The organism is Nocardia sp. JCM 38205 (assembly GCF_058222935.1).
Window position 1 is genome coordinate 1 of sequence record NZ_JBYHFL010000011.1, and the last position, 54,909, is coordinate 54,909.

58 protein-coding genes and 1 riboswitch (1 of these 59 only partly in view) are annotated in these 54,909 nt (G+C 68.2%); of the genes, 35 read left to right on the forward strand and 23 right to left on the reverse strand.

Translation table 11 applies throughout. From position 1 onward, the window contains the following. On the reverse strand, positions 1-169 hold a 169-nt coding region (locus tag AC4HOU_RS27080; protein WP_195007402.1), incomplete at its 3' end, for a PLP-dependent transferase. 87 nt (positions 170-256) lie between these two features. Beyond that, positions 257-367, reverse strand: a riboswitch (SAM riboswitch). 291 nt (positions 368-658) lie between these two features. Here AC4HOU_RS27080 and AC4HOU_RS27085 point away from each other — a divergent pair. Further along, positions 659-1,876: an NADP-dependent isocitrate dehydrogenase gene (locus AC4HOU_RS27085; RefSeq protein WP_014349259.1), complete on the forward strand. Its 1,218-nt coding sequence runs from the start codon at positions 659-661 to the stop codon at positions 1,874-1,876. A 143-nt stretch (positions 1,877-2,019) separates the two neighbouring features. Here AC4HOU_RS27085 and AC4HOU_RS27090 read toward each other — a convergent pair whose 3' ends face one another. After that, on the reverse strand, positions 2,020-2,913 hold the full coding sequence (locus AC4HOU_RS27090; protein ID WP_490725535.1) for an NAD(P)-dependent oxidoreductase: 894 nt from the start codon (positions 2,911-2,913) through the stop codon (positions 2,020-2,022). 127 nt (positions 2,914-3,040) lie between these two features. On the opposite strand from AC4HOU_RS27090, the gene AC4HOU_RS27095 reads away from it, so the two are divergent. From AC4HOU_RS27095 to AC4HOU_RS27125, 7 genes are all read left to right on the forward strand, one after another. Next, positions 3,041-4,048, forward strand: a complete 1,008-nt coding sequence (locus AC4HOU_RS27095; RefSeq protein WP_163817068.1) for a helix-turn-helix domain-containing protein — start codon at positions 3,041-3,043, stop codon at positions 4,046-4,048. Between the two features lie 36 nt (positions 4,049-4,084). Continuing rightward, positions 4,085-4,732 carry a TetR/AcrR family transcriptional regulator gene (locus AC4HOU_RS27100; protein WP_163817070.1) on the forward strand — a complete coding sequence of 216 codons (648 nt, stop codon included), beginning with the start codon at positions 4,085-4,087 and terminating at the stop codon, positions 4,730-4,732. 345 nt (positions 4,733-5,077) lie between these two features. Then, a complete protein-coding gene (locus tag AC4HOU_RS27105) occupies positions 5,078-6,283 on the forward strand; it encodes a lipid-transfer protein (protein ID WP_163817072.1) in 1,206 nt (401 codons plus the stop codon). A 61-nt stretch (positions 6,284-6,344) separates the two neighbouring features. Further along, entirely contained in the window at positions 6,345-6,779 is a 435-nt protein-coding gene (locus AC4HOU_RS27110) for a type II toxin-antitoxin system Rv0910 family toxin (protein WP_036533519.1), read from the forward strand. 14 nt (positions 6,780-6,793) lie between these two features. Next, a complete protein-coding gene (locus tag AC4HOU_RS27115) occupies positions 6,794-7,669 on the forward strand; it encodes a MaoC/PaaZ C-terminal domain-containing protein (protein ID WP_163817074.1) in 876 nt (291 codons plus the stop codon). A gap of 73 nt (positions 7,670-7,742) precedes the next feature. Continuing rightward, positions 7,743-8,612, forward strand: coding sequence for an SDR family oxidoreductase (locus tag AC4HOU_RS27120; RefSeq protein WP_490725536.1), 870 nt, complete (start codon positions 7,743-7,745; stop codon positions 8,610-8,612). 26 nt (positions 8,613-8,638) lie between these two features. Continuing rightward, on the forward strand, positions 8,639-9,901 hold the full coding sequence (locus AC4HOU_RS27125; RefSeq protein ID WP_163817078.1) for an acyl-CoA dehydrogenase family protein: 1,263 nt from the start codon (positions 8,639-8,641) through the stop codon (positions 9,899-9,901). 222 nt (positions 9,902-10,123) lie between these two features. Here the strand turns inward: AC4HOU_RS27125 and AC4HOU_RS27130 are convergent, their stop codons facing one another. Further along, the gene (locus tag AC4HOU_RS27130; protein WP_490725537.1) at positions 10,124-10,588 is read right to left on the reverse strand and encodes an HAD family acid phosphatase; all 465 of its coding nucleotides are present in this window, start codon (positions 10,586-10,588) and stop codon (positions 10,124-10,126) included. A gap of 163 nt (positions 10,589-10,751) precedes the next feature. On the opposite strand from AC4HOU_RS27130, the gene AC4HOU_RS27135 reads away from it, so the two are divergent. From AC4HOU_RS27135 to AC4HOU_RS27145, 3 genes are all read left to right on the forward strand, one after another. After that, positions 10,752-11,084: a hypothetical protein gene (locus AC4HOU_RS27135; protein ID WP_194991462.1), complete on the forward strand. Its 333-nt coding sequence runs from the start codon at positions 10,752-10,754 to the stop codon at positions 11,082-11,084. 160 nt (positions 11,085-11,244) lie between these two features. Next, positions 11,245-11,805 carry a hypothetical protein gene (locus AC4HOU_RS27140; RefSeq protein ID WP_490725538.1) on the forward strand — a complete coding sequence of 187 codons (561 nt, stop codon included), beginning with the start codon at positions 11,245-11,247 and terminating at the stop codon, positions 11,803-11,805. A gap of 74 nt (positions 11,806-11,879) precedes the next feature. After that, the gene (locus tag AC4HOU_RS27145) at positions 11,880-13,103 is read left to right on the forward strand and encodes a serine hydrolase (protein WP_194991464.1); all 1,224 of its coding nucleotides are present in this window, start codon (positions 11,880-11,882) and stop codon (positions 13,101-13,103) included. A gap of 63 nt (positions 13,104-13,166) precedes the next feature. Here the strand turns inward: AC4HOU_RS27145 and AC4HOU_RS27150 are convergent, their stop codons facing one another. Then, positions 13,167-14,027: an alpha/beta fold hydrolase gene (locus AC4HOU_RS27150; RefSeq protein WP_256673538.1), complete on the reverse strand. Its 861-nt coding sequence runs from the start codon at positions 14,025-14,027 to the stop codon at positions 13,167-13,169. Between the two features lie 62 nt (positions 14,028-14,089). Between AC4HOU_RS27150 and AC4HOU_RS27155 the strand changes: the two genes are divergently transcribed. The 3 genes from AC4HOU_RS27155 to AC4HOU_RS27165 are packed head-to-tail and all read left to right on the forward strand — an operon-like array spanning position 14,090 to position 15,896. Then, positions 14,090-14,872, forward strand: coding sequence for an exodeoxyribonuclease III (locus AC4HOU_RS27155; protein WP_194992977.1), 783 nt, complete (start codon positions 14,090-14,092; stop codon positions 14,870-14,872). Between the two features lie 59 nt (positions 14,873-14,931). After that, positions 14,932-15,420, forward strand: coding sequence for a guanyl-specific ribonuclease (locus tag AC4HOU_RS27160; RefSeq protein WP_490725539.1), 489 nt, complete (start codon positions 14,932-14,934; stop codon positions 15,418-15,420). Continuing rightward, on the forward strand, positions 15,420-15,896 hold the full coding sequence (locus AC4HOU_RS27165) for a barstar family protein (RefSeq protein WP_490725540.1): 477 nt from the start codon (positions 15,420-15,422) through the stop codon (positions 15,894-15,896). Before AC4HOU_RS27160 ends, AC4HOU_RS27165 begins: the two co-directional genes overlap by 1 nt. Before the next feature lie 12 nt (positions 15,897-15,908). On the opposite strand, the gene AC4HOU_RS27170 is transcribed toward AC4HOU_RS27165, so the two are convergent. Beyond that, on the reverse strand, positions 15,909-16,544 hold the full coding sequence (locus tag AC4HOU_RS27170) for a TetR/AcrR family transcriptional regulator (protein WP_280210967.1): 636 nt from the start codon (positions 16,542-16,544) through the stop codon (positions 15,909-15,911). 106 nt (positions 16,545-16,650) lie between these two features. Here AC4HOU_RS27170 and trpS point away from each other — a divergent pair, with 106 nt between their 5' ends. Together trpS and yhjD are read left to right on the forward strand one after the other, a co-directional pair. After that, positions 16,651-17,679, forward strand: a complete 1,029-nt coding sequence (trpS, locus tag AC4HOU_RS27175) for a tryptophan--tRNA ligase (protein WP_163817091.1) — start codon at positions 16,651-16,653, stop codon at positions 17,677-17,679. Between the two features lie 51 nt (positions 17,680-17,730). Next, positions 17,731-18,753: an inner membrane protein YhjD gene (gene yhjD / locus AC4HOU_RS27180; protein WP_194991334.1), complete on the forward strand. Its 1,023-nt coding sequence runs from the start codon at positions 17,731-17,733 to the stop codon at positions 18,751-18,753. A 64-nt stretch (positions 18,754-18,817) separates the two neighbouring features. Here yhjD and AC4HOU_RS27185 read toward each other — a convergent pair whose 3' ends face one another. After that, positions 18,818-20,110, reverse strand: coding sequence for a D-alanyl-D-alanine carboxypeptidase family protein (locus tag AC4HOU_RS27185; RefSeq protein ID WP_490725541.1), 1,293 nt, complete (start codon positions 20,108-20,110; stop codon positions 18,818-18,820). Positions 20,111-20,296: 186 nt separating this feature from the next. Here AC4HOU_RS27185 and AC4HOU_RS27190 point away from each other — a divergent pair, with 186 nt between their 5' ends. Genes AC4HOU_RS27190 through AC4HOU_RS27200 form a run of 3 tightly spaced genes read left to right on the forward strand, consistent with a single transcriptional unit; the run spans position 20,297 to position 22,784 of the window. Beyond that, positions 20,297-21,166 carry a metal ABC transporter solute-binding protein, Zn/Mn family gene (locus AC4HOU_RS27190; RefSeq protein ID WP_280210980.1) on the forward strand — a complete coding sequence of 290 codons (870 nt, stop codon included), beginning with the start codon at positions 20,297-20,299 and terminating at the stop codon, positions 21,164-21,166. Then, positions 21,163-21,900: a metal ABC transporter ATP-binding protein gene (locus tag AC4HOU_RS27195; RefSeq protein ID WP_490725542.1), complete on the forward strand. Its 738-nt coding sequence runs from the start codon at positions 21,163-21,165 to the stop codon at positions 21,898-21,900. Before AC4HOU_RS27190 ends, AC4HOU_RS27195 begins: the two co-directional genes overlap by 4 nt. 5 nt (positions 21,901-21,905) lie before the next feature. Next, on the forward strand, positions 21,906-22,784 hold the full coding sequence (locus AC4HOU_RS27200) for a metal ABC transporter permease (protein ID WP_490725582.1): 879 nt from the start codon (positions 21,906-21,908) through the stop codon (positions 22,782-22,784). A gap of 21 nt (positions 22,785-22,805) precedes the next feature. Here the strand turns inward: AC4HOU_RS27200 and AC4HOU_RS27205 are convergent, their stop codons facing one another. Both AC4HOU_RS27205 and AC4HOU_RS27210 read right to left on the reverse strand, forming a co-directional pair. Continuing rightward, complete coding sequence (locus AC4HOU_RS27205; protein ID WP_490725543.1) at positions 22,806-23,483, reverse strand: JAB domain-containing protein; 678 nt, start codon at positions 23,481-23,483, stop codon at positions 22,806-22,808. An 86-nt stretch (positions 23,484-23,569) separates the two neighbouring features. Further along, a complete protein-coding gene (locus AC4HOU_RS27210) occupies positions 23,570-23,767 on the reverse strand; it encodes a type II toxin-antitoxin system VapB family antitoxin (protein ID WP_194991336.1) in 198 nt (65 codons plus the stop codon). Between the two features lie 191 nt (positions 23,768-23,958). Here AC4HOU_RS27210 and AC4HOU_RS27215 point away from each other — a divergent pair, with 191 nt between their 5' ends. Together AC4HOU_RS27215 and AC4HOU_RS27220 are read left to right on the forward strand one after the other, a co-directional pair. Next, entirely contained in the window at positions 23,959-24,843 is an 885-nt protein-coding gene (locus AC4HOU_RS27215; protein WP_490725544.1) for a phenylalanine 4-monooxygenase, read from the forward strand. 159 nt (positions 24,844-25,002) lie between these two features. Beyond that, a complete protein-coding gene (locus tag AC4HOU_RS27220) occupies positions 25,003-25,929 on the forward strand; it encodes a hypothetical protein (protein ID WP_195020677.1) in 927 nt (308 codons plus the stop codon). Between the two features lie 96 nt (positions 25,930-26,025). On the opposite strand, the gene AC4HOU_RS27225 is transcribed toward AC4HOU_RS27220, so the two are convergent. From AC4HOU_RS27225 to sdhC, 4 genes are all read right to left on the reverse strand, one after another. Continuing rightward, complete coding sequence (locus AC4HOU_RS27225) at positions 26,026-26,799, reverse strand: succinate dehydrogenase iron-sulfur subunit (RefSeq protein ID WP_163817104.1); 774 nt, start codon at positions 26,797-26,799, stop codon at positions 26,026-26,028. Further along, positions 26,799-28,565, reverse strand: a complete 1,767-nt coding sequence (sdhA, locus tag AC4HOU_RS27230; protein ID WP_085996156.1) for a succinate dehydrogenase flavoprotein subunit — start codon at positions 28,563-28,565, stop codon at positions 26,799-26,801. The genes AC4HOU_RS27225 and sdhA overlap by 1 nt, the downstream gene beginning before the upstream one ends. Positions 28,566-28,581: 16 nt before the next feature. After that, positions 28,582-29,013: a succinate dehydrogenase hydrophobic membrane anchor subunit gene (locus AC4HOU_RS27235; RefSeq protein ID WP_163817106.1), complete on the reverse strand. Its 432-nt coding sequence runs from the start codon at positions 29,011-29,013 to the stop codon at positions 28,582-28,584. 86 nt (positions 29,014-29,099) lie between these two features. Further along, complete coding sequence (sdhC, locus tag AC4HOU_RS27240; protein WP_195020678.1) at positions 29,100-29,498, reverse strand: succinate dehydrogenase, cytochrome b556 subunit; 399 nt, start codon at positions 29,496-29,498, stop codon at positions 29,100-29,102. 311 nt (positions 29,499-29,809) lie between these two features. On the opposite strand from sdhC, the gene AC4HOU_RS27245 reads away from it, so the two are divergent. The 4 genes from AC4HOU_RS27245 to AC4HOU_RS27260 all read left to right on the forward strand — a co-directional run bounded on the left by AC4HOU_RS27245 (position 29,810) and on the right by AC4HOU_RS27260 (position 33,822). Further along, the gene (locus tag AC4HOU_RS27245) at positions 29,810-30,211 is read left to right on the forward strand and encodes a cytidine deaminase (RefSeq protein WP_194991698.1); all 402 of its coding nucleotides are present in this window, start codon (positions 29,810-29,812) and stop codon (positions 30,209-30,211) included. 233 nt (positions 30,212-30,444) lie between these two features. Further along, positions 30,445-31,734 carry a thymidine phosphorylase gene (locus AC4HOU_RS27250; protein ID WP_195020679.1) on the forward strand — a complete coding sequence of 430 codons (1,290 nt, stop codon included), beginning with the start codon at positions 30,445-30,447 and terminating at the stop codon, positions 31,732-31,734. 111 nt (positions 31,735-31,845) lie between these two features. Continuing rightward, positions 31,846-32,943, forward strand: a complete 1,098-nt coding sequence (locus AC4HOU_RS27255; RefSeq protein ID WP_490725545.1) for an adenosine deaminase — start codon at positions 31,846-31,848, stop codon at positions 32,941-32,943. A 159-nt stretch (positions 32,944-33,102) separates the two neighbouring features. After that, on the forward strand, positions 33,103-33,822 hold the full coding sequence (locus AC4HOU_RS27260) for a hypothetical protein (RefSeq protein ID WP_490725546.1): 720 nt from the start codon (positions 33,103-33,105) through the stop codon (positions 33,820-33,822). 28 nt (positions 33,823-33,850) lie between these two features. On the opposite strand, the gene AC4HOU_RS27265 is transcribed toward AC4HOU_RS27260, so the two are convergent. From AC4HOU_RS27265 to AC4HOU_RS27285, 5 genes are all read right to left on the reverse strand, one after another. Beyond that, complete coding sequence (locus tag AC4HOU_RS27265) at positions 33,851-35,104, reverse strand: SatS C-terminal domain-containing protein (protein ID WP_163813837.1); 1,254 nt, start codon at positions 35,102-35,104, stop codon at positions 33,851-33,853. A 26-nt stretch (positions 35,105-35,130) separates the two neighbouring features. After that, positions 35,131-35,478 (reverse strand): YbaB/EbfC family nucleoid-associated protein, encoded by a 348-nt coding sequence (locus AC4HOU_RS27270; RefSeq protein WP_194991701.1) that lies wholly within the window; start codon positions 35,476-35,478, stop codon positions 35,131-35,133. Positions 35,479-35,554: 76 nt separating this feature from the next. Continuing rightward, a complete protein-coding gene (locus AC4HOU_RS27275) occupies positions 35,555-35,905 on the reverse strand; it encodes a hypothetical protein (RefSeq protein ID WP_036533558.1) in 351 nt (116 codons plus the stop codon). Further along, the gene (locus AC4HOU_RS27280) at positions 35,902-37,026 is read right to left on the reverse strand and encodes an NlpC/P60 family protein (protein WP_163813839.1); all 1,125 of its coding nucleotides are present in this window, start codon (positions 37,024-37,026) and stop codon (positions 35,902-35,904) included. The genes AC4HOU_RS27275 and AC4HOU_RS27280 overlap by 4 nt, the downstream gene beginning before the upstream one ends. 4 nt (positions 37,027-37,030) lie before the next feature. Then, the gene (locus AC4HOU_RS27285) at positions 37,031-37,348 is read right to left on the reverse strand and encodes a type VII secretion target (protein WP_014349299.1); all 318 of its coding nucleotides are present in this window, start codon (positions 37,346-37,348) and stop codon (positions 37,031-37,033) included. Positions 37,349-37,494: 146 nt separating this feature from the next. On the opposite strand from AC4HOU_RS27285, the gene upp reads away from it, so the two are divergent. After that, positions 37,495-38,118 (forward strand): uracil phosphoribosyltransferase, encoded by a 624-nt coding sequence (upp, locus tag AC4HOU_RS27290; RefSeq protein WP_194991084.1) that lies wholly within the window; start codon positions 37,495-37,497, stop codon positions 38,116-38,118. A gap of 216 nt (positions 38,119-38,334) precedes the next feature. On the opposite strand, the gene AC4HOU_RS27295 is transcribed toward upp, so the two are convergent. Next, positions 38,335-39,843, reverse strand: coding sequence for a phospho-sugar mutase (locus tag AC4HOU_RS27295; RefSeq protein ID WP_490725547.1), 1,509 nt, complete (start codon positions 39,841-39,843; stop codon positions 38,335-38,337). Then, positions 39,844-40,623 (reverse strand): purine-nucleoside phosphorylase, encoded by a 780-nt coding sequence (locus AC4HOU_RS27300; RefSeq protein ID WP_163813843.1) that lies wholly within the window; start codon positions 40,621-40,623, stop codon positions 39,844-39,846. It lies immediately after the preceding gene. A 117-nt stretch (positions 40,624-40,740) separates the two neighbouring features. Here AC4HOU_RS27300 and AC4HOU_RS27305 point away from each other — a divergent pair, with 117 nt between their 5' ends. The 3 genes from AC4HOU_RS27305 (at position 40,741) to AC4HOU_RS27315 (ending at position 44,073) form a co-directional block, all read left to right on the forward strand. Continuing rightward, positions 40,741-41,445 carry an enoyl-CoA hydratase-related protein gene (locus AC4HOU_RS27305; protein WP_195020684.1) on the forward strand — a complete coding sequence of 235 codons (705 nt, stop codon included), beginning with the start codon at positions 40,741-40,743 and terminating at the stop codon, positions 41,443-41,445. Between the two features lie 79 nt (positions 41,446-41,524). Beyond that, positions 41,525-42,808, forward strand: coding sequence for a M20 family metallopeptidase (locus AC4HOU_RS27310; protein WP_228806590.1), 1,284 nt, complete (start codon positions 41,525-41,527; stop codon positions 42,806-42,808). A gap of 122 nt (positions 42,809-42,930) precedes the next feature. Then, positions 42,931-44,073, forward strand: a complete 1,143-nt coding sequence (locus AC4HOU_RS27315; protein ID WP_194991086.1) for a M20 family metallopeptidase — start codon at positions 42,931-42,933, stop codon at positions 44,071-44,073. Position 44,074: 1 nt separating this feature from the next. On the opposite strand, the gene AC4HOU_RS27320 is transcribed toward AC4HOU_RS27315, so the two are convergent. Next, entirely contained in the window at positions 44,075-44,554 is a 480-nt protein-coding gene (locus AC4HOU_RS27320; protein ID WP_014349306.1) for a gamma-glutamylcyclotransferase family protein, read from the reverse strand. Between the two features lie 133 nt (positions 44,555-44,687). Between AC4HOU_RS27320 and AC4HOU_RS27325 the strand changes: the two genes are divergently transcribed. The 3 genes from AC4HOU_RS27325 (at position 44,688) to AC4HOU_RS27335 (ending at position 48,497) form a co-directional block, all read left to right on the forward strand. Next, entirely contained in the window at positions 44,688-46,088 is a 1,401-nt protein-coding gene (locus AC4HOU_RS27325; RefSeq protein WP_163813845.1) for an NAD(P)H-quinone dehydrogenase, read from the forward strand. Between the two features lie 288 nt (positions 46,089-46,376). Beyond that, positions 46,377-47,408 carry a hypothetical protein gene (locus AC4HOU_RS27330; protein WP_228806589.1) on the forward strand — a complete coding sequence of 344 codons (1,032 nt, stop codon included), beginning with the start codon at positions 46,377-46,379 and terminating at the stop codon, positions 47,406-47,408. A gap of 72 nt (positions 47,409-47,480) precedes the next feature. Next, on the forward strand, positions 47,481-48,497 hold the full coding sequence (locus AC4HOU_RS27335) for a DUF8176 domain-containing protein (protein WP_490725548.1): 1,017 nt from the start codon (positions 47,481-47,483) through the stop codon (positions 48,495-48,497). A 76-nt stretch (positions 48,498-48,573) separates the two neighbouring features. On the opposite strand, the gene AC4HOU_RS27340 is transcribed toward AC4HOU_RS27335, so the two are convergent. After that, the gene (locus AC4HOU_RS27340; RefSeq protein ID WP_490725549.1) at positions 48,574-48,834 is read right to left on the reverse strand and encodes a hypothetical protein; all 261 of its coding nucleotides are present in this window, start codon (positions 48,832-48,834) and stop codon (positions 48,574-48,576) included. Between the two features lie 286 nt (positions 48,835-49,120). Here AC4HOU_RS27340 and AC4HOU_RS27345 point away from each other — a divergent pair, with 286 nt between their 5' ends. Together AC4HOU_RS27345 and AC4HOU_RS27350 are read left to right on the forward strand one after the other, a co-directional pair. Then, positions 49,121-49,309, forward strand: a complete 189-nt coding sequence (locus AC4HOU_RS27345; RefSeq protein ID WP_163813847.1) for a hypothetical protein — start codon at positions 49,121-49,123, stop codon at positions 49,307-49,309. A gap of 161 nt (positions 49,310-49,470) precedes the next feature. Then, on the forward strand, positions 49,471-50,670 hold the full coding sequence (locus AC4HOU_RS27350; RefSeq protein ID WP_490725550.1) for an aminotransferase-like domain-containing protein: 1,200 nt from the start codon (positions 49,471-49,473) through the stop codon (positions 50,668-50,670). 165 nt (positions 50,671-50,835) lie between these two features. Here AC4HOU_RS27350 and glpK read toward each other — a convergent pair whose 3' ends face one another. Then, the gene (glpK, locus tag AC4HOU_RS27355; RefSeq protein ID WP_490725551.1) at positions 50,836-52,335 is read right to left on the reverse strand and encodes a glycerol kinase GlpK; all 1,500 of its coding nucleotides are present in this window, start codon (positions 52,333-52,335) and stop codon (positions 50,836-50,838) included. Between the two features lie 216 nt (positions 52,336-52,551). On the opposite strand from glpK, the gene glpD reads away from it, so the two are divergent. Continuing rightward, the gene (gene glpD, locus AC4HOU_RS27360; RefSeq protein ID WP_490725552.1) at positions 52,552-54,285 is read left to right on the forward strand and encodes a glycerol-3-phosphate dehydrogenase; all 1,734 of its coding nucleotides are present in this window, start codon (positions 52,552-52,554) and stop codon (positions 54,283-54,285) included. A 49-nt stretch (positions 54,286-54,334) separates the two neighbouring features. Here glpD and AC4HOU_RS27365 read toward each other — a convergent pair whose 3' ends face one another. Continuing rightward, on the reverse strand, positions 54,335-54,909 hold the 3' portion of the coding sequence (locus AC4HOU_RS27365; RefSeq protein WP_490725553.1) for an MBL fold metallo-hydrolase. Its footprint extends 256 nt past the window's final position; the window shows 575 of its 831 coding nt (coding positions 257-831); its start codon lies off the right edge, out of view; its stop codon occupies positions 54,335-54,337.

The window sequence follows — 54,909 nt, forward strand, 5'->3', positions numbered from 1 at the left end:
ACCCGAACAACGCCGCCGCATGATCGGTATCACGAAAGGCATACGACGTCGTCTGATAAATCGGCAACGCGCGGGCGCCGGTGCTGTCGTCGGGCGCTTGTCCGGCGTGGATCTGCTTGGTCTCGAAAGACCAGGTCGCGGTCGGATCGGGCGCTGTGGCGTCGGTCAAGGAAGGCTCCAAAGGTTGTTCGCCGGGATTACGGGGTTATCTGTGCGCGAGCGACAAACAACAACAACACATCTCGGTGACCTCCTACGCGCGCGCTTGCTTCCGACTCTCGGAAGCCCGGTCCTCACCCGGAGCACCCCACCGCTGCAGGAGGGTTGCCGTCCAGCTAGCCGGGGCTTTGCACTGGCTCTCATGACCTGACCGACATCGTAACCGGCGCCATGTCGCGGACCGAACCCCGGCTTCCCATGTCCGGGATCGGAGGCGAGTGACCTGCGGCGGAATCGACGGCGGAGCGTAATCCGCCTCACACCCTGCCCTACCCGCGCGGTGAGATAGCCACCAGCAGTACGCTTGTCTTGTTTGCACCAGACGTCTCGCGGACAACACGAGGCGTATACGTTGTCTGTTGAACAGCTGGGGTCCGCTCACAAGCGTGTTCGCCTGGCCGTGCAATGAGGGCACCATCCTAGGAGGACACGAAGATCCATGTCCAAGATCAAGGTTGAAGGCACCGTCGTAGAACTCGACGGCGACGAGATGACCCGGATCATCTGGCAGTTCATCAAGGACAAGCTGATCCACCCCTATCTCGATGTGAACCTCGAGTACTACGACCTCGGCATCGAGTACCGCGACAAGACCGACGACCAGGTCACGGTCGACGCGGCGAACGCCATCAAGAAGCACGGCGTCGGCGTGAAGTGTGCCACCATCACCCCCGACGAGGCCCGGGTCGAAGAGTTCGGTCTCAAGAAGATGTGGCGCTCGCCCAACGGCACCATCCGCAACATTCTCGGCGGCACGATCTTCCGCGCGCCGATCATCATCTCCAACGTTCCGCGCCTGGTGCCCGGTTGGACCAAGCCGATCATCATCGGCCGTCACGCCTTCGGCGACCAGTACCGCGCCACCGACTTCAAGGTCTTCCAGGGCGGCACCGTCACCCTGACCTTCACCCCCGACGACGGCAGTGAGCCGATCGTGCACGAGGTCGTGAAGATGCCCGAGGACGGCGGCGTCGTCATGGGTATGTACAACTTCAAGAAGTCGATCGAGGACTTCGCGCGGGCGTCGTTCAACTACGGCCTGCAGCAGAACTACCCGGTCTACATGTCGACGAAGAACACCATCCTGAAGGCCTACGACGGCATGTTCAAGGACACCTTCCAGGAGATCTTCGACGCCGAGTTCAAGAGCCAGTTCGACGCCGCGGGCCTGACCTACGAGCACCGCCTGATCGACGACATGGTCGCCTCCTCCATGAAGTGGGAGGGCGGCTACGTCTGGGCCTGCAAGAACTACGACGGCGACGTGCAGTCCGACACGGTGGCGCAGGGCTTCGGCTCACTGGGCCTGATGACCTCGGTGCTGCTGACCCCGGACGGCCAGACCTGCGAGGCCGAGGCCGCGCACGGCACCGTCACCCGGCACTACCGCCAGCACCAGCAGGGCAAGCCGACCTCGACCAACCCGATCGCGTCGATCTTCGCCTGGACTCGTGGTCTCGAGCACCGCGGCAAGCTGGACAATACCCCCGAGGTGATCGGCTTCGCGCAGACCCTCGAGGACGTCGTCATCAAGACCGTCGAGGGTGGTCAGATGACCAAGGACCTCGCGCTGCTCGTCGGCGGTGACCAGGGCTACCTGACCACCGAGGAGTTCTTGGCCGCGCTGGACGCCAACCTGGCGCGCGCCCTCCGCTGAGCCGGTTTCGGCAGACCGAACCGCTCGACAGGACCGCTGCCGGCCGTGCGGCGCCCCTACCGAGGCGCTGCGGCCGGCGACATGGTCCGGCTGAAAACGGGCACCCCGCACATCATGCGGGGTGCCCGAAGTGTTTTCCGGGGTCAGTGCACGGCGGCCGGACGCCCGGCGAGCAACCCGGTGACGGCGGCGGTGAAGCTGTCCGCGCCGCGACCCGCCTCGGTCTGGGTGTCGAACAGCCGTTGCAGCGGGTCGAGCAGTTCGGTCGACACACCCTGGTTGCGCGCGGCCGCCCGAATGTTGTCCAGCCCGATCCGATTGGCGGTGAGGTCGGAGAAGTTCACCGGGAACTCCCGCGAATCGATCTCGGCGGCCAGCGTCGGCAGCAGCTCGAGCAGTGACCGCAGCCACGGGATGAGGTAGCCGTCGGTGAATGCCGTCGCGCCGACGCCCTCGCTGCCCACCATGGCCACCGCTTGGAAGAAACCGCCGAAGAGGCCGTACATGCCGGCCAGCACCGCCATATCGTGCAGTCCGGCCAGTCCGGCGTCGGCGCCCAGGTAGTTCACCGTGCCGAGTTCGCCGAGGGTGCCCGCGTGCCGCCGCTGTGCCTCGGGCGAGCCGCTGTAGAGGAACAGCGTGTCCGGCGTGCCGAGGGTTTGCGGGACGCCGAGGATCGCGCCGTCCAAGAACCGTCCACCGAGCTCGCCGACCCGGACGCCCAGTTCGCGGGCCTGGTCGGGACGGCCGGTGGCGACGTTGAGGATGTCGCGGCCGGCCACCAGGTCGCGCCCCTGCTCGACCAGTTCGGCGGCGGTGCCGGTGTCGACTCCGGCGATCACGATCAGTTCACCGGCCGCGATGGCGGCCTCGGCCGAATCGGCTCGGTGGACCCCGAGCGCGTCGAGCTGTTCGGCTTTGCCCGGCGTCCGGTTCCACACCGTCGTCGGGTGGCCGTTGCGCAGGAACACCTCGGCCAGGGCGGCGCCGATACGGCCGAGCCCGAGCACGGTCACCGCGGTGCGATTGTCGGTCATGATGTGACTCCTGTTGCTGGTGATGTCGGTGGTGTGGACCCGAGAAGAAGCTTGCGTCATGCCGGTGCCGGGGTGTGAGTGGCAGGACTGACAGCAGGCGAACGATTACTGCCATAGGCTGGATGTCATGTCCGGACATGTCGTGGCGCTGGCCGTCTCACCCGGCGAACTGCACCCGTGGGATCTGTACGAACTCGGCGTGGTGGCGTCGATCTTCGGCACGCCCCAGCCGGACCTCGCGGACCCCTGGTACGAGCTGCGCGTGTGCACGGTGGAAACGCGGACACGGACCCAGCCGCTCGGTTTCGGTACCTTTCTGCGCGCCGAACACGGGCGGGCGGACCTGCTCGCCGCCGACACCGTCATCGTGCCGTCCGTCGCGCACGACTACCTGCGCGACGGCGGCGCGGTTCCGGCCGAGCTGGTCGAGGTGATCGCCGCCGCCCATGCCGGGGGAGCGCGCATCGTCGCCCTCTGCGACGGGATCTTCGCGCTGGCCGAGGCGGGCATCCTCACCGGCCGCCGAGTGACCGCGCACTGGGAGCACGCGGCGGCGCTGGCCGCGCGGTATCCGCGGATCGCGGTCGACGATTCGGTGCTCTATGTCGACGACGGCGACGTGCTCACCAGCGCGGGCATGACGGCGGCCCTCGACCTGTGCCTGCATCTGGTGCGCCGCGATTTCGGCGCCCTGGTGGCCAACCGGCTGGCCCGGCGCATGGTGATCCCGCCGCATCGATCCGGCGGGCAGGCGCAGTTCGTCGAACTGTCGGTGCCGACGTCGGAGTCCGACGATCTCGGCCCCGTACTGCAATGGGCGGCGGCGAATCTGGATCGGCCACTGACCGTCGACACGCTGGCCGCCCGCGCGAATATGAGCCCGCGGACCTTTCACCGGCGGGTGCACCGGTCCACCGGCGTGACCCCGATGCGCTGGCTGCTCAACCAGCGGCTCGGTCACGCGCAATCATTGCTGGAATCAACCGATTTCGGGATGGCACGGATCGCGCGGATGACCGGGCTCGGCACCGCGACGAATCTGCGCCGCCATTTCGGCGCCGTGGTCGGGGTGACCCCGGCCGAGTACCGCAGGACCTTCCGGCGCCGCGAACCGCATATCGTCGCCGCCTCGTGAACATACCGACCTGCATGTAAAGGTAGAATCCTCCGAATGGCCAGAACCGCACTCACCAAGCCCGCGCGCCGTACCCAGGAGCAGCGCAGTAGCGAGATGCGGGTGCGACTGCTCGACGCCACCATCGACTGCCTGGTCGAATACGGCTACGCGGGCACCACGACGCCCCGGGTCGCCGAACGAGCCGGGGTCACCCGCGGCGCCCAGGTGCACCACTTCGGCTCCAAGAACGACCTGGTGGTCGCGGCCATCAGTCACCTGGCGCAACGCCGGGCCGAAACCGCGATGCGCGATATGGGCCGGGTGGAGAGCGTCGACGATCCGGTCGACGCGGCGCTGGATTTCCTCTGGGAGCTACACCAGGGGCCGCTGTTCATCGCCACCGTCGAACTCTGGGTGGCCGGGCGCACCGATCCGGTGCTCGCCGCGGCCATGGAGAAAGTCGAGCCGTTCGTCAACAACGCGGTATTGCTGGCCGTGGCCCGTTTCGTGCCGGATGAGGTGCGCCGCAAGGATGCCCGCGATTTCGTCTACACCGCCATGGATGCCCTGCGCGGCATCCTGATCTCGAACTTCATCGATCCTGATCCCGAGCGTGCGCGCCGGCGCTGGGGGCGCGCGTGCGCGCACCTGCGCACCATCGCGGCGGCCGCGCTCACATCGAACGGTCCTCGGCCGGTGTGACGGCCGAACGCATGTGCGGTTGGCTTCGGTCTGTGCAAGCGCTCGGCCGATGATCCGGCGCCTGCCCTGAGCCGGTGCGGCGTCCGGCCTGACCCTCGTACCTTGCCGCCGCACGCGCATGTTGCCGGCCCGGTGAGCTCCAGACGTTGTCGCGTACCAATTCGACGGGAATGTCGGCGCCCTGCGCTCTACCGGCCCTGACCGACGTTCTCCGGCCGATAGAGGCCCGCACTCTTGCGGCCTTACATACACACTTGTATGTTTGTTTGTGGTCGAACCGCGCGACTGGCGCGGTTACCTGCGAGCGGCTCCGAAGTCTTCGGGCGGCACAAGGTGAGGAGTTCGATGGCGAACAAGGTCTATGTCGTCGGTGTCGGGATGACGAAGTTCGAAAAGCCCGGCCGGCGCAAGAACGAAGACGGCAGCGACTGGGATTACCCGGACATGGCACGCGAATCGGGGACCAAGGCCCTCGCCGACGCCGGAATCGATTACCGCGAAGTAGAGCAGGCCTACGTCGGCTACGTCTACGGCGAGTCGACTTCGGGTCAGCGCGCGGTCTACGAACTGGGCATGACCGGTATCCCGGTGGTCAATGTCAACAACAACTGCTCCACCGGCTCCACCGCGCTCTACCTTGCGGCACAGGCGATTCGGGGCGGTCTGGCCGACTGCACGCTGGCGCTCGGATTCGAGCGGATGAAGCCCGGTTCACTGGAATCCACCTGGGACGACCGTGAACAACCCATGGGCAAACATATTTTGGCGCTCGCCGAGATCTCCGAGGTGCTGTTCCCGGTGGCTCCGTGGATGTTCGGCGCGGCCGGCCGCGAGCACATGCAGCAGTACGGCACCACGCCGGAGCATTTCGCGAAGATCGGCTACAAGAACCACAAGCACTCGGTGAACAACCCGTACTCGCAGTTCCAGGACGAGTACACGATGGACGACATCCTGGGTGCGCGGATGATCTACGACCCGCTCACCAAGCTCCAGTGCTCGCCCACCTCCGACGGCTCCGGTGCGGTGATCCTGGCCAGCGAGGCCTTCGTGGACTCGCACGATCTGGCCGGGCAGGCGGTGGAGATCGTCGGGCAGGCGATGACCACCGACTACGCCTCCACCTTCGACGGCACCGCGAAGAACATCATCGGCTACGACATGAATGTGCAGGCCGCGCGCAAGGTCTACGACCAGGCCGGCCTCGGCCCGGACGACTTCCAGGTGATCGAGCTGCACGACTGCTTCTCCGCCAATGAGCTGCTGCTCTACGAGGCGCTCGGCCTGTGCGGTGAGGGTGAGGCGGCCAAGCTGCTCGACGCCGATCAGACCACCTACGGCGGCAAGTGGGTCGTCAATCCCTCCGGCGGCCTGATCTCCAAGGGGCATCCGCTGGGTGCGACCGGTCTGGCGCAGTGCTCCGAGCTCACCTGGCAGCTGCGTGGCACCGCGGACAAGCGTCAGGTCGAGGGCGTCACCGCCGCCCTGCAGCACAACATCGGTCTCGGCGGCGCCGCCGTCGTCACCGCCTACCAGCGCGCCGTGCGCTGACCTCCATCATCCGAATTTCGCCGCGACACTGCGAAACCCGTACTCGACGAGGAGCACGACCATGGGTCATATCGACGCAACCAAGAACCTGAACGCCGCCCCGGACGCCGTCTGGGCCGTCGTCTCCGATACCTCCACCTGGGACAAGTGGTTCACCATCCACGAGCGCTGGATGGAGGAGCCGCCCGCCACCCTCACCGCCGGATCGAAGCTGGTCGCCAAGATCTTCATGCTCGGCATGGCGAACAAGATCGAATGGGTTGTCGAGAGCGTCGACGCTCCCAACAAGCTGGTGCTCAGCGGCACCGGCATGGCCGGGGTCAAGGTGAAGTTCTCCTTCGAGATCCAGCCCGAGGGTGCGGGCAGCAAGTTCTCCGTCGACGGTGACTTCGAGGGCGCCCTGATCAAGGGTGCGCTGGGCAAGGCCGTGGAGAAGGACGGCGCCAAGCAGCTGGACAAGACCCTCGAGCAGCTCGACGCGCTGGCGTCGGCCTGAGTGCGGGCGCGCACATGACGACCGAAACAGCGGGCACGAGCGTCGAGTTCGACGATTCGGGGCTGAACGTCTGGTCCGATGAGGAGCGTTTCGAGGTCACCGCGGAGCGGATCGCCGAGTACGCGGCCGCCACCAACGATCCGATTCCCGCACATCTGTCAGGTGAGGTCGCCGCACCGGTCTTCGGCATCGTCCCGGTGTTCGAGGCCATGATGATGCCGGTGATCGACGTGGTGCCGATGGACATCTTCGGCCGGGTGGTGCACGGGGAGCAGGACTTCCACTTCCATCGCCCCATCCGCCCCGGCGACACGCTGGTCTCGCGGGCCAAGGCTATCGGCTACGAGGGCCGCGAGAACGGCACGACGATCACCATCCTGATCGAATGCCGCACCGAGGACGGGGAATTGGTCAACGAGCAGTACCTGACCGCGTTCTTCCGCAATATCGATGTGGGTACCAAGGTCGGCGAGTCGGCTCCGGCGCACAAGTTCGATCCGGCGTTGGCCGAGCAGCCGCCGCTGGCGACGGTCGCCCACCACGTGGACGACGATCAGACCTACCGGTACGCGCCTGCGTCCGGCGATCCGGTTCCGCTGCACCTCGACGAGCAGGTCGCCAAGGATGCCGGTCTGCCGGGCATCATCGCGCACGGGCTGTGCACCATGGCGATGTCGTCGTGGGGTGTGCTCACCGCCGTCGCCGGCTCCGACGTGCATCGGCTGAAGCGGTTCGCGGTGCGGTTTTCCAAGATGGTGTTCCCCGGCGACGATCTGGAGACCCAGATCTGGCGGGTCGGTGCCGAAGACGGCGCCACCACCTACGCGTTCCGGACCGCGCGCGGCGCGGATCTGGTGCTCACCGACGGGCTCGCCGTCGTCACCGACTGATCTCACGCTGTGGCGGCTGCCCGGTTCGGCTGCCGCCACAGCGTTTCCCTGAGCTGTGAAGGAGTTTCGACACATGGGTGCACTCGAAGGACGGGTCGCCGTCATCACCGGCGCGGGCCGGGGGATCGGGCGGGAACACGCGCTGCTGTTCGCCGCCGAAGGCGCGGCGGTGGTCGTCAACGATCTCGGCGGCAGTAATGCCGGTGAGGGTTCCGACGCCGGCCCCGCCCAGCAGGTGGTCGACGAGATCGTCGCCGCCGGCGGGCGCGCGGTGGCCAACACCGAGAACATCGCCACCTGGGACGGCGCGAAGAAGCTGGTCGAGCAGGCCATCGACGAGTTCGGCAAGCTCGACATCGTCGTCAACAATGCGGGCATCCTGCGTGACGGCTTCATCGCAGCCCTCGAGGAGTCCCAGTGGGATGCGGTGATCGCGGTCCACCTGAAGGGACATGCGGCCGTTCTGCATCATGCGGCGGCGTACTGGAAGGAGCAGAGCAAAGCGGGCAATCAGCCCAACGCCGCGGTGATCAATACCGCCTCGGCATCCGGCGTCACCATTCCGAATCCCGGCCAGGCCAACTACGGCGCGGCCAAGGCCGGCATCGCCGCGCTCACCCTGGTCGCCGCCGACGAACTCGAGCGCTACGGCGTACGCGTCAACGCCATCGCGCCCATGGCCCGTACCCGGCTCACTCTCGCCACCCCTGGCATGGGCGCGATCTTCGCCGCCGAGGTCGAAGAAGGCGAGTTCGACGCGTTCAGCCCCGCCAACATCTCCCCGCTGGTGGCCTACCTGGCGTCGGAGAAGTGCCCGCTCACCGGCAAGGTTTTCGCGGTCCAGGGCGGCGCCATCTCCGAGCTGGCAGGCTGGCATGACGTGAAGACCATCGAGGCCGACGGGCCCTGGCTGATCGACGATATCGCCGCCCGCCTGCCCTGAGCAGCACCGAGCACAGGAGAACAACGATGTTCGAATGGTCCGAGACCGACGAGATGATCCGCGAGGCGGTGCGGACCTTCATCGATAAAGAGGTCCGCCCGAACCTCGACGCCCTCGACAGCGGTGAGATGCCGCCGTACCCGATCCTGCGGAAGTTGTTCGCCGACTTCGGGATCGAGGCGATGGGCGCCGAGGCGGTGGCCAAGATGCTGGCCGCCCAGCGCAAACGTGAGGAAGCGCTCGCGGCGGGGGAGCCGCTGCCGGAGAAGAAGAAATCCGCGGCCGGGTCGAGCCCGTTCGCCGGCCAGGAATCGCTGATGGCGGTGCTGATCGGGGAGCTGTCCGGGGTGTGCATGGGCTTGGTGACGGCGCTGGGTGTCAGCATCGGGCTCGGCGCCACCACGATCATGTCGCGCGGCACGCTGGCGCAGAAGGAGCGCTGGCTGGCCGACATCGTCACCTTGAAGAAGGTGGCGTCTTGGGCGATCACCGAGCCGGATTCCGGTTCCGACGCCTTCGGCGGCATGAAGACCTACGTCAAGCGCGACGGCGAGGACTACATCCTCAACGGCCAGAAGACCTTCATCACCAACGGCCCCTTCGCCGACGTGATGATCGTCTACGCCAAGCTCGACGAGGGGGACGCCGGCGTCGACAAGCGCGACCGCAAGGTGCTCACCTTCGTGCTCGACAAGGGCATGGAGGGCCTCACCCAGGGCAAACCCTTCAAGAAGATGGGCCTGCACTCTTCGCCCACCGGTGAACTGTTCTTCGACAACGTGCGGGTGGGCCGGGACCGGCTGCTCGGCGAGACCGAGGAGCACAAGGGCGGCGACGGCCGGGACAGCGCGCGGTCGAGCTTCACCGCCGAACGCGTCGGCGTGGCGTTCATGGCGCTCGGCATCATCAACGAATGCCATCGGCTCTGTATCGACTACGCCAAGAACCGCAAGCTGTGGGGTCAGGAGATCGGCCGGTTCCAGCTGGTGCAGCTCAAGCTGGCCAAGATGGAAGTCGCGCGGATCAACGTGCAGAACATGGTGTTCAACGTCCTCGAGCGGGGTCGGGCGGGCAAGCCGCCGACGCTGGCCGAGGCGTCGGCGATGAAGCTCTACGCCTCCGAGGCCGCCACCGAGGTGGCGATGGAGGCGGTGCAGCTGTTCGGCGGGAACGGGTACATGACCGAGTACCGGGTCGAGCAGTTGGCGCGCGATGCGAAGTCGCTGATGATCTATGCGGGCAGCAATGAGATCCAGGTGACGCATGTGGCGAAGGGGCTGCTGGCGTAGCGTCGCCGTTCGCGTGAATGCCGCCCACCGCAACCGGTGGGCGGCATTCTGCTGTCGCAGACCTACCTGGTCCTGAGGCGCTCGTTGCGCGGCGGCGAGGGTGCGGACGGTCGACGGGCCGAGCGCGATCGCCGGCTACAGCTCGACCGCCGGCGCCAACCGCAGCACCCCACCGTGGGAGAGCACTTGCCGCCGCGGCCGCCGCGCTCCGGGAACCGGGGATCAGCTCAGGGCGCCGTCGTAGTCGGGGAGTTTGAACGTCAGCTCCGCATGCCCGCCCGCGAGATCGGACGGGCTGTTGCCGATATTGGCGATGATCGTGTAGCCCGCCGATTCGATATCGATCCGCGCGCCGCTCTTGTACTGCTCGAGCCCGGCCGAACCGGCCGACAGCGTGGTGAGCGGGCTGCCGTAGAGACCGTCGACCGGGTAGCCGACGCTGCTGAGATTGTGCTGGGTATAGCCGTTCACCAACTCCGGGCGGCCGGTCACGAAGATGATCGCCGCACCCTGCCCCTTCGCCCAGCTCGCCAGCCGCAGCACCGGGTCGATGGCCGGGATGATGATGCCCGGGTGGTACTGCGTCTCCAGCGAGGTGTTGTCGATATCGAGCACGATGGCGGGACGGGTGGTGCCGGGCAGGCGCTGCGCGAGCGCGTCGCGGGCCTGATCGACCACGGTCTGCACTTCGCCGATCCATTGCTCATACGACGGGAGCGCGCCGCCGGAGCCGGAGGGTGCGCCGGAATCCGCGGAGTCCGTGGGGGTTTCGCTACCGCCGGAACGTGAGCGGGGGTTGGGCGTGCGCGCGGGCGATTCACGGTCGTCATCCGAACGGGATGACGAGCCGGTGTCGTTGTCGGAGCGTGAAGACGAGCCCGTGTCGTCATCGGACGCCGAACCGGAATCGCTCGATCCCGACGCCGAACCGGATTTCCCCGAGCCCGAGGACGACCCGGATTTTCCTGAGCCCGAGGATGATCCGGACTTCGCTGACCCGGAAGCCGAACCCGACTTCGCCGACCCGGACGCGGAACCGGATTTCGCGGACCCCGACGACGAACCGGTACCACCGGGCAGAATGGACGAACCGGTATCGGCCAGTGCAGGCAGCGGAACGATGAGGGTGACGGCGACGCCGAGAGCAACGCCTGCGATGGAGCGCTTCATGATCGGACGGTAACGCCGGACAACTATGAATCGCTGGCGTTTCACAATCCCGAGACGAGCCCGTGATCTGCCGACGCACTCCCGAATCGTCCCCGCCACGGGACCTGGCTACGCTGATACACCGAGTTCGAGTTCGAGGGGGCGCTGTGCGGGTGCGATCACCGCGTAAGTTCATGTCCGCTGCCGTTATCGGGGCAGCGACACTTGTCATCGCGGCATGTGAAGGCGACGAGGGCATTCCGCCGACACCACCGGTGAGCTCGACGACGACGGCCACCACCACGGCCATCGAACCCGCACGCCCCGATCTCGCCGGGCTGCCCACATGCGACGCCATCGCCGATCGGCTCGGACGTCCGGAGCTGACCGGCGGCACCCAGACCGACCACGACCCGGGTGGTTACAACAACCGTGGCGTCTACCGGGTCTGCGCCTGGAAGTCGGGGACCGTGGACGTGGAGGCCGGTGTCCTGCGCTATCCGACGGAGCCGCTGGTCGACGCGGGCTTCACCAACATGATGATGCTGTGCCCGGGCGAACCCGCACCGGCGATCGGGAACGCCCAGCGTGCGGCCTTCTGCCAATCCACCCGCAAGCCGGAATGTGGTGTCTTCCTGGACCAGGGCACGGCGTACATCGACCTGTCCTGGGGCCGCGATCCCGCCGCCGATCCAGCCATCTGCCAGGCCGATGTGATCGCGCTGGCCACCGCTGCCTCCGAGCTCGTCGGCTGAGCCCGGCGCCCATTCTTCGCTCGCTCTCAGCGCAGCTCAGCCGCCTATCAGGGTGGGTGGTTAGGCTCGGGCGAATGACGGCACTACCTGGCGCTCTGATCACCGTCGGCGACGATCTGGAGGCCGTGACCACGCGCGGTTACGAAGACGATCCGGCGGCCGCGAAGCTCGCGCGCGCGGACGTCGAGGCGATATGGGCCTCGGTGCAGGACTGGTACCGGATGGGCACCACCCCGGCGATTCAGGTGTGTGTGCGGCACAACGGCGCGATCGTGCTGAACCGGACCATCGGGCACGGCTGGGGCAACGCGCCGGACGACGGACCGGACGCCGAGAAGATTCTCGCCACCCCGGACACCCCGTTCTGCGGATTCTCCACCGCCAAGGGCGTATCCGCGACGCTGATGTTCATGCTCATCGAGCAGGGCGCGTTCGGCGTGAACGACCGGGTGTGCGAATACATTCCGGAATTCGCGGCCAACGGCAAGGAATCCATCACCATCGGCGACGTGCTCTCCCATTCGGCGGGCGTGCCGTTCATGACACCGCCCTACCGTGCCCTCGACGTGGTGATCGACGAGGACCTGGCCGTGCGGGCGCTCGCCGATCTGGTGCCGAGCTGGCGTCCCGGCCGCTTCCGCGTCTACCACGCGCTGACCAGTGGATTGATCCAGCGCCTGCTGGTGCGCCGGGCCACCGGACAATCGATGCGCGAACATCTCGCCGAGCAGGTCTTGGACCCACTGGGTTTCCGGTGGAACAACTTCGGCGTACGCCCCGAGGATGTCGGCAAGGTCGTGCCCAGTGTGAAGACCGGGCCGGGGCCGTCGCGGATCTCGAAGTTTCTGGCGCGCAAGGCGCTCGGCGGCGGCATGGGCAGCGCATCGAGGTCCGAGGAGGCCAATGCGGCCTTCCTCACCGCCGAACTGCCCTCCGGCAACCTGGTCACCACGGCCTACGAGCTTTCCCGCTTCTACGAAATCCTCGCCCGCGGCGGCGAACTCGACGGCGTCCGCATCATCGAACCCACCACACTGCGCGATGCCGTACAGCCCGCGCACCGCATGCCGGGAGCGGCAGGGCGGGTCTCACGGGCCGGATTCGAGCTCGGCGCCCGGCGCTCGAAATTCGGCCGCGACACGCAATCCCATTTCGGCCGCAGCGGTCTGACCACCCAATACGGCTGGGCCGACTCCGCCCGCGCCCTCTCCGGCGCCATCCTCACCAGCGGCAAGGCCACCACCGACACCACCCGCCCCTGGCACCTGGTCGCCCAGATCTCCGACCTCACCAGATAGCCGGTTACCGGGGTGCTACCGGCCTACTCGCGAAACGCCTCGCTGAGGTGACGCTCGCCGGCTTCACACCGCCCGCAGGTGGCTGCGGCTGGCGTAGATGTGCTCGGCGATGAGGGTGGCGATGCGGTCGGGGGCTTCGAGCATGGGTACGTGGCCGACACCGTTGACGATGATGCGGTCGGCGGAGGCGGGGAGCTGGCGGAGGTAGCGGCGGGCGTAGACGCGGTTGGGGATAATGCGGTCGGTTTCGGCCAGCAGCAGCCGCACCGGGGTCGTCATCGTCGAGACGTCGTCCATCGCCGAGGCGCGCAGACTGCCGAGGATCATCGGCACCATCGCCGGACAGTGCAGGGCGGCGGTGATCATGGCGGCGAGATCGGTGCGCGGCACAGCGGTGACGTTCTTGCTCAGCAGCAGGGCCACGGCCAGCTGGATGAGCCGATTGTGTGCCGGGAAATCGCCCAGCCGCTTACCGAGCTGCACCAGCGGAATCAGCGAGGCGAACTTCAACCCGACCCGAATCTGGGTGAACGAGGGGGAATCCCAGCCACCGGCAGGCGCGATCGCGGTGAGCGTACGGGCCCGGCCGCGGCGCGCCAGCTCGAAACCCACCCAGGCTCCCAGTGAGTTTCCGGCGATATGGCAGGTGCGCCAACCGAGTTCGTCCAGCTGGGCCTCGATCTGATCGGCGAAATCGCGAAATCCCAGCCTGCCGCCGGGGTATTCGGGCCCGCCCCAGTGTCCGAGGAACGCGGGCGCGAATACCTCGCAGTTCGAGGACAATCGGGCCGCGACCTGCTCCCAGCAATGCGGGGAGAGCATGAATCCGTGCAGCAGCAGCACCGGGTCGCCGGACCCGACATGCAGCGCCTTGACGGGCACGAGTGCGGAAGTGGACGTGGAGGTGCCTGACGTCATCGTCATCACCCCTTCCTGGCGCAATGGGCCTTGGGCAGGGTCGATGATGTGCATTGTACGGTCGTCGGGTGCCCCACATCATCTCGACAGTGAACGTCAACGGCGTGCGCGCCGCCGCGGGCAAAGGTCTGCTCGCCTGGCTCGCGGTCACCGAGGCCGACATCGTCTGTTTGCAGGAGACCCGCGCCACCGATGAGCAGGTCGCGGCCGCGCTGGCACCGGCCATCGAGCAGGGCTGGCAGCTCTCGCACGCCGAACCCGGAGCCAAGGGCAGGGCCGGGGTGGGCGTGCTGTCGCGGCGGGCGCCGATCGCGGTGCGCACCGCGATTACGCCGGCGAGCGAGTTCGCGGCGACCGGACGATTCATCGAGGTCGACTTCGACGAGGTCACCGTGGCCAGCGTGTATGTCCACACCGGTGAGGCGGGCACCGAGCGACAGGACGAGAAGTACCGGTTCCTGGCCGAGATCGCGGCCCATCTGCGCACCAAGACCGGCAACTACGTGATCGCGGGGGACTGGAATATCGCGCACACCGAACGCGACATCAAGAACTGGAAGGGCAACCTGAAGAACGCCGGCTTCCTGCCCGAGGAACGCGCGTGGCTCGACGCGCAATTGGCGGCGGGCTACGTCGACGTGGTGCGCGCCCTGCATCCGGAAGGCGACGGCCCCTACAGCTGGTGGTCCTACCGCGGTCGCGCCTTCGACAACGACGCAGGCTGGCGCATCGATTATCAGCTCGCCACCGCGGATCTGGCCGAACGCGCCAAACAGGCGATCGTCGAACGCGCCGACGCCTACGACCAGCGCTGGTCCGATCACGCACCGGTCACCGTCCAGTACCGCTGACGACATCACCACCTGGTATCACCGCGCACACACGATCGGTACCGACGAAAGCAGGAGTTGTGAAAGCGAAGGTCCTCCGGATCCTGTCCGTGCTGGGAACGGTGGTGGTCGCTGTCGTCGTCGCACTGCTGGCCACCCAGGCCGGCGACGACAAGAGCGCGGGCAGCTCGGTCACCTCGACCAAGGCCGCCACCACCAGCGCGCCGACCACCGACGGCATGCCGCGCGGCACCGGATCCACCGCACCGGTCGTCTCCAAGGCGCCCGGGGTCCCCGACCGCGCCTACGCCACGTTGCGGGAGATCGACGCGGGACGCTGGCCCGGCTCGGCCAACTCGCCGGGCACCAAAGGTGGGGACAGGTTCTACAACCGTGGCGGCGACCTGCCCGCGAAGGACGCCGACGGTAAGGCGATCACCTATCAGGAATGGGACGTCAACCCCAAGCAACCCGGCCGCTCCCGCGACGCCGAACGCATCGTCACCGGAAGTGACGGCTCGGCCTGGTATACCGGTGACCACTACGAGACGTTCACGAGGATGCGCTGATGACCATCGCGTTATCGCAGTTCCTGACTCCGCAGCTGTCGCCCGCGCCGGCAATGCGTGAGCCCGCGCCGGTGTTCGGCGCCCTCGATGTGGGGGCGCCGGAGTTCAGCGGGGTCCGTCATCAGGCGCCGTCCGGGTACCGGGTACGGGAGCTGCGCGGCAAGAAGATGCGGACGGTGGCCGGGGTGCTCGACGAGTTCGCGGCGGCGCTGCAATTCCCGTACTACTTCGGCGGCAACAAGGACGCCTTCGATGACTGCCTGCGCGATCTCGACGACTGTCTCGGCTCGGCCGAAGGCTACGTGGTGGTGATCCGCGACGCCGATCAGCTGCTCGCCGATACTCCGCAGGAGCGGGCGTGGCTCGCCGAGGCGCTGAGCGAGACGGCCGATTACTGGTGGCGGCGCGAGATCGTTTTCCGGGTGGTCCTCCAGGGTGAATCGGAGGGTGTGCCGACGATCGGGCTGCACCTGTGACGAGCTCGCCGGTCAGCCCAGCCGGTGCGCCAGATCCTCGCCCAGCAGCACGAACACGTCGGTGGTGTGCTCGATCAGCTCGTCGCGGCTGATCGGCAGATCGCCGCGCAGCCAGCCGGTGAGGGTTTGGACCAGGCCGCCGACCAGGTAGGTGGCGCGGAAATCGATCACCGGATCCGGCTCCGGATCGGTGATGCCGTAGAACTCGACGCCCTCGGTGGCGACCAGCCGTGCGAACACCCGCACCGTCTCGGTGGTGCGGGCCCGCAGCTCCGGGGTCGCCATACCCGCCACCAGCGCCACCTCCGCCTTGCGCGGGTCGTCGGTGAGTAGATGGATCCCGGCGGTGATCGCCGCATGCGCCTTGGACCGGGTGTCGGCGGGCGCGGCGTGCAGAGCCGCGACGATCACCGTCGCCAGTTCCTCGGCGATGCCATCGATCAGCGCGGTCAGCACCGCGTCGCGGCTGTCGAAGCTCTCGTAGTAGTAGCGCTCGTTGAGGCCGGCGCGGTTGCACAGACCGGAGACGGTGAGCTTGCCGAGGCCCTGGGTGCCGATGATCTCCAGCGCGGCCTCCAGCAGCGCCGCACGTCGCTGCGCGCGGCGCTCGTCCGCGGAGATCCCGCCGTAGGTCCGCTGCGCAGTCACGAATTCGATCATAGGGTGAGGCGGCCACGGCGGGGTCGGGGCCGCGGTCCCCGGCCGCCGGGAAACGGGTTCGATCCGGCGGAGGGCGGCATGCGAAGATCGGGGCATGTCCAGTCCTGCTTCCAGCCCCGTCGCCGCCGGTGAACGCAAACAGCGGGTCCTGTCCGGGATCCAGCCCACCAGCTCCTCGTTCCATCTCGGGAACTACCTCGGTGCGCTGCAGTACTGGGTGACGATGCAGGACGAGTACGACGCGCTGTACTTCATCCCGAACATGCACGCCATCACGGTCCCGCAGGATCCGAAGGAGCTGCGCTCGCGTACCCGCCGGGCCGTCGCCCAGCTGCTGGCCATCGGCATCGACCCGGCCCGCTCGACGCTGTTCGTGCAGAGCCAGGTGCCCGAGCACGCGGAGCTGACCTGGGTGCTGAGCTGCCTCACCGGTTTCGGTGAGGCGAGCCGGATGACCCAGTTCAAGGACAAGTCGGTCAAACAGGGCGCGGAGAACGCGACCGTCGGGCTGTTCACCTACCCGGTGTTGATGGCCGCCGACATCCTGCTCTACCGCCCGCACCAGGTGCCGGTGGGGGAGGATCAGCGCCAGCATCTGGAGCTGACCCGGAACCTGGCCCAGCGGTTCAACACTCGGTTCAAGAAGACCTTCGTGGTCCCCGAGGCGCATATCGTCAAGGGCACGGCCAAGATCTACGACCTGCAGGATCCGACCGCGAAGATGAGCAAGTCCGCCGCCTCCGACGCCGGCCTGATCAACCTGCTCGACGATCCGAAGGTGACGGCCAAGAAGATCCGCTCCGCGGTCACCGACACCGAACGCGAGATCCGCTACGACCCCGAAGCCAAGCCCGGTGTCAGCAACCTGTTGGTGATCCTGAGCTCGCTCACCGAGACCCCGATCGTCACCTTGGAAAAGGATTACGCGGGCAAGGGCTACGGCGATCTGAAGTCCGACGTCGCCGACGCGCTGGTCGAATTTGTCACGCCGTTGCAGGCGAAGGTGGAAGAGTATCTCGCGGATCAGGGCGAACTCGACCGCATCCTCGCCAAGGGTGCCGAACGGGCGCGGGAGATCGCCGGCAACACCCTCGCACAGGTTTACGAGCGAGTGGGTTTCTGACCCGCTCGACTCGTGCTCGCCGACTGCGGGGTCCGTCTGAGGGGCTGACAGGTGCAGTTGATCGACAACGTGAAAGCGGCGGTTTCCCAGCAGGTCGCGGCGCGGCCATGGCTGGACCATCTGGTTCGCGCCGGTGGGCGGTATCAGAGTCAGCGCGGTGACTACTTCGCCGCCGGCATCACCTATTTCACGGTGCTGTCGCTGTTTCCGCTGCTCATGGTGGCTTTCGCCGCGGCCGGTTTCGTGCTGGCGGGCAACCCGGAACTGCTCGACGAGATCGAGCAGCGGGTGGTCGAGAACATTCCCGGTGAGCTGGGCACACAGCTCAACGACCTGATCGACCAGGCCATCAGGTCGCGTACCGCGGTCGGCGTCCTCGGCCTGCTGACCGGTCTGTACACCGGTCTGGGCTGGATGGCGAACCTGCGCGCCGCGTTGACCGAGCAGTGGGAGCAGAAGACCGAGGACGGCAACTGGATCGTCACCAAGATCAACGACCTCGGTGCGCTGATCGGTCTGGCGCTGGCGTTCGTGGTGTCGCTCGGTCTGTCGGGCCTGGCCTCCAGTGGGCTGGGTGCGCAACTGCTCGAGCTGGTCGGGCTCCGGGACGTGCCCGGTGCGCGGTTCGTGCTGTGGCTGTTGTCGACGCTGCTCGCGCTGCTGGCGTCCTGGGCGGTGTTCGCGTGGATGATCGCGCGATTGCCGAGGGAGAAGGTCACGCTGGCCAGCGCGGCCAAGGCGGCGGCGCTGGCCGCGGTGGCGTTCGAGGTGTTCAAGATGATCGCCTCGATCTATCTGCAATCGGTGATGAGCAGCCCGGCCGGCGCGGCGTTCGGTTCGGTGATCGGTCTGATGGTGTTCAGCTACATCACCTATCGGATCGTGCTGTTCGCGACCGCGTGGGCCGCCACCGCCGCGGAGAACGAACCCGAAGCCGAGGTGCCGGTGCCGGGGCCGGCGGTGATCCGGCCGCGGATGCAGGATGCCGGGCGGTTCGGTAGCGGGGCGACGTATTTCGGGGCCGGTGCGGTTGCCGCGCTGGGGCTTTCGCTGTTGCGGCGGCGCCGGCGGTAGGGTCCGGCGTCGGCGGTCGGCGGAGGCCGCGGCGGAACGCAGTGGGGCGGGGTGGGCGAAAGGTTCAGCGCCGCCGGGTGATTCGTCGGGCGCCGACGAGCAGCACCAGCACCATGATCGAGCCGCCGACAACCAGCACCCACCGTAGATCGTCGCGGTCCGGGCCGCCCGGTGGTTGCGCCAGGTGCCCGACCTCCGAACCCTGCGGCGGCGCGGCGAGCGCGACACCCGTCGGGGCGCTTTCGGTGTCCGCACCGGGCAGGCTGCCCACCGACTCGCCGGATTCGAGCGCGAACCCGTAATCCAGCAGCCGCGCGGCCTGCTCCCACGGCCGGATCGGCAGCACGTCGGCCTTGAGCAAGGTGACGATCAGCCTGCGGCCGTCGCGCTCGGCCGCCGCGACGAAGGTCTGCCTGGCGTCATCGGTGAAGCCGGTCTTACCGCCGAGCGCGCCCTCGTAGTTGTAGAGCAGATGGTTGTCATTGCCGACCGGGAATCCGGGATGGTCCTTGTCGCCGGGGATGCGCGGGTCGGCCGGGTAACCGGGGAAATCGATCTGCTCGGTGTGGATCAGCTCGGCGAACAGCGGAATCGTCATCGCTTCGCGGAACAGCAGCGACAGATCGTAGGCCGAGGTGCTCATGCCGGGGCCGTCGAGCCCCGACGGCGTCGCGGCGCGGGTGTCGAGGGCGCGCAGTGATTTCGCCAGCTCGTTCATCTTCGCCACAGCGGCGTCGTCACCGCCGAGCTGGGCGGCGATCGCGTGCGCGGCGTCATTGCCGGAAGCCATGATCAGCGCCTGCATCAGCTGCCGGTTGGTGTAGCGGCCGCCGGGACCGATGCCGACCCGGGTGCCGTCGACGTCGGCATCGGCCTGTGTGCCGGTGACGACGGCATCCAGATCCAGTGTGCGCAACGCGACCGTCGCCAGCAGCACCTTGATCGTGCTGGCCGGGCGGTATCGTCCGTGCGGATCCTTGGCGGCCAGCACCTCGCCGGTGTCCATATCCGACACCATCCACGCCGTCGCCGAGATCTCGGCGGGCACGGGCGGTGCACCATCGGGCACCACCACTCCGCACTCGCCCATCCGCTTCCCGCCGATCGGCGGATCCGGCACCGGCAGCGGCTTCGGCGTCGGCTGCCCGGGCTCCGGTACCTCCGACAGATCGATCGGCGGCGGCGGCAGGGTGCGCTGGGCGCAATTGTCGGTGTTCGGCGTGGTGAACGGCGTCGTCGTCGGGCCCGTCGTCCCGGCGGGCTCCGCCGCCGCAGGGCCGCCCGCCGCCACCGCACCGACCGTCAGCATTGCCGCTACCGCCACCGCGGACCGGCGGCGAAGTTCCCGCATGTTCATCGCGGGTGAGCCTAGCGGGCGCGAGGGCATTCACCGTGCCTGGCGGGTGGGCCATCGGGCAGCTACCTTTTCCCGAACTTGAAGTTTCGGGTACCCGAACATTACTATTTGGTAGTGGAGAGAGTTCGTTCCTTGTGTGGTGTTCGTGGTCTGGCGGGGATCGGTGCGTTGGTCACCGCATGTGCCGTGGCGATCGGGTCCGCCGGCTGCGGTGCGATCGAGGCCGACGACGGGAAGCCGACGGTGCTGACCACCTTCACCGTGCTCGCCGACATCGCGGCGAATGTGGCGGGCGAACATCTGACGGTCGCATCGATCACCAAGCCGGGCGCCGAGATCCACGGCTACGAACCGACGCCGGGTGACATCAAGAAGGCGGCGAAGGCCGACCTGATCCTGGACAACGGGATGAACCTGGAAGCGTGGTTCGGCCAGTTCGTCGAGGATTCCGAGGCGGCGCATGTGACCGTCAGCGAGGGTGTCGCGCCGATGAGCATCACCGAGGACGCCTACCAGGGCAAACCCAATCCACACGCCTGGATGTCGCCGCTGAACGTGCGCACCTACGTCGACAACATGGTCACCGCCTTCAGCGAACTCGATCCGGACCACGCCGCCGATTTCCGAGCCAACGGCGATACGTACAAGGCCGAGTTGCAGCGGGTCAACGATGAGCTCGTCGCCGAGCTGAGTGTGCTGCCGCAGCATCAGCGGGCGCTGGTCACCTGCGAGGGCGCGTTCTCCTACCTCGCCCGCGACGCGGGCCTGACCGAGAAATACATCTGGCCGGTCAACGCCGAACAGCAGGCCACCCCGCAGCAGATCACCTCGGCGATCGAGTTCGTCCGCGCCAATCAGGTGCCCGCCGTGTTCTGCGAATCCACCGTCTCCGACGCGCCGATGCGCCGCGTCGTCGAGGCCACCGGCGCCACCTTCGGCGGGGTGCTGTACGTGGATTCGCTGTCCGCACCCGACGGCCCGGTACCGACCTACCTCGAACTCATCCGCCACGACGCCGACCTGATCGGCGCGGCACTCACCGGGAGCAAGCCATGAGCGACCGACCCGCCATCGACGTCCGGGACGTCACGGTCCATTACGGCTCGGTGCTCGCGCTCGACGCCGTCGACCTGACCGTCGAACCCGGGCGGGTGTGCGGGCTCATCGGCATGAACGGCTCCGGCAAATCGACGCTGTTCAAGACGATCATGGGCCTGATCGCCCCCGATCGCGGTACCGTCCGGATCGACGGCGGCACACCCGCGGCGGCCCGCAAAGCCGGCGTGGTGGGCTATGTCCCGCAGAGTGAGGACGTCGACTGGTCGTTCCCGCTGTCGGTGCGTGATGTGGTGGCCACCGGACGCTACGGGCGAATGGGATTCACCCGGCGGGCTCGTCGCAGTGATCGCGAGGCCGTCGACCACGCGCTCGAAAGGGTCGAACTCACCGAACTCGCCGACCGGCAGATCGGCCAGCTCTCCGGCGGCCAGCGCAAACGCGCGTTCGTCGCCCGTGGCATCGCCCAGGGCGCCACCGTGCTGCTGCTGGACGAACCGTTCGCCGGCGTCGACAAGCGCTCGGAGGCCACCATCACCGGACTGCTGCGGGAACTGGCAGCCGACGGTGCGACCGTTCTGGTGTCGACCCATGACCTGCACGCGCTGCCCGGGCTCGCCGACGAAGCGGTGCTGCTCATGCGGAAGGTGCTGATGCACGGCGATCCGGATGAGGCGCTGCGCCCGGAAAGCCTCGCTCTCGCTTTCGGTCTCGACGTCATGGGACAGCGGTGAGCACCATGGAACTGGTCGATTTCTTCGTGGACCCGCTGCGCTACGAATTCATGGTGCGCGCGCTGGCCACCAGCGTGATCGCGGCGGTGGTCTGTGCGGTGCTGTCGTGCTGGCTGGTGCTGATCGGCTGGTCGCTGATGGGCGACGCGGTCTCGCACGCGGTGCTGCCGGGCGTGGTGCTCGCCTACATCGTCGGCGCGCCGTTCGCCCTGGGCGCGGTGATCTTCGGTTTCCTCGCGGTGGCGTTGATCGGCGTGGTGCGCGATACCAGCCGGGTGAAGGAAGACGCCGCCATCGGCATCGTGTTCACCACGCTCTTCGCCTTCGGTCTGGTGCTGGTATCGGTGACGCCGAGCCAAACCGACCTCAATCACATCATTTTCGGCAACCTGCTCGGCGTGAGCCGTTCGGATCTGCTGCAGATCGCGATCCTGGCCGCGATCGTTTTCGCCGCGCTGGTGCTCAAACGACGCGACTTCACGCTCTACGCCTTCGATCCCACCCACGCCCACGCCATCGGCATGAGTCCACGACTGCTCGGTGCCGGGTTGCTCGGGCTGCTGGCGTTGACGTCGGTGGTGGCGTTGCAGGCGGTCGGCGTGATCCTGGTGGTGGCGATGTTGATCATTCCCGGGGCCACCGCGTACCTGCTGACCGACCGGTTCGGGCGCATGCTCGTCATCGCTCCGACCGTCTCGGCGGTGTGCGCGGTGATCGGGCTGTATCTGAGCTACCACCTCGATACCGCCTCGGGCGGGATGATCGTGGTCACCCAGGGCGTCGCGTTCGCGGCGGTGTACCTGTTCGCGCCGCGCCACGGGGTGATCGGTGCACGGATCGCCGCGGCACGACGGAAAGCGGCAGGGGTCGCCGTCGCTCCGTGACGGGGGCGTCTCCGATGCATGTCAGGGCTCCGGAAGCGCTGGGGCACTGCGCCATTGCTCGCCCGCGACGACCACGTGGTCGAGAAAGCGCAGGCCGACCGTGCGCGCCGCCTCGATCAGCAGGGTGCTCGCGCGCCGATCATCGATGCTCGGCGACGGATCGCCGGAAGGATGGTTGTGCGCGAGAGCGAATGCGCGGCCGTCGTGACGCAACACGGTATTCAGGATTTCCCGCACCGGGACCGCCACCTGGTCGATCGCGCCTTCGGCCACGAAGACCGGCTGGCGCAAGCGGTTACGCGCATCGCACACCAGCACCAGTAGCCGCTCCACCCTCGCGCCGACGAACATCGGCTGCGCGATCCGAGCGACATCGGCAGCGCCACGCAGGCAGGATGCGGTAGTGGTGCCGTGCCTGGCCCGGTTGGCCAGATGGAAGGCGGCGATGATCGAGGCGGCCTTCGCCGCACCGACCCCGCAGCGCATGGCGAGCTCCTCGGGGCGCGCCACGGCCAGCCCGGCGATCCCGCCGTGTTCGGCGAGCAGCTCGGCCGCCATCTCCAGCGCACTTTCGCCGTGCCTGCCGTTGCGCAGTAGCAGGGCGAGTAGTTCGCAGTCGGAGAGTGCGGCCGGGCCGAGCGCGGCCAGCCGCTCACGCGGACGCTGACCTGTGGGCAGGTGGGCGATCGGGACCGGCATCTTTCCCCCTCGGTGCGGCACCGGATGTTCGACGTCCCCGGATGATGCCAGCACCCACCGACAGATTTCGGCCCTGCGCCGCGGGTCTATCTGTCGACGACGACCAGATCCACGCTGGACCTCCCGGCACCGGAGGCGAGCTTCTCCAGGTGCCGCAGCTGCCGCTCGTGCACCACTATGCGGCGCAGCGCTTCGTTGATGGTCGCCGCACTGGTCGAGGTGCCCATGATGGCACCCGCCGCGGCGAGCAGTTTCTGGTCGAGATCGATCCGCACGGTCGGCATGCGTCCTCCTTCGTACATTCGCCATCTTGCGCCATGAACCGAGCGAATGTGCGGTGAATGGCGCCGCCGAGACGGCTCGCACGCGGTCCCCGGTGTCTGCATCTGCTGTCCGAGGACGGTAAATGTAGACAGTTTGCGCAGTTGAGCGTGTGTTCGTTGTCAGTGTGCCCTGGTGGTGCTTGCATCGAAGTATGTTCACCGAAGCACAGCTCTATTCGCCGGTCACTCGCACCGGTGACGGTGACGTGACGGTGCACCTGAGCGATGAGCACCCTGGCGTCCACGACCCCGAGTACCGGGCCCGGCGCAACGCGATCGCCGCGCTCGCGCTCGACTACCGGCCGGGCGGCGCCGTGCCGCGGGTCGAATACACCGACGACGAGCAGCAGGTCTGGCGGATCGTGTCCGCCGAACTCGCCCGCAAGCACCGCGAATACGCCTGCGCCGAGGTCCTCGAGGCGGCGTCGCGGCTGGCCCTGCCCACCGACCGTATCCCGCAGCTGGACGAAGTTTCGGCCGCACTGCGACCTTTGACCGGTTTCCGCTACGTCCCCGCGGCCGGCCTGGTGCCGCTGCGTGAGTTCTTCGGCTCCTTCGCCGACCGGATCTTCCATGCCACCCAATACATCCGCCATCATTCGGCGCCGCTCTACACCCCCGAACCCGACGCCATCCACGAGGTGATCGGCCACGCCAACCAGATCGCGAGCCCCCGCTTCGCCGCCATCTACGAAACCGTCGGCACCGCGGCCGCCCGCCTGGAAACCCAGCAGGCCCTGAAGTTCCTCGCCGACGTCTTCTGGTTCTCCATGGAGTTCGGCGTAGTGCGCGAACACGGCGAAATCCGTTGCTACGGCGCGGGCCTGCTCTCCTCCTACGGCGAGATCGAAGAGTTCCGCCACGCCGACCTCCGCCCCCTCGACATAGCCGCCATGGGCACCGCCACCTACGACATCACCCGCTACCAACCCACCCTCTACTGCGCCGAGTCGATCAGCGAGATCGAAGACGTCATCGGCGGTTTCTTCGCCGACATGGACGACGAGACCCCGCCGCGCCTGGCCACCGCCCGCTAGCCGCGATCGGGCTCCAGCGGTTCCAGAGCCTCCGGCCCGGACTGGTGGATGCGAGGGTTCGCCGCAGGGTGTATCCGAGCCGAAACCGCTGTGCCCGTGCGTGATCGACTTCCGGACGATCGGCCGGAACGTGGCGACGCGATCAGTACGATTCGCTGTATGGGCGAGGTCATGAATCACCTCAGACGCCTGCTGGGGGTTGTTGCCAACTTTTTCGACAAGGTCAGTCCGTGGGGCATGCCGTGGCCGCTGGCCTTTGCTCTGGTGTTCCCATTCGTGATGGGGGTGCTGGCGGTCGTCGTGTGGTGGTCACGTGGCACGGCCAAGCCGGTGCGCTGCGATTATCCGCTCACGACGACTGGGCATCCGTGCCGGAATCGAGTACTCGGGGAGTGGAAGCGATGCCATCACCACAGGCCCGGCCGTGAGCGCAGCAGGGGACGTGTGGTGCAGAAATTGCATCGGTGGCAGACCATGCGTCGTGGTCAGCGCATCGAGCGGGACGACATCCGTGGTCGTGGATTTCTCCGGGACCGTTCACAGGTGCGGGGGCTGCTCTACTACCGCGGTTTCGCCCGCCCACCGAGGAATGCGATCGGATCCGCGCGGACATGGTGGAACGAGCGCCGCGACGATCTCCGCAAGCTGCGTGATCAACTACGCGACACCGGATCGGTCGATATCCGTACGGTCTTCGCCGGTGCCGCCGGCCGGTCGGCCCGAATCGGTGTGTCGGACCAGGTATTGCAGGTCATCTGGGCTACCCGAACGGTCGCGGTGCTCGTGGCGACGGGGCTCACGTTGGTCGGTATTTCGGTGTGGCGCAACCATGATCCCGCGTCATGGCACAGCTACGCAGCGACTTTCACATTCGTGCTCGCTTGGTCGGTGGTGCGCTGGGGGATCTGGGGAACGGCAACCGGACAGGCGCCGGTGCACCGGACATGGGACTGGGTGTATACCTCGATCCGGCAGGCCGCCAAATTGTTCTTCTGGTTCATCGTGCTTTCGGTGGCGGCAGCCGAGCAGATCGGGAAGTTGGAGAAGGTGATGCAGGGTCCGGGCGCGATCCAGCTGGGCTTCTGATCATCGCCGGGTGGGCAAGCGAACGACGAAGGCCGCCTTCCCGTTTGGGGAAGGCGGCCTTCGATCAGCCGGTGGATCCGGTGGGATCCGGGGAGCTCAGCGGGCGAACAGCAGGGCCCGCTTGACTTCTTGGATGGCCTTGGTGACCTCGATGCCGCGGGGGCAGGCGTCGGTGCAGTTGAAGGTGGTGCGGCAGCGCCAGACGCCTTCGACGTCGTTGAGGATGTCGAGGCGTTCGCGGGCGCCTTCGTCGCGGCTGTCGAAGATGAAGCGGTGGGCGTTCACGATCGCGGCCGGGCCGAAGTAGCTGCCGTCATGCCAGTACACCGGGCAGGACGTGGTGCAGCAGGCGCACAGGATGCACTTGGTGGTGTCGTCGAACCGGGCGCGGTCGGCCTGGCTCTGGATGCGCTCGTGGGTGGGCTCGTTACCTGTGGTGATCAGGTACGGCTTCACCGCGCGGAACGCGTCGAAGAACGGCTCCATGTCGACGATGAGGTCCTTCTCCACGGGCAGGCCGCGGATCGGCTCGACGGAGACGGTGATGGACTTGCCGTTCTTGGGCAGCATGTCCTTCATCAGCACCTTGCAGGCCAGTCGGTTCACACCGTTGATCCGCATGGCGTCGGAACCGCACACACCGTGGGCGCAGGAACGCCGGAAGGTGAGGGTGCCGTCCAGGTAGGACTTGATGTAGATGAGCACGTTCAGGAAGCGGTCGGTCGGCAGGACCGGCACCTGGAACGACTCCCAGTGCGCGCCCTTGTCGTCCTCCGGGTTGAACCTGGCCACCTTCACGGTGATCATGGTCGAACCCTCGGGCACCGGAGCCGGCTTCTGCGAAGAGGGTGCTTCGGCAACAGCAGTCATCAGTACTTACGCTCCATCGGCTCGTAGCGGGTCTGCACCACCGGCTTGAAATCGAGGCGGATGTCGGACAGCAGGTCCGTGCCCTCCTTGTAGGCCATGGTGTGGCGCATGAAGTTCACGTCGTCGCGATCCGGGTAGTCCTCGCGGGCGTGGCCGCCGCGCGATTCCTTGCGGTTGAGCGCGCCGACGACGGTGACCTCTGCCAGCTCCAGCAGGAAGCCGAGTTCGACGGCCTCGAGCAGATCGCTGTTGTAGCGCTTGCCCTTGTCCTGCACCGTGATCCGCGAGTACCGCTCCTTGAGCGCGTGGATATCGGTGAGGGCCTGCTTGAGCGTGTCCTCGGTGCGGAACACCGACGCGTTGTTGTCCATCGACCGCTGCAGTTCGGTGCGGATGTCGGCCACCCGCTCGTTGCCGTGGTCGGACAGGATCAGCGCGAGCCAGTCCTGCACCATCTTGGCCGGGTTCTCCGGCATGTCGACGAACTCGGTGCGCTCGGCGTATTCGGCGGCGGCGATGCCCGCGCGACGGCCGAAGACGTTGATGTCGAGCAGCGAGTTGGTGCCGAGGCGGTTGGCGCCGTGCACCGAGACGCAGGCGCATTCGCCGGCGGCGTACAGGCCGGGCACGATGTCGGTGTTGTTGCGCAGCACCTCGCCGCGGATCCGGGTCGGGATGCCGCCCATCACGTAGTGGCAGGTCGGGAACACCGGCACCAGTTCCTTCACCGGGTCAACACCGAGGTAGGTGCGGGAGAACTCGGTGATGTCGGGCAGCTTCTCCTCGAGCACGTCCTCGCCGAGGTGGGTCACGTCGATGTAGACGTAATCCTTGTTCGGCCCGGCGCCGCGGCCTTCGAGCACCTCGAGCACCATCGAGCGGGCGACGATGTCGCGCGGCGCGAGGTCCTTGATGGTGGGGGCATAGCGTTCCATGAAGCGCTCGCCGTCGGCGTTGCGCAGGATGCCACCTTCGCCGCGGACCGCCTCGGAGATGAGGATGCCGAGGCCGGCCAGGCCTGTCGGGTGGAACTGGTGGAACTCCATGTCCTCGAGCGGCAGGCCCTTGCGGAAGACGATGGCCATGCCGTCGCCGGTCAGGGTGTGCGCGTTCGAGGTGGTCTTGTACATCCGGCCGGAGCCGCCGGTGGCGAACACGATCGACTTGGCGTGGAAGACGTGCAGGTCACCGGTGGCGAGTTCGTAGGCGACGATGCCGGTGGCCACCGGACCGCGCTCGGTCTCGGTGAGCACCAGGTCGAGGGCGTAGAACTCGTTGAAGAACTCGACGTCGTGCTTGACGCAGTTCTGGTACAGCGTCTGCAGGATCATGTGGCCGGTGCGGTCGGCGGCGTAGCAGGCCCGGCGGACCGGGGCCTTACCGTGATCGCGGGTGTGGCCACCGAAACGGCGCTGGTCGATCTTGCCCTCGGGGGTGCGGTTGAACGGCAGACCCATCTTCTCCAGGTCGAGCACCGCGTCGATGGCCTCCTTGGCCATGATCTCGGCGGCGTCCTGGTCGACGATGTAGTCGCCGCCCTTGACCGTGTCGAAGGTGTGCCACTCCCAGTTGTCCTCTTCGACGTTGGCCAGCGCCGCGCACATGCCGCCCTGCGCCGCGCCGGTGTGGCTGCGGGTGGGGTACAGCTTGGTCAGCACCGCGGTGCGCGCCCGGGGCCCGGCCTCGATCGCCGCACGCATACCCGCGCCACCGGCGCCGACGATGACGACGTCGTAGCGGTGCTCCTGAATCCGGGATTCACTCATCGGAGGTGGCCTGTTCCTAACTGATGTTGGGGTCGAAGGTGAAGATGACGTAGGTGCCGACGCCCATGACCAGGATCATCGACAGCACCAGCAGCGTGTTCAGCCAGAAGCGGGTCGAGTCCTTGCGGGAGTAGTCCGCGATCACGGTGCGCAGCCCGTTGCCGCCGTGCAGCTGAGCCAGCCACAGCATGGCCAGGTCCCAGATCTGCCAGAACGGGCTGGACCAGCGGCCGGCCACGAACGCGAAGTTCAGCCGCTTCACGCCGCCGTCGAGCAGCAGCATGATCGACATGTGGCCGAGGACGAGCACGATCAGTGCCAGGCCGGAGAAGCGCATGAACAGCCACGCGTACTTCTCGAAGTTGCTGTTGGCGCGTGCGCGCGGGGAGCGGGGCAGATCCAGGCTCGCCGGACGGTCGTACGACTTGCCGAGTACAGGTGCGCTCATGCCAGTACCTCGCTGGCGCTCGGCACCGACATGACCGCAATGGCGGCTGTGTTCATGATTCGCTCGCTTCGCTCACTCATGGGTTATCAGTGCTCCGTGAACAGTAGGTAGAACATCCGACCGATAGCGGGCACGAGTAGCACGACCAGCAGGCCGAGGATGCCCCAGAGCATCTGGCGCTGGTAGCGCGGGCCCTTGGACCAGAAGTCCACCAGGATCACTCGCACACCGTTGAGCGCGTGGAACAGCACGCAGAAGACCAGGCCCATCTCCATGAACGCGACGATCGGGTTCTTGTAGGTCTCGATCGCGTCGTCGTAGACGGCGGGGCTGACGCGCACCAGCGCGGTGTCCAGGACGTGGACGAAGAGGAAGAAAAAGACGGTGACGCCGGTGATCCGGTGCAGCGCCCAGGACCACATTCCGGGGTCGCCTCGGTACAGCGTCTTCCGCTTCGGCTGAGCCGGAGCTTCTATCGTGGTCATAGAGTGCGGTGCCTCCAACGTCGTTGATGGACCCGGTCGCAGATCCGACGCCGGCGCTTCGAGCCGGAAATCCGGTGCAAACCAGCTCGCGGCCACCAGGAGTTTTTCGCTTGTGGCTGCGCTCCGGCCCGCCGCCGGGAACCTGAACCGATCTGTTGTTGGACTCTAATCCTCTCCGAATCGCGGAACTAATTCGGAGTGCCGCGCGTTGCGTGCATTTCCGGTAGGTTAGGGTTACCTTTCCCGGTGGGTGAGGGGTTGTGCGGTGGTTCGTCCATGCCCTGGTGCGGCCCGTTCGAGGGGAGTTCGGGATGACCGAAATCGACTGGAAACTCCTGCGTGACAATGCAATTGGAGTAATGCGCAAAGCGTATGCGCCGTACTCGCGGTTTCCGGTCGGTGCGGCGGCTCTCTGTGCCGACGGCCGAATTGTGAGCGGTTGCAATGTGGAAAATGTCTCATACGGCCTGGGCCTCTGTGCCGAATGTGTACTCGTCGGTAACTTTCAAAGCACCGGTGGGGGCCGCTTACTGGCGGTATCGGTGACCGATTCCCGGGGCGAAATCCTGATGCCGTGCGGACGCTGCCGTCAGGTGCTCTACGAGTTCGGCGGTGCGGAGTTGCTGGTGGATCATCGGCGGGGCCCGGTCCGGCTCGGCGCGCTGCTTCCGGACGCCTTCGGCCCGGACGATCTGGACGCCGGGCAGCGCTGATTCGGTTCGGCGGCCGAATGGGCCCTGGCCGATCAGGTGCGCTTCGCCTCGCGGCTGCCGTGCCTGCCGGAGGCCGTCGAGCGGGCCGTCCCGCGTGGTGGTAGTGGGCCTCCGGCGGCCGGTGCCGGATGGCAGCGGGTGCCCGGCGGACCGATGTGCGCGGATGGCGGCCCGCGGTCGGGCAGACGCGAGTCGGGCTGTGGTCCGGCGCTGTGGCTGCGAGACTGACGAGCATGACGGCACTGGACGCGGTTTCGATCATCACCACCAAACGCGACGGAGGGCAGCTGTCGGATGAGCAGATCGACTGGGTGATCGATGCCTTCACCCGGGGCGAGGTGGCCGATGAGCAGATGTCGGCGCTGGCGATGGCGGTGCTGTTGCGCGGGATGACGCGGCGGGAGACGGCGCGCTGGACCGCGGCGATGATCGCCTCCGGCCGGCGTATGGACTTCACCGATCTGCCCCGGCCCACCGTGGACAAGCATTCCACCGGAGGCATCGGCGACAAGATCACCTTGCCGCTGGCACCGCTGGTCGCGGCCTGTGGTGCCGCGGTGCCGCAGCTGTCCGGGCGCGGCCTCGGCCATACCGGAGGCACGCTGGACAAACTCGAATCCATCCCCGGCTGGCGGGCCGATCTCAGCGTGCCCCGGATGCACGAGATCCTCGCCGACCCGGCCGCGGGCGCGGTGGTGTGTGCGGCCGGCGCGGATCTGGCGCCCGCCGACAAGCGGCTCTACGCGCTGCGCGACGTCACCGGAACCGTCGAGTCCATTCCGCTGATCGCCAGCTCGATCATGAGCAAGAAGATCGCCGAGGGCACCGGTGGGCTGGTGCTGGATGTGAAGGTCGGTTCGGGCGCGTTCATGAAGAACGTCGAGCAGGCGCGTGAGCTGGCGACGACGATGGTGGAGCTGGGCGAGGACGCGGGTGTGCGCACCGTCGCGCTGCTGACCGGGATGGACACCCCGCTCGGCCGCACCGCGGGCAATGCGCTCGAGGTGGCCGAAGCTGTCGAAGTGCTGGCCGGCGGTGGGCCCGCCGATGTGATCGAGCTGACCCTGGCGCTGGCGCGGGAGATGCTGGCCCTTGCCGGTCTCGATGCCGACCCGGCGGACGCACTCGCCGACGGCCGGGCCATGGATCACTGGAAGGCGATGATCCGGGCCCAGGGCGGTGACCCGGACGCGCCGCTGCCGCGGGCCGGGCACACCGAGACCGTGCGGGCCGGCCGGGATGGCGTGCTCACCCGGCTCGATGCCATGGGTGTGGGTATCGCGGCCTGGCGGCTGGGTGCGGGGCGGGCCCGGCAGGGCGATCCCGTGCAGGCCGGCGCCGGGGTCGAACTGCATGTGCGCGTGGGCGAGCGGGTGCGTGCGGACAGTCCGCTGTGCACGCTGCACACCGATACGCCGGAGGCACTGCCCGGTGCAGTGTCGGCGGTGACCGGTGCCGTCACGATCGAGAAGGATGGCGAGGCCGTGGCACCGACGTTGTTCCTCGACCGGATCGGGGCATGATCGGCGACGGGATAGGCGACCGGCCGGATGGCCTGCCGCCCGCACGCAACGAGATAGTCGCCACGTGCCGACTCCGCTGCCGATTCGATCCGGTCCGGCTACCGTCAGGACATGACTGGACCGATGCCGTTGACCCTTGCCTCGATCCGCCAAGCGCCCAAGGCGTTGCTGCACGATCACCTAGACGGTGGTCTGCGCCCCGCCACGGTGCTCGAACTCGCCGCCGACTGCGGCTACGACCAGCTACCCGCCACCGACGCCGACGCCTTGGCCGCCTGGTTCCGGGAAGCCGCCGACAGCGGGTCGCTGGAACGCTATCTGGAAACCTTCAGCCACACCGTGGCCGTGATGCAGACCCCGGAGGGGTTGCGCCGAGTGGCTCGTGAATGCGTCGAGGATCTGGCGGCCGACGGCGTCGTCTATGCCGAGGTGCGTTTCGCGCCCGAACAGCATCTGGAAGCCGGCCTGACTCTCGACGAGGTGGTCGAGCACACGCTGGCCGGTTTGCGTGAGGGGATGGCGGCGGCGGAAGCGGCGGGCACGCCCATCGTGGCGATCTGCCTGCTGACGGCCATGCGGCACGCGGCCCGCTCGCGGGAGATCGCCGAACTGGCGGTGCGGTTCCGCGACCAGGGCGTCGGCGGATTCGACATCGCGGGCGCCGAGGCCGGTTACCCTCCGACCCGCCACCTCGATGCCTTCGAATACCTGCGCGCCAATCACGCCCACTTCACCATCCACGCGGGCGAAGCGTTCGGGCTGCCATCCATTCACGAGGCCCTCGCGTTCTGTGGTTGCGATCGACTCGGCCACGGCGTGCGCATCACCGACGATATCCACGTCCCCGGCGCGGTCGAGGAAGCCAGGCTGGGTGTGGTCGCGAACTATGTGCGCGATATGCGCATCCCGTTGGAGCTGTGTCCGTCGTCGAATGTGCAGACCGGGGCGGTGCCCTCACTGGACAAGCATCCCTTCGATCTGCTGGCCCGGCTGCGCTTGCGTGTCACCGTCAATACCGACAACCGGCTGATGAGCGACACCACCATGAGCGAGGAGATGCTGAAACTGGTCGATACCTTCGGCTACGGCTGGAGCGACCTGGAGCGCTTCACCATCAACGCGATGAAGTCGGCGTTCATCCCGTTCCCGGATCGGCTGCGCATCATCGACGACATCATCAAGCCGGGATACGCGGTCCTGCTGGGGTGAGCCCGGGAGGCGTGGTGCGCACGGCACCACGATGCTGATCGGCCGGGGCGACCGGATCCGCTGCTTCTGAGCGGCTGGTCGATTTCTCGAGCGGCTGTTCCATGGCCGGCCGCCGGGAGCGTCCCGGTAGCCGTGGCGGGCAGGGGTTAGTTTGAGATCGTGACGGAATTGCGGATCCCTGCCCGATTCAATGGTCCTTCCGGCTCCGGCAATGGTGGTTATGTGGCCGGCCTGGTCGCATACCACTGTGGTGCCGCTGCGCGGTCCCACGCCTCGAGCGGGCCGGACGCGACCGCCTCGGCCGCGGCAGCGCCCGTTCGGGTGACGTTGCGGGCGCCCGCGCCACTGGACGTGCCGCTGGTGCTGCGTACCGGCGGGCTGTACGACGGCGACACCGTCATCGCCGAAGCGGCGCCCGGGGGATTCGAGCGCGCGGTTCCGGACGCGGTGTCCTTCGACGACGCCGACGCGGCCTCGGCGGCCTACCGGAACGACAGCGAGATGTTCCGGTACTGCTTCGTCTGCGGGACCGCCCGCCAGGACGGGCTCGGCTTGGCGCCCGGCGCGGTACGGGCGGGGATGGTCGCCGCGCCCTGGGTGCCCGGCGATTCGCTGCCGATCGACGCGACGCTGCTGTGGGCCGCGATGGATTGTCCGGGCGGCTGGGCGTTGCCGGAGATGCTGCAGCGCCCGGCGCTGCTCGGCTCGATGACGGCGAACGTCTTCGCGCTGCCCGAGGTGGGGGAGAAGTGCGTCGTGGTCGGCGCCGACCAGGGCGAACAGGGCCGCAAATCGTTCGCCTCCACCGCCGTCTACGGCACCGGCGGACGCCTGCTCGGGCGGGCCGAGCAGATCTGGATCCGGCTGAACCGGGCGTGATACCCACGCCCGGCCCGGCCGGGGCGGATCACTGCGGGTCGAGCCGCGACTCGAAGTTGCGTTCCAACTCCCGCCAGGCCTTCGCCTCGGCGGTGAACGGCGGGTTGGGCGCCATCCGGGACGGGTCGGGGTTCAGCAGGTAGGAGACGTACCAGCCGAGCGGTGTGGACTGGGCGAGGCCCTGCTCCACCGTGTCGTCGTCGGCGTAGTCGGCGGCATCGGTGAACAGCTCGACGGCCAGGTCGAGCTGTTCGATATCGACCGATTCGGGGCCGTCGCCGAGATCCTCGGCCAGCCCCGGCAGCACGTAGACGTTCTCATCGGTGACCTCGACCTCGAGCGAACCGTCCACGGCCGCGGTCTGCACGTCACCGAAGGTGCTGACCCGGGCGAGATCGTGTTCGTGATCGTCGGCGAGGTAGCGGGCCAGCGCGCGCTCGGAGTTGAACACCGTGATGGAGCCCTTGCCACCGAGGAAGATCGGCTCGTCGTCGAGGTAGCAGCGCAGCGTGAAGTAGGTGCCCTCGCCGGTGACGATCTTGATCGGGTCGATGCCGACCTCGGTCCAGAACGATTCGTCCTCTTCGTCGTCTTCGGTTTCGTCGTCGTCCTTGGTGAGGTCGACCGGCTCGTAATCGGTGTCGGCGTCGGCCGCGTCGTCGGCTTCGACGACGTTCTCCTCGGCGGCCAGCAGCTCGGCCTCGGCCACCGCGACCGCGTCCGCGTCCACATCGGGGGTCTGCACCACCGAGTCGATGGCATCGACCACGGCGTCCCAGTCCTTGGCGATGGCGGCGCCGATCTGATCCCAGAGTTCCTCACCGTCGCGGCCGACGAAGGCATTGATGCCGCTGGGCAGCGCGCCGAGCACCGGATGCGAGCCGAAGAACTTGGTCACCACCTCCAGCTCGCACACCTCGCCGATATTGCGCACCATGGCGAGGGTGTCCTCGAGTTCGGCGACGATCTCGGCGTCCGGATCGCCCGCGACCAGCTCGGGAACCCCGATCAGGTCGAAGGTGAAGTTGTCCTCCGGCTCCAGTTCCACCGCCGACAACCCGGCCACGACCTTCCAGGCCGGATGGTCCACCAGATCGTTGTCGGAATCGGTCCGGATGAACGCCGCTAGTTCCGCGACGGACTCGAAACCGTAGAGGGCGTCCTCGTGGCCGAGGAACGCCTCCCACTCGTCGTCGCCGTCACGCCAGCGCGGTGCCCACAGTGTGACGAGATCGCCGTCGGTCAGACCGAGCTCGATCGGGACGATGTCTCCAGAAGCCATGTGCCGAAGCCTATCGAGCTTCCGGCTCAGGCACTATCCGGGCTGGCCCCAACGGTGCCCGTGGCGGTCTGCGACTCGGGCGCGAACGACTCGTTCAGTGCGGCAACGACGTTCGACCGCTGCCCGCCGGCGTCCTCGGCGGCCTGCCTGCAGGCCCAGATGATGAGCTGGGCGACCTCGGCCGGCGGCAGTGATGTGACCGTTTCCGCCAGCGACAGCGCGACCAGCGCACCGTCGCTGTTCACCTCGGCGCTGACCATGCCGTCTTCGGTGGTGAACCGCCCGCGCACCTGCTCGAGGCCGTAGAGCGCGGCCTCGAGCGCCTCGAGTTTCTGCGTGGCCCCGGCGACCAGGGCATCCATTTCCGCACTCATGCCGTCACCTCGCTGGCGCTCGGCGCCGCCATGACTGCCTGGGCAGCTGTGCTCATGGTTCGCTCGCTTCGCTCACTCATACCGGCCTCATCCAGCTCGTCTGTCCAGTGTCGGCATCGTCGATGCGGTCCAGCTCGTCCACCGCCTGCTGGCGGGTGGGCAGTCCGAGCCGGTCCAGGATGTCGTCGGGCATACCCGATTCGGCGAGCACCTCGCGGCGCCTCGCCTTCGCGGCCACGGTGGAGCGCTGGGTGAGCCGCAGGATCTCCGCGGCGAGAGCCTGTGCGCCGTAACGATATTCGCTGCGCTCGAACTTGATCTCCACCGGCATCCCCTGGTCGGTGGCCCGGACCGAGATGGTGCCGGATCGGTTGCTGCTGGCCGCCACCGTGACGTTGGGGATGGCGGGCGTCGGCTGTTCGCTCATTCGGTGGGCCTGTAGAAGCCGTAGAACTCCATGTCCAAGTTCTCCGTTCGGATCGCGCTGATGGAGACCGGGTCACCGGCCTCGACGAGTTGACCGTTGCCGACGACCATGGCGACGTGGCCGTCCCAGACCGCCAGGTCGCCGGGCATGAGGTCGCCGGGGGACACCTGGGTGTGTCCGATGTGCTGTTCCTGCGCCAGACGCGGCAGTTCGACGCCGGCCTCGCCGTAGGCGTATTTCGTCAGGCCGCTGCAGTCGATGCCCGCCCCCGGGGTGTTGCCGCCCCAGACGTAGGGCGTGCCGACCGCGCCGATCGCGGCCTTCACCGCCGTCGCGGCCTTCTCGTTGGGCGCCTCGACCTGGCTGCCGTCGGGCAGGGTGATCATGACGCCCTCACCGGTGGCCTTGCCGCTGCTGGTGCTGCCGGAGCCGGACTTCGACGACGAGCTGGTGCTGGTGCGGCCGGTGGAGGTGCTGCTGCGCGAGCCCGAACTGGTGGACGGCGAGCTCATCACCGTGCTGAGCATCGAGCCCGCGGTGCCCATGACTCCCGAGGCCATCGAACCGAGCCCGGAGGTGGCGGCGCTGATCGGCGCGGCCACGCTCGCGGGCGCGGTGGACGGCGGCGGGGCCAGCTGCTGCATCGAAGCGGTGTGCGTGGACAGCTCGTTCTGCACCCGGCCGACCACGCCGAGGGCTTGGCCGAGATGGTCGATGGCCGAGCCGACGAGCATGCTCAGCCCGACCGGCGTCGTCAGCGTCGGGCCCGCGGCAACGGCCGTATCGACGAAGGACTGCGCGATGGCGGTGAGGTCTTTCTGCCCGGTCTCGACCTCGGCCGCGGCTTGACCGACCACCGTCGACATCTCGTTGCCGCGGTCGGAGATGGTGGCGGCGCTGGTCTGCACGCGCAGGGCCTTCGAGGTCGCCGCGTCGGCGCCCTTGCCGTCCCACACGCTGTTCATCTGGTTGATGCTGTTGCGGCCGAGCTCGTGCACCTGGTCGATCGCTGTCGAGGTGGTGCGCAGTGCGTCGCCGGGGCCGCCGACGGGAAGCACACCGGTACCGAAACTGGCGAGCAGATCGAAGATCGGTTTCGCCAGCACGTTGATGTCGATCACCGGCTCACCCTTCGGCGGACGTGGTCCGCAGCGAGTCGGCGATATCGGTGTCGGTGCTGTCGTAATTGGCCGCCGCACCCACCGCGGCGGTGCTCATGCTCGACACCACGGCCGACAGCTGGCCGATCGCTGCGACGTGCCCCGCGTGCGTGGCGGCATAGGCGGCCATGAAATCACCGCCGATCAGACCGAAGATCGGACCCAGTAGCGCCGGGCCCGCACCGGCGGCTCCCGCTCCCGCCGCCGCGAGCTCGCCCGCCATCACCCCGGCGGTGGCACCGTATGCGGCGATGCCCTCGGTATCCGCTGAGATCCTCTTCATCAGAGCTTCCCCCATCGTCTTCGTTTCCGGGCAGAGTATGTCATCTACCTGATTCGACGCAGCGATCCGCCGATCGGTTCCAGATCGTCGGAAAAAAGTTTCGGCGACTACGGCGGCGAACCCTGATCCGACTTTATCGTTCCTTCATGCGTACGCACACTGTGGATCACCCGCTCGCCGCGGCTCTGCTGACCGTTCTGCGGGACGAGCGCACACCCAACTCGGCCTTTCGTTCGGCGTTGCGGGACTTGACGGGCCTGCTGATCTACGAGGCGTTGCGCGACGCGCCGTTGACCCGGTTCGACATCAACACGCCGATCACCGTCACCCAGGGGGCGCGGCTGGCGCAGCCGCCGCTGCTGGTGCCGGTGCTGCGGGCCGGGCTCGGAATGGTCGATGCCGCTGCGGCACTCATACCGGATGCGCGAGTCGGGTTCGTCGGCATCGCCCGCGACGAACGCACCTACCAGCCGGTGCCGTACCTGGAATCGCTACCGGCCGACTTGGCCGGGATACCGGTGTTCGTGCTGGATCCGATGCTGGCCACCGGCGGCTCCATGCGATACACCCTGGAACTGCTGGCCGGTCGCGGCGCCACCGACATCACCGCGCTGTGCGTCGTCTCCGCGCCGGAAGGGGTTGCGCTGCTGGAGGATTCCGGGCTGCCGGTGCAGCTGATCACCGCGGCCATCGACACCGGTCTCAATGCCGACGCCTACATCGTGCCGGGCCTCGGCGACGCGGGGGATCGGCAATTCGGCCCACGCTGAGGTGTGCGCGAGGTTCAGTCTCCGGACTCGGCGAACAGATCGATGTGCGCGCAGTTCGCGCAGCGGTAGGCGGTGACCCGGAACGGGGCCGTGGATTCAGCGCCGCGCGCCAGCCCGGATCGGTGGCAGTGCCGGCCCAGAGCGCGGCGTCCCACCCGGTTTCGAGCACGCCCGCACGCAGATCCGTCCCACCGCAATGGGTGCAGTGTCGATCCTTCACGCCGGCTCTTGGAGTGCGGAGCAGAACTCGCGCAGACGGGACAGTTGCTGTGCGGCAGCGTTTCTGGCGGCAGCGAGCCCTTCGGCGTCGGACACCGGGAGCGCCACCTCGAGATAACACTTGAGCTTGGGTTCGGTCCCGGACGGGCGGATGACCACCCGTGCCGAATCGCCCTCGAAGACCAACGCGTCGGTGCGCATCCGGCCCCGCACGGTGCTCAAATCGGTGACCCGCACCGGCATCCCGGCGATGATCTGCGGCGGCGCCGAGCGCAGCCTGCCGAGCAGCGCGGCCGCGCCGGCGTGATCGGGCAGCCGCAACGAGACCTGATCGCCGGCGTGCACACCGAATTCGACCGCGTAGGCATCCAGTTCGTCGAGCACCGTCCGCCCGGCCGCCTTCAGTCGCGCCACCAGGTCGGCGGCGAGTACGGCCGCGGAGATGCCGTCCTTGTCACGCACCGCGGCCGGGTCGGCACAGTGGCCGATGGCCTCCTCGTAGGCGTAGACCAGGCCCTCGCCGGCGCGGGCAAGCCATTTGAAACCGGTCAGCGTCTCGGCGTAGCGCGCGCCGCGCGCCGGTGCGAGCCGCGACAGCAGTCGCGAGGACACGATCGTCGTCGCGACCAGGCTGTCGGCCGGGGCGGTGCGCAGCACGTAATCGGCCAGCAGCACGCCGGTTTCGTCGCCGCGCAGCATCCGCACCCTGCCGTCGGCGTCGTGCACGCCGATGGCGCACCGGTCCGCGTCGGGGTCGAGCGCGATCGCGAGATCGGCGCCCACCCGTTCGGCCAGCGCGACGAGCAGGTCGGTGGCGCCTGGTTCCTCGGGATTCGGGAAGGCGACGGTCGGGAAGTCGGGATCGGGAGCGAACTGCTCGTCCACCACGTGCACATCGGTGAAACCGGCCGCCGCGAGCGCGGTACGCGCGGTTTCGCCACCCACACCGTGCAGCGGGGTGAGCGCGATCCGGATCTCGGCGCGCTCGCCGGTGCCACCGATCAGCGTCGGCAGCGTGCTCACCCGGTCCAGGTAGCGCTGGACGAGCTCGGCGCCGGAGGGTTCGACCGATGCGCGTGGGATCGGCTCGGTGACCGCCGCGATCCTGGCTTCGATCTCGGTATCGGCCGGGGCCAGCAACTGCGCGCCGCCATCGAGGTAGACCTTGTAGCCGTTGTCGGTGGCCGGATTGTGCGAGGCGGTGATCTGGACTCCGGCCACCGCGCCGAGCTCGCGGACGGCGAAGGCCGTCACCGGCGTGGGCAGGGGCTCGGGCAGCAGCGTCACCGGAAAACCGGCGGCGGCGAAGATTTCGGCTGCCGCGGTGGCGAATTCGGCCGAACCGTGGCGCGCGTCGCGGCCGACGACCACCCGGCCACCGCCGAGACAACGCTCACGCAGCCAATCCGCGAGGCCTGCGGTGGCCCGGCCGACGGTGGTCACGTTCATGCCGTCGGGGCCCTCGCGCAGCGGCCCGCGCAGCCCGGCCGTCCCGAAGCGCAGCATCTACAGCTGCTCCAGCACGCCACGCAGCAGTTTGCCCAGCCGCGGCGCCGCCGCCCGGCCCTCGGCCAGCACCTCGGCGTGCGAGAGCGCATCGCCGGTGACGCCGGCGGCCAGATTGGTGACCAGCGAGATGCCGAGCAGCCTGGCGTCGAGCGCTCGGCAGGCGATGGCCTCCAGCACGGTGGACATCCCGACCAGATCGGCGCCGACGGTGGCGAGCATCCGGATCTCGGCGGGGGTCTCGTACTGCGGTCCCGACAGGCCGGCGTAGACACCGTCGGTGAGCGAGGGATCGACCCGGCGGGCCAGCTCGCGCAGCTGCGGATCCCATGCGTCCACCATGTTCACGAACGTCGCGCCGGACAGCGGGGTCCGGCCGGTGAGGTTGATGTGATCGCTGATCAGCACCGGCTCGCCGACGTGCAGCCCCGGTCGGATACCGCCCGCGGCATTGGTGAGCAGCACGGTGTGCGCGCCGGCGGCGATGGCGGCGCGCACCGGACGCACCACGTCGTCGGGGGCGTGGCCCTCGTACAGGTGCTGACGGCCCATGAGCACCAGCACCGGCGTCTCGCCGACCGGTATGGAATGCACCATGCCCACATGCCCGAGCGCGGTGGGTACGGCGATGCCGGGCAGCTCCGACATCGACACCGACGCGGTGGGCGTTCCGATCTCCATGGCGGCGTCCTGCCATCCTGATCCGAGCACCACCGCGACGGGATGGCGTGGCACTCCGGTCCGTTCGGCGATCGCCGCGGCGGCCTGTTCGGCAAGCATGACGGCAACTGTATCGGCCCGCGCGCGCCCAGGCCGGTCGTGCGAGGTGACCGAACCCACCCGAGCGCTTGCTACCCGTGAGTAGGATTTGCTCGCCGGTACCGATACGCTGCACGCATGCCGTATCTGGAACGTGATGGGGATGTGTTCGTGCTCTACCTCGGCAACGAGGGTCAGACCGACAGTGAGAACCGCTTCCACCCGGACTGGATCGCCGAGATCCATGCCCACCTCGACACGGTCGAGGCCTCCGAGGGCCCCGCCGCGCTGGTCACCACCGCCTCCGGCAAGTTCTTCAGCAACGGCCTCGACACCGACTGGCTCTTCGCCAACCTGGACCAGATGCACGGCTACCTCGACCGCGTGCATTCGATCTACACCCGGCTGCTGACCTTCCCGATGGCCACCGTCGCCGCCATCAACGGTCACGCGTTCGGCGCAGGCGCCATGCTGGCCACCTCGCACGATTTCCGGTTGATGCGTGCCGACCGCGGCTTCTACAGCCTGCCCGAGGTGCACCTCGGCATGCCGTTCACCATCGGCATGAACGCCCTGCTCACCGAGCGGCTCACCAATCAGGTCGCGGTCAAGGCCATGACGACCGGGCATCGCTTCCCGGCCGACGAGGCGATCGCCGCGGGCATCGTCGACGGCAAGGCCGAGGCCGACGCGCTCGTTTCCGCCGCGGTCGCGCAGGCTGCTGCCCTGGCCGGCAACCGCAAGCCGAACCTGCCGGTGATCAAGCGCGCGCTGCACGCGAACGCGCTGGCCGGGCTCGCCGTGCCGACCACGCCGGAGAACCTGGCGTTCGCGGCCGGATAACCGGCTCCCGCCTCCGCCCGCCACGCCGCCGCCATGGTGGCCTGCGGACCGGTCGGTGCGCAGTGCGACACTGAATGCCATGTCACCCCCGCGCAGCGGCCGGTCCGACCAGCGCAGCGCCGATACCGTTCGGCGCGGCGAGGCTGCCGCGCGTCACGGCGACGGGAGATCGCGTCCGGACCCGGCCCTCACGCTCCGGGCCGACGCGGCCATCGCCGCCGCCCGTGACGAGCTGATCGGCCTGTCGCACGCGATCCACGCCGAGCCGGAACTGGCCTTCGAGGAGACCCGCAGCGTCGCCAAGGTGATCGAGCCGCTGGCCGCGCGCGGGTTCGAGATCGAGACCGGCGTGGCCGAGCTGCCCACCGCCTTCCGCGCGAGCTACGGCAGCGGCGAACTGACCGTCGGGCTGTGTGCCGAGTACGACGCGCTGCCCGAGATCGGGCACGCCTGCGGGCACAACATCATCGCCGCGAGCACGACCGGCGCGGCGCTCGGGCTGGCCGAGGTGGCCGACGCGCTCGGCCTCACGGTGGTGGTGCTCGGTACACCCGCCGAGGAGAGCGGCGGCGGCAAGATCCTGATGCTCGAGCGCGGTGTTTTCGACGACATCGCGATGGCGATGATGGCCCATCCCGGCCCGTACGACATCGTCGGTGCGCGCTCGCTCGCACTCGCCGATCTGTCGGTGGTCTTCCACGGCCGCGAAGCACACGCCAGCGCCGCCCCCGAGCAGGGCCGCAACGCCGGGGACGCGGTCACTGTGGCGCAGGTCGCCATCGGCCTGCTGCGTCAGCACCTGCGGCCGGGCCAGCAGCTGCACGGTATAGTCGGCGACGGCGGCGTAGCCCCCAACATCGTGCCCGGACGTGCGGAACTGCTGTACTACCTACGCGCAGCCGACTCCGCATCCCTCGGCGAACTGATGCGACGCGCATCCGATTGCTTCGAGGCGGGCGCCCTCGCGACCGGCTGCACCCACGACATACGGACGCTCGCGCCCACCTATACCGAGCTCACCCCCGATCCGGCACTACTGTCTGCCTATCGAGAGCAGATCGCCGGCCTGGGACGGACGCCGATCGCGCCCGAGCTCGAAGCGCAGCGCCCGCTCGGGAGCACGGACATGGGCAACGTCACCAACGTCATCCCGGGGATACACCCGGTCATCGGGATCGATGCCGATGGCGCGGTGACGCATCAGCCCGGTTTCGCCGCGGCCAGCGTCAACGCCTCGGCCGACCGAGCGGTGATCGATGCGGCGACGGCGCTCGCGCGTACCGCGATCGCGGTTGCCGGCGATGCACTACACAGGGACAGGTTGTTGCAACGGCTCGTTCAGCGACAGGAGGAAATTCGGTGAGTAGTCCGGCGGCGCGAGCGACGGGGCCGGAAGAGGCAGCGCGCGTGACCACGCAGCCACCCGTAACCACCAAGGCCACCGGGGCCGCCGCCCTATCGAAGGCAGCGCGGACCGGCCAGGACGTGGTCGACGCGTGGCTGGCCGAGCACACGGTGGACCTCGTCCAGTGGCGCCGCCACATCCACGCCAACCCGGAACTGTCCCGCACCGAGTTCGGTACCACCGAATTCGTCGCCACTTGGCTCACCAAGGCCGGCCTCACCCCGCGTGTGCTGCCCGGCGGCACCGGCCTGATCTGCGATATCGGCCCCGACACCCCGCGGATCGCGCTGCGCGCCGATATGGACGCCCTGCCGATGCAGGAGTTCACCGGCCTGAGCTTCGCCTCCACCGTCCCCGGCGTCTCGCACGCGTGCGGGCACGACGCGCACACCACCATCCTGCTCGGCACCGCGCTGGCGCTGGCCGATGCCGATCTGCCGGTGGGCGTGCGGCTGGTGTTCCAGCCGGCCGAAGAAGTGATGCCGGGTGGCGCGCTCGATGTGGTCGCCGCGGGCGCCATGGAGGGCGTGGAGCGGATCTTCGCGCTGCACTGCGATCCGCGGCTCGAAGTGGGCCGGGTCGGGGTGCGGGTGGGTGCGATCACCTCGGCCGCCGACACCGTCGAGCTGGTGCTCGACTCGCCGGGCGGGCACACCTCGCGTCCGCATCTGACCAGCGATCTGGTCTACGCCATCGGCACGGTGATCACCGGGCTGCCCGGGCTGCTGAGCCGTCGCATCGATCCGCGCACCAGCACCGTCATGGTGTGGGGTGCGGTCAGCGCGGGCAAGGCGCCGAATGCGATACCGCAGACCGGCATGCTCACCGGCACCGTCCGCACCGGCGACCACGCCACCTGGTCACTGCTGGAGCCGATGGTGCACGAGATCGTCGACGGCCTGCTGGCGCCCACCGGCGTGCGGTATCAGCTCAATTACCGGCGCGGCGTGCCGCCCGTGGTCAACGACGAACACTCCACCCGGATGTTCGAGGACGCCATCCGCGCCGTCGGTCCCGACGCCCTCGCCGACACACCACAGTCCGGCGGCGGCGAGGACTTCTCCTGGTATCTGGAGGAGGTCCCCGGTGCGATGGCGCGCCTCGGCGTCTGGTCCGGCGAAGGCGACCAACTCGACCTGCACCAGCCCACCTTCGACATCGATGAGCGCGCGCTCGCTGTGGGCGTGCGGGTACTGAGCAACATCGTGCTCCAGGCAGGCTGAATCAGGCGCTGAAATTGCCCGGGCCGACGTTGCGGCTGTTGCGGGTGCGCAGGGCGTGCACGTACTCCTCGGGCGCGCCCGCCTTCTCCGCGGCGTCGGCCATCACACCCAGGTAGCGGGCCGATGGCAGCCCGCCCTCGTAGGCGTCGAGCACATACAGCCAGGCCAGGATGGGTTCGGTGCCGCTACCGGGATTCGGGGTGACGCGTAGCCGGATCTTGCGGTGGATCCCGAAATCGGAGCCCTCCCAGCGGTCCAGCCGCTGCTCGTCCTCGGGGGAGACGTCGTAGAGCACGACGAACACCCGGGAACCGGGTTCCTCGACGACGGTGGCGAGCGGGCCTTCCCAGCCGATGTCGTCGCCACTGAAGGTGAGGCGCCAGCCCTCCAGCCACCCCGTCCCGAACATCGGGGAGTGCGGACAGCGCTCGAGCATCTGGGACGAGTCCATGTTGGACCCGTAAGCGGCGTAGATCGGCACGAGGAAAGGGTAACCGGTATCGGATTTGCCGTGCTCGCGGCGCGGCCTACCGCAACGCGGCGGCACGGCTCAGGGCGGATAACGTTGATGCCGAACCGGAGATCCCGGTGCAACTGCTCGAGCGGAGGTATCCATGACCCGCATTGCGATCATCGGTGGCGGACCGGCCGGATACGAGGCCGCACTGGTGGCGGCCCAGCACGGCGCCGAGGTCACGCTGATCGATTCCGACGGCATCGGCGGAGCGTGCGTGCTGTGGGACTGCGTGCCGTCGAAGACCTTCATCGCCTCGACCGGGGTGCGCACCGATCTGCGCCGCGCCCGCGATCTCGGCATCACTCTCGATCCGAGCCAGGCCACGGTGTCGTTGCCGGAGGTGCATTCGCGGGTGAAGGCGCTGGCGCTGGCCCAGTCCTCGGATATCCGCTCGAAGTTGCAGACCGTCGGGGTGACGGTGCTGGCCGGGCGCGGGCAGTTGATCGATTCGGGCTCCGGCCTTGCCGCCCATCGGGTGCGCGCCGCGCTCGCCGACGGCACCGAGCAGACAATCGAGGCCGAGGTGGTGCTGATCGCCACCGGTGCCAGCCCGCGGGTGCTGCCCGGCGCCGAACCCGACGGCGAGCGCATCCTCAACTGGCGCCAGCTCTACGACCTGACCGAGCTGCCGGAGACCCTGGTGGTGGTCGGTTCCGGTGTCACCGGCGCCGAATTCGTTTCCGCCTATACCGAAATGGGCGTGCGGGTGAAGCTGGTGTCCAGCCGCGACCGGGTGCTGCCCGGTGAGGACGCCGACGCTGCGCTGGTGCTGGAGGACGCGCTGGCCGAGCGCGGTGTCGAGCTGGTCAAGCACGCGCGTGCCGATGCCGTGGAGCGCACCGCCGACGGCGTCGTGGTCAAGCTGGCCGACGGGCGCACCGTCTCCGGATCGCATGCGCTGATGACCGTCGGTTCGACGCCCAATACCGATGATCTCGGCTTGGAGCGCGTCGGCATCGAACTCGACCGCGGCTACCTGCGCGTCGACCGGGTGTCGCGCACCTCGGTACCGGGCATCTACGCCGCCGGCGACTGCACCGGCCTGCTGCCGCTGGCCTCGGTGGCCGCGATGCAGGGCCGCATCGCGATGTACCACGCGCTCGGCGAGGGCGTGAATCCGATCCGGCTCAAGACCGTTGCCTCGGCCGTGTTCACCCGGCCCGAGATCGCGACCGTCGGCGTCAGCCAGACCGCCATCGACAACGGCGAGGTCCCGGCCCGCACGGTGATGCTGCCGTTGAACACCAATCCGCGCGCGAAGATGTCGGGGCTGCGGCGTGGCTTCGTCAAGATCTTCTGCCGTCCGGCCACCGGTGTGGTCATCGGCGGTGTGGTGGTGGCGCCGATCGCGTCCGAGCTGATCCTGCCGATTGCTCTTGCGGTGCAGAACAATCTGACCGTCACCGATCTGGCGCAGACCTTCTCGGTGTATCCCTCGCTGACCGGATCGGTGACCGAAGCCGCGCGCCAGCTCATGCGTCACGACGATCTGGACTGAGCCGGGCGGTTCGTCCAGCGTGTCGAGTGTTCCTGTCAGTGGGTAGGTTTCGTCACGTTGCCTGGGCCGGGCAGTTGTGGTTCACTTCCGGCAGAGATGCGATCGATGGGTGGTCGTGTGGTTTGGTGTCGGGGGGTTTCCTTTCCTGACGCGAACGGCGGGCAGCCTGGGCTGTTGGCAGTCCGAGCGTCTCACCAAAGACAGCTGAGTGCGGTCGGTGCGACCGCACCCGGGAAAGGGATTGGGCGAAAAGTGAAACATCGTAAGCCGAGTCGGGCGCAGCGAGCGATGGCGAGTACTTCGTTGCCGCTGGCCACCGCGGCGGCCGTAGCCACTCTGTTCGCATCGCCGGCGGGGGCCGTTCCGAACGAGCAGCCCGAGGCCCCGGCGCCGACGCAGGACGAGTCGCCGAGCCAGCCGGGTACCACCCAGCCGGAGCAGTCGCAGTCGCCGACCCAGCCCGGCGTCACCGACCCGGCGAAGCCGGAGAACCCGCAGGGCAACGCCACGCCGAGCCAGCCGGGCGTCACCACCCCGAACACCGACAACGACCAGAAGGACCCGAAGCTGGCCGCGCCGCGCCAGCCCGGCGTCACCGCGCCGCGTGTCGCGCCGCTGCCGGTGCCCGGCCAGAGCGGTCCCGTCCAGCCGGTCGTCGTGCCGGATCAGAAGCCGGGCGAGGTCGATCCGAACCGTCCTGGCGTCGTCGACCCGCGCACCGGCCAGGCCGTCACCCCGGAAGAGGGCACCGAGGCCCAGCCGGCCATCGACCCCGAGACCGCTCAGACCATCGAGCCCGGCACCGAGTCCGAGACCCAGACGCTGGTGCAGCCGCAGTGGGAGGCCCCGCGCATCGAGGCCGCTCCCGCCGCGCCGGTCGTCGAGATGACGGGCCCGCACGCCGAGGTCGGCGCCACCATCGACGGTGGTTCGCTGGCACCCGGCTACCTGGCCAACACCCACCACTTCACCAACGAGGCCGGCTACGTCGGCACCGTCGGATACAGCACGCCCACCGGTCGCGGTGACGCGGGCATCGCGTGGGAGTTCCTGGACGAGAACCACATCAAGGTGAACACCTTCACCGGCGGTGCGGGCCTGGCCGACAACAAGTTCGAGACCGTCCTCGACACCACCCAGATCAATGCCGCCAAGGCGAACGTCGAGCAGTGGATCGCCCAGCAGCCGGGCGGCGCCGCCGCGCTCGAAGCGGCCGCGCAGGTTAAACTGCCGACTATCGTGCAACCGGGTGACATGGCCCCGCAGACGATCAATGTCGCTGGCGTCACCACCCAGTGGGGTGGTTCACTCCAGTACTGAAATGTGCTGAATGGGCGTTGGGGCGGTCGTTCGCGGCCGCCCCATACGTGTGTTCCGGGGAAAGGATTGGGTGTGTCCGGCGACGGCGAAGGCAAGGACAGCGGGTCCGGAGGATCGGATTTCGGCCCACCGGTAGGAGACTTCGGACCTCCGGTATCGAACTTCGGTCCTCCGCTCGGCGATTTCGGACCACCCACCACCCCCGGGCCCGGCTGGAAGCCCGAACCCGCACCGGAAAAGCCCGGCCTGACCTGGCGACCGGCCGGTGAGCCCGCACCCGAGCCGCCGGCGAGCGTGCCCGCACCGCCGCCGCAGTTCCGGGCACCCGACAGCACCACGTTCCCGGACAATCCACCACGCCCGCCGCGCCCGGAACCCGCCGACGCCGGCGAGGATCGCACCGCCCGGATGTCGACCGAGGACGACAGCAGCTGGTGGAATCGGCCGACCAAGTCCGGCGAGCCGCCGACCCCGCCGGCCGAGCCCACACTGGAGCCGGGCCTGTCCTGGGCCGACGATCCGATCGCCAAGCGCCTCACCCCGCAGTCGGTGACCGAGGCGCTGGCCCGTCCGGCCAAGAAGAAGCGTCCGCTCGGGCCGATCATCGCCGGCTCGGCCGCCGTCGTAGCCGTGCTGGTCGCGCTCACCGTGGTGATCGTCATGATGACCGGTGACGACAGTGGAGCGGAATCGGCGCAGGCGCCGACGACCACGGCCGCGCTGAGCTGTCCGGCGAGCAAGGACGGCAAAGTCACCGTGGGCAACGGTCCGGGTGATACCGCGAGCGGGGCCGGCGCCATTCTCGGATATCAGCATGCGTTCTATACGGCTCGCGACGGCGCGAAAGCTCGCAGCTTCGCCGCCTCGGACGCGAACGTGCTGCCGGCCGCCGATCTGCAAAAGGTCATCGATGAGCAGATCCCACAGGGCACCACCTACTGCCTGCGAATGACCGAACGGCAGCCGAACGTCTTCGACGTCGACCTGGCGGTACATCAGCCCGACGGCACCACCAACCTCTACCCGCAGACGGTGCAGACCATCGACCAGAACGGCAAGCACCTGATCTTCGCCATCCTGGACCGGTGACCCACTGGTCTGCTACGGCCATATGACGCAACGGCGACCGGAGGCAGGCTCTGCCGCCGGTCGCCGCGGTCTCGGATCAGCCTTCGCCCGAGCCGGGCTGGATGTAGTTCGTTATCTTCCAAACATACTTCGATCCCGATCGGACGCAGCTAATCACCGCTTTGACATGAGTTCCGTTACCGGCCTCGACGTAAACCTTTTCTGTTGCCCCTGGAATCGTGCACGGCTGGCCTGGCTGGCCGGCCTGCGCCGGAGCGGCAAAGGCGACGATGCCAGCGGACAACGCCCCGGCGACAAGCGCAAATGCGATGTGTCTCATTACTTTCGGTCCTTTCACCGGAGATCCTTGCTACGTGAGATTGGACGGCAGAGGTAGGAAAGCGGTTCCCCGCTGTGGGGCTGATCACTCTTCGTCGGAATGGGCAGTGGTTCGCATGAGTGGGCCGCGATGGTGGAGCCAGCTGGTGTGCAGGCCAAATGAGCGCAGACTTCATTCTTGAACTGCTGCACGAAGGGTGGCGTAGGGAAATCGCCGCTGCGCGAAGTGATCTCGTCGGGGCGTGCTGTTGCCCGTCCGTGAGGCGTCGGGTACTGTTCGAGCTGACTCTAGGGAGGGAGTATCCATGAAGAAATTGGTTGCCGGTGTCGCGCTCACGATCGGTCTGGTGGGGGTTGGCCCCGCGTTGGCACCGTCCATCGCGCTTGCCGGTCCGTGTCAGCCGGGTGTGAGCACCGACTGCAAGGACACCAAGAAGAAGCCGCCGTGCCAGCCCGGCGTCACGAAGGACTGCAAGGTCCCCTCACGACGCTGATCTGCGCAGCAGCGAACGGCCTCATCCCGCACTCGGGATGGGGCCGTTGTCGTTTCTCGTGGACACCAGGGTGTCTCAAATCATGGGATGATTATTTCACATCATGGTCCCCGGTATGCGACAGTGGGACAGGCGCACCTCGCGTAATCCCTGGAGGTTCCATGTCGCAGCACCTACCGCCGCTGGCCGGCCGCCTGAACGGTCTGACCAGTTCGGCCATCCGTGACCTGCTCAAACTCACCGCACGCGCGGAGATCATCAGCCTTGCCGGTGGTCTGCCCGATGCGGCGCTGATGCCGGGGGAGCGGATCGCGGTAGCCGCCGACGCCGCGCTGCACCAGGATGCCGCCCTGCAATACACCGAATCGCCCGGCTGGAGGCCGCTGCGTACCGTCCTCGCCGAACGAGAGAGCGCGCGGTTGGGGCGCACCGTCGCGCTGGACGAGGTGTTCGTCACGCACGGATCGCAGCAGGCGTTGTCGCTGCTGTCGGAGGTGCTGCTCGATCCGGGCGCGCTCGTCGTCGTCGAAGATCCCGCCTACGTCGGCGCGCTTCAGGTGTTCCGGGCAGCCGGCGCGCGCATCGTCGCGCTGCCGTTGGATGCCGAAGGCCTGCGGATGGACCTGCTGGGCGAGCTGCTGGCCGGTGGGGAGCGGCCTGCGGTGGTGCATACGGTGAGCAACTTCCACAACCCGGGCGGGGTCACCATGAGTCCGGCGCGGCGGCAGGAGCTGGCGGCCCTGGCCGAGCGCTACGGCTTCTGGGTGATCGAGGACGATCCCTACGGCGAACTGTGGTTCGACCAGCCCGCGCCGGCTCCCGTCGCGACCTACTCATCGAATGTGATCCGCCTGTCGAGTTCCTCCAAGATCCTCGCGCCGACGTTGCGGGTGGGCTGGATGGTCGCGCCGAATCCGGTGTGCCGGGCGGTCGAGCTGCTCAAACAGGGCGCCGACCTGTGCGGTTCGGCGCTGACCCAGCAGATCGCGGCCGATCTGCTGGCCGACACCGAATGGCTCACCGCCCACATCGACACCGTGCGCGCCGCCTACGCCGAACGCGCGAAAGCGCTTGCAGGCGCGCTGCGTGCGCGCTTCGGTGATCGGCTCACCTGCTCCGACGCCGCCGGCGGCATGTTCATCTGGGCCGATTTCACCGACGGCACGGACACCGGGGCGCTGCTCACCCACGCCCTCGACGCCGGCGTCGCCTACGTCCCCGGTCAAGCGTTCTCGGTGAGCACCCCGTACCCGCATTCGCTGCGCATGTGCTTCACCACCGGCGCACCGGACGCACTCGCCGAAGCGGTGGACCGGCTCGAGCGCGCGGTCATCGCGCAGCGCGCGGTTGCCGCCGTATAGCGCCGGGTTCGGCCTGGCGCACCCGCTCAGGTGATCGCGCAGGTGCCTAGTGCACGCAGAAGCACGAGTGCGAATGACCAGAGACTCGCGGTAGTCGGTGAAAGCCTTGGGGCGCGGTCGAGGAGGGCGCGGGCCGTGCGTGGCTCGCGGCGTCGCGACCGGGGTTCAGTCCGCCCAGTTGTAGGTGCGTTCGACCGCCTTGTTCCAGGCGTCGAGCCGGGTCTGCCGGTCGGTGTCGCTCATGCTCGGCTCCCAGGTCTTGTCCGCCGCCCAGTTGTCCAGGATGTCGTCGGTGCCTGCCCAGTAGCCGACCGCGAGACCGGCCGCGTACGCGGCACCGAGCGCGGTGGTCTCGTTGACGACCGGGCGCACCACCGGGACGCCGAGGATATCGGCCTGGAATTGCATGAGCAGCTCGTTGTTCACCATCCCGCCGTCGACCTTCAACGTCGTCAATTCCAGTCGCAGCTGCTCGGATTCGGCGTCCGCGCGCATGGCGTCGGTGACCTCACGCGTCTGGAACGCGGTGGATTCGAGGACGGCCCTGGCCAAGTGGGCCTTGTTCACGAAACGCGTGAGCCCCGCGATGACCCCGCGCGCGTCCGGCCGCCAGCGCGGGGCGAACAAACCGGAGAACGCGGGCACGATATAGGCGCCGCCGTTGTCGTCGACGCTGCGCGCCAGCGGTTCGATCTCGGCGGCCGAGGAGATGATGCCGAGATTGTCGCGGAACCATTGCACGAGTGATCCGGTGACGGCGATGGAGCCTTCCAGCGCGTACACCGGCGCCTGGTCACCGAGCCGGTAGCAGACGGTGGTGAGCAGTCCGTGCTTGCTGAACACCGGTGTGGTGCCGGTATTGAGCAGCATGAAATTGCCGGTGCCGTAGGTGTTCTTGGCATCGCCGGGAGACAGGCAGGCCTGGCCGAAGGTGGCCGCCTGCTGATCGCCGAGGATGCCTGCGACCGGTACTCCGGCGAGCGGACCCGAGGTGATCTCGGCATACACCTCGGAGGAACTGCGGATCCGCGGCAGCATCGCCTCTGGCACGCCGAATTCGGCGCAGATCTGGCCGTCCCATTGCAGGGTGCGCAGATCCATCAGCATGGTGCGCGAGGCATTGGTGACGTCGGTCAGGTGCTCTCCGGTGAGATTCCACAGCACCCAGCTGTCGACGGTGCCGAAGCACAGCTCACCGGCCTCGGCGCGCTCGCGGGCGCCCTCGACATGGTCGAGGATCCAGCGCAGTTTCGGGCCGGCGAAATAGGTCGACAGCGGCAGACCGGTGCGATCCTGATACCGGGTGCGCCCGACCTCGCCGGCCAGCTCGGTGCACAGCGCCTCGGTGCGGGTGTCCTGCCAGACGATGGCGTTGTGGATCGGCTTGCCGGTGGTGCGATCCCAGACCACCGTGGTCTCCCGCTGATTGGTGACGCCGACCGCCGCGATATCGGCTGCGGTGATGCCGGTGGCGGTCAGCGCTTCGCCGAGGACGTGTTCGGTGTTGTGCCAGATCGCTTCGGCATCGTGTTCCACCCAGCCCGGGCGCGGGAAGATCTGTTCGTGCTCGCGCTGGGCGATGCCCGCGACCCGCCCCGAGCGGTCGAAAATGATGCACCGGCTCGACGTCGTCCCCTGGTCGATGGCGGCCACATAGCGTCGCATTGGAGCAGGTTACCGGAACCCGCGGCCGGTCACGGTGGCCTCGGGACAACCCGGCACCGTGGCGGTGCGCGGCCCGGATCAGCGGGTCCGCCCGCGCCCGAGGGCGTCACACGCGAGCGCGGCCGATGCGGCGATAAGGTGTCAGAGAAGCTCGATCGCCCGATCACAGACCACAACGTCGACCTCCGGCGCTTGCGTCGGTTGGAGGAGCCGAGCATGACCAAGAAGCCCGATTCGCAGTTCCTCGGGCCGCAGCAGCGGCTGGACGCCTGGGCCCGGCTGGGCAAAGACCACTTCGACGTGGTCGTCGTCGGCGGCGGTGTGGTGGGTGCGGGCATCGCCCTCGATGCCGCGACCCGTGGGTTGCGGGTGGCGCTGGTCGAGGCGCGCGATCTGGCCTCCGGGACGTCGAGTCGCTCGTCGAAGATGTTCCACGGCGGTCTGCGATATCTGGAGCAGCTGGAGTTCGGCTTGGTCCGGGAGGCGCTGGCCGAACGCGAGCTGTCCATGTCGACGCTGGCGCCGCATCTGGTGAAGCCGCTGCGCTTCCTCTACCCGCTCACCCACCGGGTGTGGGAGCGGCCGTATGTGGCGTCGGGGTTGTTGCTCTACGACACCATGGGCGGCGCTAAATCGGTTCCAGGGCAACGTCATCTGAGCAGGCACGGCGCGCTTCGGCTGGCGCCGGGGTTGCGCCGCGATTCGATGATCGGCGGCATCAGCTACTACGACACCGTCGTCGACGACGCCCGCCACACCATGACCGTGGCCCGTACAGCCGCCCACTACGGTGCCGTGATCCGCACCTCGACGCAGGTGGTCGGCTTCCTTCGGGAGGCGGACCGGGTGGTCGGGGTGAAGCTGCGCGACAGCGAGGACGGGCGCACCACGGAAACCCGCGCGCATGTGGTGATCAACGCGACCGGCGTGTGGACCGACGAGATCCAGGCCCTCTCGCATCAGCGTGGACGTTTCCATGTGCGGGCGTCCAAGGGCGTGCACATCGTGGTGCCGCGCGACCGGATCGTCAGCGATGCGGCGATCATCCTGCGCACCGCCACCTCGGTGTTGTTCGTGATCCCGTGGGGCAGCCACTGGATCATCGGCACCACCGACACCGACTGGAATCTGGACCTGGCGCACCCGGCGGCGACCAAGGCCGATATCGACTACCTGCTCGAGCATGTCAACCGGGTGCTGGTCACCCCGTTGACCCACGACGATATCGACGGCGTGTACGCCGGGCTGCGGCCGCTGCTGGCCGGGGAGAGCGACGACACCTCCAAGCTCTCGCGCGAGCACGCCGTCGCCCGGATCGCACCCGGTCTGGTCGCCATCGCCGGTGGCAAGTACACCACCTACCGGGTGATGGCCTACGACGCCGTCGACGAGGCGGCGCAGGACATTCCGGCCCGGGTCTCGCCCTCGATCACCGAGAAGGTGCCGCTGCTGGGCGCCGACGGCTACTTCGCGCTGGTCAATCAGACCGTGCAGCTGGCCGAGGCCTACGGTGTGCACCCGTACCGGATCAAGCATCTGCTCGACCGCTACGGCTCGCTCATCGACGAGGTGATGGCCATGGCCGAGGGCAAACCCGAACTGCTGCAACCGCTGACCGACGCACCGTCCTACCTCCAGGTCGAGGTGGTCTACGCGGCCGCCGCGGAGGGCGCGCTGCACCTGGACGACATCCTGGCCCGGCGCACCCGCATCTCCATCGAGTACTCCCATCGCGGCGCGGACTGCGCCGAGCAGGTCGCCCGACTGGTGGCGCCGATGCTGGGGTGGGACGATGACGACGTCGACCGTGAGGTCGGCCTGTACCTGGCCAGGGTCGATGCCGAGATCCGTTCCCAGGCCGAGCCCGACGACGAATGCGCCGACGCATTGCGGGTGGCCGCGCCGGAGCCGCGTCCGGAGATTCTGGAGCCGGTACCGCTGGATCGGTGATGCCCAGGGCAGGCGCGTCCGCACCCGGACGCGCCTGCCTGCGGCCGAATCAGACTGCGGCGGCCTGCAGTGCGCGCAGCTCGCCGGCGTGATGGGCGCTGAAGATCCGCACCTGATGACCCTCGGCAGCGATCAGCTCCCGCAGGCGCTGCTGATTGTTCGCCCTGGCCTCGGGCACCGTCTGGACGATCCGTTCGAAGGCGGCGATGCCGAGCGGTTGATGTGGATGGGCTTCGAGGACGCCGGGGTGGAAGTACGAGTCGCCCGCGCTGAGCAGCCATCCGTCGCCGGTGTCGACCGCGACGCCCGCATGCCCGCGGGTGTGCCCGGCCAGCGGTACCAGCAGGATCTCCGGCGGCAGACCGGCCAGCTCGCGGACCGCTTCGAAGCCGAACCACGGCTCGCCGTGTTCGCCGTGCACCTGCCACTTCGGGCCGTGCGCGAACTGGATCGCGCGATAGCGGAACCGTTCTCGCGGACCATAGGTACCTTCGAGTGCCCGCATCTCCTCGGCGTAGACGTGCACGCGCGCGTGCGGGAAATCGGCGAGGCCGCCCGCGTGATCGAGGTCGAGGTGGGTCAGCACGATATCGCGGACGTCCTCGCGCCGGTAGCCGAGCCGCT

Excerpts from the sequence above, each read along its gene's own strand:
- AC4HOU_RS27085 (WP_014349259.1), top strand. The coding sequence starts at position 659 with ATGTCCAAGATCAAGGTTGAAGGCACCGTCGTAGAACTCGACGGCGAC.
- AC4HOU_RS27090 (WP_490725535.1), bottom strand. The coding sequence starts at position 2,913 with ATGACCGACAATCGCACCGCGGTGACCGTGCTCGGGCTCGGCCGTATC.
- AC4HOU_RS27095 (WP_163817068.1), top strand. The coding sequence starts at position 3,041 with ATGTCCGGACATGTCGTGGCGCTGGCCGTCTCACCCGGCGAACTGCAC.
- AC4HOU_RS27100 (WP_163817070.1), top strand. The coding sequence starts at position 4,085 with ATGGCCAGAACCGCACTCACCAAGCCCGCGCGCCGTACCCAGGAGCAG.
- AC4HOU_RS27105 (WP_163817072.1), top strand. The coding sequence starts at position 5,078 with ATGGCGAACAAGGTCTATGTCGTCGGTGTCGGGATGACGAAGTTCGAA.
- AC4HOU_RS27110 (WP_036533519.1), top strand. The coding sequence starts at position 6,345 with ATGGGTCATATCGACGCAACCAAGAACCTGAACGCCGCCCCGGACGCC.
- AC4HOU_RS27115 (WP_163817074.1), top strand. The coding sequence starts at position 6,794 with ATGACGACCGAAACAGCGGGCACGAGCGTCGAGTTCGACGATTCGGGG.
- AC4HOU_RS27120 (WP_490725536.1), top strand. The coding sequence starts at position 7,743 with ATGGGTGCACTCGAAGGACGGGTCGCCGTCATCACCGGCGCGGGCCGG.
- AC4HOU_RS27125 (WP_163817078.1), top strand. The coding sequence starts at position 8,639 with ATGTTCGAATGGTCCGAGACCGACGAGATGATCCGCGAGGCGGTGCGG.
- AC4HOU_RS27140 (WP_490725538.1), top strand. The coding sequence starts at position 11,245 with ATGTCCGCTGCCGTTATCGGGGCAGCGACACTTGTCATCGCGGCATGT.
- AC4HOU_RS27145 (WP_194991464.1), top strand. The coding sequence starts at position 11,880 with ATGACGGCACTACCTGGCGCTCTGATCACCGTCGGCGACGATCTGGAG.
- AC4HOU_RS27150 (WP_256673538.1), bottom strand. The coding sequence starts at position 14,027 with ATGACGATGACGTCAGGCACCTCCACGTCCACTTCCGCACTCGTGCCC.
- AC4HOU_RS27165 (WP_490725540.1), top strand. The coding sequence starts at position 15,420 with ATGACCATCGCGTTATCGCAGTTCCTGACTCCGCAGCTGTCGCCCGCG.
- trpS (WP_163817091.1), top strand. The coding sequence starts at position 16,651 with ATGTCCAGTCCTGCTTCCAGCCCCGTCGCCGCCGGTGAACGCAAACAG.
- AC4HOU_RS27185 (WP_490725541.1), bottom strand. The coding sequence starts at position 20,110 with ATGAACATGCGGGAACTTCGCCGCCGGTCCGCGGTGGCGGTAGCGGCA.
- AC4HOU_RS27195 (WP_490725542.1), top strand. The coding sequence starts at position 21,163 with ATGAGCGACCGACCCGCCATCGACGTCCGGGACGTCACGGTCCATTAC.
- AC4HOU_RS27200 (WP_490725582.1), top strand. The coding sequence starts at position 21,906 with ATGGAACTGGTCGATTTCTTCGTGGACCCGCTGCGCTACGAATTCATG.
- AC4HOU_RS27205 (WP_490725543.1), bottom strand. The coding sequence starts at position 23,483 with ATGCCGGTCCCGATCGCCCACCTGCCCACAGGTCAGCGTCCGCGTGAG.
- AC4HOU_RS27210 (WP_194991336.1), bottom strand. The coding sequence starts at position 23,767 with ATGCCGACCGTGCGGATCGATCTCGACCAGAAACTGCTCGCCGCGGCG.
- AC4HOU_RS27215 (WP_490725544.1), top strand. The coding sequence starts at position 23,959 with ATGTTCACCGAAGCACAGCTCTATTCGCCGGTCACTCGCACCGGTGAC.
- AC4HOU_RS27220 (WP_195020677.1), top strand. The coding sequence starts at position 25,003 with ATGGGCGAGGTCATGAATCACCTCAGACGCCTGCTGGGGGTTGTTGCC.
- AC4HOU_RS27225 (WP_163817104.1), bottom strand. The coding sequence starts at position 26,799 with ATGACTGCTGTTGCCGAAGCACCCTCTTCGCAGAAGCCGGCTCCGGTG.
- sdhA (WP_085996156.1), bottom strand. The coding sequence starts at position 28,565 with ATGAGTGAATCCCGGATTCAGGAGCACCGCTACGACGTCGTCATCGTC.
- AC4HOU_RS27235 (WP_163817106.1), bottom strand. The coding sequence starts at position 29,013 with ATGAGCGCACCTGTACTCGGCAAGTCGTACGACCGTCCGGCGAGCCTG.
- sdhC (WP_195020678.1), bottom strand. The coding sequence starts at position 29,498 with ATGACCACGATAGAAGCTCCGGCTCAGCCGAAGCGGAAGACGCTGTAC.
- AC4HOU_RS27245 (WP_194991698.1), top strand. The coding sequence starts at position 29,810 with ATGACCGAAATCGACTGGAAACTCCTGCGTGACAATGCAATTGGAGTA.
- AC4HOU_RS27250 (WP_195020679.1), top strand. The coding sequence starts at position 30,445 with ATGACGGCACTGGACGCGGTTTCGATCATCACCACCAAACGCGACGGA.
- AC4HOU_RS27255 (WP_490725545.1), top strand. The coding sequence starts at position 31,846 with ATGACTGGACCGATGCCGTTGACCCTTGCCTCGATCCGCCAAGCGCCC.
- AC4HOU_RS27265 (WP_163813837.1), bottom strand. The coding sequence starts at position 35,104 with ATGGCTTCTGGAGACATCGTCCCGATCGAGCTCGGTCTGACCGACGGC.
- AC4HOU_RS27270 (WP_194991701.1), bottom strand. The coding sequence starts at position 35,478 with ATGAGTGCGGAAATGGATGCCCTGGTCGCCGGGGCCACGCAGAAACTC.
- AC4HOU_RS27275 (WP_036533558.1), bottom strand. The coding sequence starts at position 35,905 with ATGAGCGAACAGCCGACGCCCGCCATCCCCAACGTCACGGTGGCGGCC.
- AC4HOU_RS27285 (WP_014349299.1), bottom strand. The coding sequence starts at position 37,348 with ATGAAGAGGATCTCAGCGGATACCGAGGGCATCGCCGCATACGGTGCC.
- upp (WP_194991084.1), top strand. The coding sequence starts at position 37,495 with ATGCGTACGCACACTGTGGATCACCCGCTCGCCGCGGCTCTGCTGACC.
- AC4HOU_RS27295 (WP_490725547.1), bottom strand. The coding sequence starts at position 39,843 with ATGCTGCGCTTCGGGACGGCCGGGCTGCGCGGGCCGCTGCGCGAGGGC.
- AC4HOU_RS27300 (WP_163813843.1), bottom strand. The coding sequence starts at position 40,623 with ATGCTTGCCGAACAGGCCGCCGCGGCGATCGCCGAACGGACCGGAGTG.
- AC4HOU_RS27305 (WP_195020684.1), top strand. The coding sequence starts at position 40,741 with ATGCCGTATCTGGAACGTGATGGGGATGTGTTCGTGCTCTACCTCGGC.
- AC4HOU_RS27310 (WP_228806590.1), top strand. The coding sequence starts at position 41,525 with ATGTCACCCCCGCGCAGCGGCCGGTCCGACCAGCGCAGCGCCGATACC.
- AC4HOU_RS27325 (WP_163813845.1), top strand. The coding sequence starts at position 44,688 with ATGACCCGCATTGCGATCATCGGTGGCGGACCGGCCGGATACGAGGCC.
- AC4HOU_RS27330 (WP_228806589.1), top strand. The coding sequence starts at position 46,377 with ATGGCGAGTACTTCGTTGCCGCTGGCCACCGCGGCGGCCGTAGCCACT.
- AC4HOU_RS27345 (WP_163813847.1), top strand. The coding sequence starts at position 49,121 with ATGAAGAAATTGGTTGCCGGTGTCGCGCTCACGATCGGTCTGGTGGGG.
- AC4HOU_RS27350 (WP_490725550.1), top strand. The coding sequence starts at position 49,471 with ATGTCGCAGCACCTACCGCCGCTGGCCGGCCGCCTGAACGGTCTGACC.
- glpK (WP_490725551.1), bottom strand. The coding sequence starts at position 52,335 with ATGCGACGCTATGTGGCCGCCATCGACCAGGGGACGACGTCGAGCCGG.
- glpD (WP_490725552.1), top strand. The coding sequence starts at position 52,552 with ATGACCAAGAAGCCCGATTCGCAGTTCCTCGGGCCGCAGCAGCGGCTG.